Genomic DNA, 57,671 nt, shown 5'->3' with positions numbered 1-57,671 from the left:
AGAAGATCACCAGCAAGGACCAGGTGGCGATCTTCGGCGGCAGCTACGGCGGCTACGCCACGCTGGTCGGCCTGACCTTCACGCCCGATACCTTCAAGTGCGGCGTGGACATCGTCGGCCCCTCCAACCTCAACACCCTGCTCTCGACCATCCCGCCGTACTGGGCCGCGTTCTTCGAGCAGTTCGCCAAGCGCGTGGGCGACCCGCGCACCGAGGACGGCAAGAAGCTGCTGGCCGAGCGCTCGCCGCTCACCCACGTCGACAAGATCAGCAAGCCGCTGCTGATCGGCCAGGGCGCCAACGACCCGCGCGTGAAGCAGGCCGAGAGCGACCAGATCGTGCAGGCGATGAAGGCCAAGAACATTCCGGTCACCTACGTGCTGTTCCCCGACGAGGGCCACGGCTTCGCGCGGCCGGAGAACAACAAGGCCTTCAATGCGGTGACCGAGGGCTTCCTCAGCCAGTGCCTGGGCGGACGGGCGCAGCCGATCGGCGAGGACTTCAATGGCTCCAGCATCACCGTGCCCGACGGCGCCGACCGCGTGCCGGGCGTGGCCGAGGCCTTGAAGTCGCACACCCAGGCGATCCGCAAGTAAGGCGCAAAAACCGCGGGAGGCCGGCAAGCCGGCCTCCCGCGTCTCCCCTCTCTCCCTCGTCCTGCCGGAGCGGCGCTCAGGCCGCCTTGGTCTCGAACTGTTCCTCTTCCGTGGACCCCTTCAGCGCCACGGTCGAGGACTGGCCGCCCTGGATGGTCTGGGTGACCGCGTCGAAATAGCCGGTGCCCACCTCGCGCTGGTGCTTGACCGCGGTGAAGCCCTTGTCGGCGGCGGCGAACTCGGCTTCCTGCAGCTCGACGAACGCGCTCATCTGCCGGCGGGCGTAGCCGTGGGCCAGGTTGAACATCGAGTAGTTCAGCGCATGGAAGCCGGCCAGGGTGATGAACTGGAACTTGTAGCCGTAGCCGGCGATCTCCTTCTGGAACTTGGCGATGGTGGCGTCGTCCAGGTTCTTCTTCCAGTTGAAGCTCGGGCTGCAGTTGTAGGCCAGCAGCTTGCCCGGGTACTTGGCGTGGATCGCCTCGGCGAACTTGCGCGCGAACTCCAGGTCCGGTTTGCCGGTCTCGCACCACACCAGGTCGGCGTAGGGCGCGTAGGCCAGGCCGCGCGAGATCGCCTGGTCGAGGCCGTTGCGGGTCTTGTAGAAGCCCTCCACGGTGCGCTCGCCGGTGGCGAAGGGCCTGTCGTTGTCGTCGATGTCGCTGGTCAGCAGGTCCGCGGCCTCGGCGTCGGTGCGCGCGACGATGATCGTCGGCACGCCCATCACGTCGCTCGCCAGGCGCGCGGCGGTGAGCTTCTCGACCGCCTCGCGCGTGGGTACCAGCACCTTGCCGCCCATGTGGCCGCACTTCTTCACCGAGGCCAGCTGGTCCTCGAAGTGCACGCCCGAGGCGCCGGCCTCGATCATCGCCTTCATCAGCTCGAAGGCGTTGAGCACGCCGCCGAAGCCGGCCTCGGCGTCGGCCACGATCGGCTGCAGGAAGTCGATGCTGTCGTCGCCCTCGGCATGGTAGAGCTGGTCGGCGCGCAGCAGGGTGTTGTTGATGCGCTTGACCACCGCCGGCACCGAATCGGCCGGGTACAGCGACTGGTCCGGATACATCTGCCCGGCCAGGTTGGCGTCGGCGGCCACCTGCCAGCCGGAGAGATAGATCGCCTTCAGGCCGGCCTTGACCTGCTGCATGGCCTGGTTGCCGGTCAGCGCGCCGAGCGCGTTGACGAAGTCCTCGGTCTGCAGGTAGCCCCAGAGCTTCTCGGCGCCGAGCCTGGCGATGGAGTGCTCGACCGGAACCGTGCCGCGCAGGCGCACCACGTCCTCGGCGGTGTAGGCGCGCGTCACGCCCTGCCAGCGCGGATTGGTGTCCCAGTCCTGCTGGAGTTGTTCGGCGGTGGGCAGTTTGCTGGTCATGTGATGGGCCTTTTGCTGAGGTCTCCCCTGCCTGGGGAGTCGGAGTGGGGCGGAGCGCGGCCGACGATGCGATGCGCGCCCCGAAGGGAAAGCGGTCGCGGTCAGTCCAGCCGCTCGTACGCGGGCAGCGTGAGGAAGTCGGCGAGTTCGTCGCTGCGGGTGAGGCGGTCGAGCATGCCGATGGCCTCCGGCACGCGCGCCACGCCGGGCAGCGCCTGGCCGGCCAGGCGCGCGGGCAGCTCGCGCAGCACTTCTTCGAACAGCTCGAAATCGATCGCGGTGCCGTCCTCGAGCGTTTGCGATCCCGTGCGCGGCGCTTGGCCGCGCGCATCAGCGTGGTGCAACCATTGCCACAGCTGCGTGCGCGCGATCTCGGCGGTGGCGGCGTCCTCCATCAGCCAATGGATCGGCACGCAGCCGTTGCCCTCGAGCCAGGCGGCCAGATAGCGCACGCAGACCTCGACGTTGCCCTCGAAGCCCTTGCGCGAGATGGTGCCCGGCGGCGCCGCGATCAGCGCATCGCGCGTCGCGTGCACGTCCTCGCGCAGCTTGCCGTGCTGGTTGGGGGCCGGCATACCGGCGTCGAAGATCTCGCGCGCGATCGGGATCAGCGCCGGGTGCGCCACCCAGGTGCCGTCGTGGCCGGCGCCCACTTCGCGCAGCTTGTCGGCGCGCACGCGCTCCATCGCCGCCTCGTTGGCGACGCTGTCGCCGCTGATCGGGATCTGCGCGGCCATGCCGCCCATGGCGTGCGCGCCGCGGCGGTGGCAGGTCTGGATCAGCAGCTCCGAATACGCCTTCAGGAACGGCTGCGTCATCGTCACCTGCGCGCGCTCGGGCAGCACGCGGTCGGGATGGGCGCGGAAGGTCTTGATGTAGGAGAAGATGTAGTCCCAGCGTCCGCAGTTGAGGCCGGCGATGCGTTCGCGCAGCGCGTGCAGGATCTCGTGCATCTGGAACACGGCCGGCAGCGTCTCGATCAGCACAGTGACCTTCATCTGCCCGGCCGGCAGTCCGAGCGCGGTCTCGATGTAGGCCAGCACGTCCTGCCACAGCGCCGCTTCCTCCATCGACTGCAGCTTGGGCAGATAGAAGTACGGGCCGCGGTCGAGCTGCGCCAGCGCCTTGGCGTTGTGGAAGGCGAACAGGCCGACGTCGAACAGGCCGCCGCCCAGGCGCTCGCCGTCCACGCGCACGTGCTTCTCGTCCAGGTGCCAGCCGCGCGGACGCACGATCAGCACCGCGCGCTCGGCGAAGGGCTTCAGGGCGTAGCGCTTGCCCTGCTCGTTGACGAACTCGAGCGTGCCGGCCACCGCCTCGCCCAGCGCGCCCTGGCCCTGGATCAGGTTGGGCCAGGTCGGCGCCGTGGAATCCTCGAAGTCGGCCATGTAGCAGCTGGCGCCGGAGTTGAGCGCGTTGATGACCATCTTCGGATCGACCGGCCCGGTGATCTCCACCCGGCGGTCCTGCAGCGCCGCCGGCAGCGGCGCCACGCGCCAGTCGCCCTCGCGGACGGCGCGCGTGTCCTCGCGGAAGTCCGGCAGGCCGCCGCCATCGAAAAACGCCTGGCGCTCGCGGCGGGCGGCCAGCAACGCCTGGCGGCGCCCTTCGAAGCGGCGGTGCAGGCCGGCCAGCAGGCGCAGCGCCTCGGGCGTCAGCAGGGCGTCCTGTCCCTCGGCGCGGGCGGTGATCTCGATCCCGCCCGGCAGGGCTTGCTTGAGGACTGCGGACATGGGGACTCCGGTACAGCGGTGGGGGTCCTAACATCCGTCCCAGGCTAGTATTTGACAATTTAGTTTTTTCAATTTAAATCATAAGTTTTACTTATTTAGATTCAGACAGATTGCTCGATTGTTCATAAGCCACTGAGTTATCTCACTATTTTTCAAAGGGCACGCGCGTCGTCCGACCGCACGGCGCCGCCCGGCAAGCTGAAACGCCCATGACGAGCCCCTCCGGCACCCCCCGTTTCGCCTACAAGGGCGACCGCCTCAAGCCCCTGCGGGCCTTCTGCCAGACCGCGCGCCTGGGCTCGGTGTCGCGCGCGGCCGAGGCGCTGTACGTCTCCCAGCCGGCCATCACCCTGCAGCTGCAGGCGCTGGAGCGGGACATGGGCGTGCCCCTGCTCGAACGCAGCGGCCGGCGGCTGATCCCCACGCGCGAGGGTCAGTTGCTCTACGAGATGGCGCAGCCGTTGGTCGAAGGGCTGGACGGCCTGGCCACCGAGTTCCGCGACAAGGTCAGCGGCCTGGATGCCGGCGAGCTGAACATCGCCGCCAACAGCTCCACCATCCTGTACCTGCTGCCGAAGATCGTCGCCGCCTTCCGCGCCGAGCATCCCGACGTGCGCCTGACCCTGCATCCGGCGATCACCGCCGACGGCACCGACCTGGTGCGCTCGGACGCGGTGGACCTCGCGGTCGGCTCCATGCTCGACGTGCCCGCCGACCTCGATTACGCGCCGGTGTACCGCTTCGAGCCGATGCTGATCGTGCCGCCCGAGCATCCGCTGGCCATGCGCCCGCAGCTCACGCTCGACGCGCTCTCGCCCTATCCGCTGATCCTGCCGCCGCGCCGGCAGATCACCTATCGCCTGGTCGACCTGGTCTTCCAGCAGAACCGCGTGCCGTACACGGTGGCGCTGGAAGTCGGCGGCTGGGAGATCATCAAGCAGTACGTGGCCATGAACATGGGCATCTCCATCGTCAGTTCGATCTGCCTGACCGAAGCCGACCGCGGCAAGCTGGTCGCGCGCAGCCTGCGCGACTATTTCCCTTCGCGCAGCTACGGCGTGGTGGTGCGCAAGGGCAAATTCCTTTCGCCGCAGGCGCGCGCCTTCGTCGAACTGATCCAGCCGCACCTGTTCTCGCCGCGCGGCTACGACGAGACCGGCCACTCCGAACGCTGAGCGAGCCGGAGCCCCGGCTTCGCCGGGCAAGAGCCAAGAGCGCGTTCGCTACGCGCGCGGCAGCCGCCGCAAGGCCTCGCGGAAGAACACGCGGTCGGCCGGCACCAGTTCGCGCAACCGCCGCCGCAGGCGCGCGGCGGCGGCGGCGCTCGCCGCCGGATCGCCCTCGTAGGCCTGGTACCAGGCCACTTCCAGCAGCAGGTTGCAGCGCTGCAGGGCGTCGATCTGCAGGCGTCCGCCGTCCACCTCGGCCTGCAGCGCCAGCGCCAGGTCGAGCCAGCGCGACCATTGCGCGCGCAGCTCGATCGGCGCGACCTGCGCGCGGAACTGTCCCGACCCCAGCACCGGCCAGCGACGGAATCCGGCCGCGTCCGGATACAGGGCATCGGGCCCGCCGCCGCGCGCCATGCGCAGCAGGTAGATGCTGTTCCAGCAACCGCCGCCCACGCCGTGGTGTTCGCTCAGCCAGGCGGCCAGCGCGATCCAGGTCAGCGGCGAATGCGGCCCCGAGCCCGCGGCCTGCAGGCCGCAGCGCTCGAACAGCCAGATCGACCAGCCGAGGTTGCTGGCCGTGGAGGCGGCCGCATCGAACAGTTCCGATTCGTTGGCCAGGGTCAGCGCCAGGCGGTAGTGGCGCAGCGCCGTCTCCGCGGCTTGGCGGCGCTCGTCCAGCGGCCGCTGCGCGTCGAGCGCGAAGGCGCGGTGGATCAGCGCCTGCAGGTTGGCATGCTCGCAGCGCACGCGCGGATGGTGCTCGAACAGCGGCGTCCAGCGCGCATCGGCCACGGCATCGCGCAGGATGCGGCCGGCCAGCGGCGCATCGCGCTCGGCATAGGCGCACCAGGCGCGCACGATCGCCGCCATCGCGCCGAGCCAGGCGTGCTCGGGCGCCTGCACGTCGTGCCAGTGGCGATCCAGCTCGTCGAGCACCGCGCGCGCGGCATCGGCGTTGCCGGCACGGCGCCACACCATCGCCTGCTGCAGCAGCGCCAGCGCCTGCCAGCGCGCGTCGGAAGCCAATGCCTGCGCGTGCCGGTAGCCGGCGAGCGCGCCGTGGCCGCCGTCGACGATCAACCGTCCATCGAGCATGTCGCGGCGCGCGCCGGCCCAGGCATGCCAGTAGGACGGATCCGCTTCGCCGAAGGCCTGTGCATCGCCCGTCGCCGACGCGTCGGCGGGCAGGCCGAGCCACAGCGCGACCGCCTCCGCATCGGCGGCGGCGCCGCGCAATGCGATCTCCAGCCGCTGCGCCTCGCCCGGCGCCAGCCAGTACGGGCCGCGGCTGCGCCCGGCCAGCGGCAGCATGTGCAGGGGACGCTCGCGATCCTTGCCCCAGCCCGCGCGCACGCCCCAGCGCTCGAAATCCGCGTAGGCGCGGCTGATCACCATGCGCAGGTTGCGCGTGGCGGCGAAGCGCTCGCGCAGCTCGCGCTCGCGCACCCAGCCCGCATCGCCGTCCTGGCTGGCGGCCAGCCACATGCGCAGCAGCAGCCACAGCGATTGCTGACGCACGGCCTGTCCCTGCAGGCGCGGCACGCTTCCCAATTCGATCCTGATCATGAGCGCGAAGTCTGGCACAGGCATGCGGACACGGTGACGACGGTTACGGCGGTGACGGTCCGCACCGATTGGCTTGCGCGCCGCGCGGGACAAGACTGCACCGCACCTCAATCACGGAGATCGGTCATGGCGAACCCGCGGCTCTGTCGCTGCTTGCTGCCGTTGTTCTTCGCGCTCGCTTGCGGACATGTCCAGGCGGCGCCCCCGCACGCGACGCCGGCCGCGGCCGAGGCGGCGCGACGCTTCGCCGAGTACGGACATGCCGGCGCCTGGCTGGTGCAGCGCGACGGCGAGCCGGCGAGGCTGGTCTACGACGGCGCGGCCTTCGATGCCAAGCCGCAACTGCCGGCCTCCACGTTCAAGGTGCTGCTGGCGCTGGTCGCGCTGGAAACCGGCGCGCTGCGCAGTGCGGACGAGGTCATTCCCTGGGACGGACACACCTATGCCGCGTTCCCGGAATGGAAGACCGACATGGCCCTGCGCCAGGCGATGCAGACCTCCAGCGAAAGCTATTTCCGCATCGTCGCCGCGCGCATCGGCCGCGCGCGCCTGGCCGACTGGGTCCAGCGCCTGGACTACGGCAACGGGCGCATCGGCCCGAGCGCGGCGCGCGCCTGGCATGACGGCGTGCTCACCGTGACGTTGCGGCAGCAGCTGGCTTTCATCGACCGCGTGCGCCGCGGCGATCTGCCAGTCTCGCGCGCCACGCTGGCGGCGGTGAAGGCGGCGATGCGCGACGCGGACGGGCGCGGACGGTCTCTCTACGCCAAGACCGGCACCCACCTGCCCGACGACGGATCGCCGGGCATCGGCTGGTGGATCGGCTGGGAGGACGCCGGCGCACACGCCACCAGCTTCGTGCTGGCGGTGGAACTCAAGCGCGGCGACGTGCGTTCGAAGCGCGTCGCGCTCGGCAAGCGCCTGCTGGCGGCCGAGGACCGGGCCGAAGACCGGACCGCGCCCCGTCGCTGACGCCGCGCTTCAGTCCTCGGCCACCCGCACCACCAGCTTGCCGAAGTTGCGGCCCTCCAGCAGGCCGATGAAGGCGCCCGGCGCGTTCTCCAGCCCGTCGACGACGTCCTCGCGCAGCCGCACCTGCCCGGCGGCGATCCATTCGCCCATGTCGCGGCGGAAGGCCTCGTAGCTGTCGGCATAGTGGTCGAGGATGATGAAGCCCTCCATGCGGATGCGCTTTTGCAGCAGCGTGTTGACCATGTTCGGCAAGCGGTCCGGACCGGGCGGCGGCGCGTCCTCGTTGTAGTGCGCGATCACCCCGCACACCGGCACGCGTGCGTTGTTGTTGAGCAGCGGCAGCACCGCGTCGAACACGGCGCCGCCGACGTTCTCGAAGTAGACGTCGATGCCGTCCGGGCAGGCTTCGGCCAGGCGACGCGCGAACTGCGGATCGCGGTGGTCGAGGCAGGCGTCGAACCCGAGTTCCTCCACCGCATGGCGGCACTTGTCGGCGCCGCCGGCGATGCCGACCACGCGCGCGCCCTTGCGCTTGGCGATCTGCCCGACCACCGCGCCGACCGCGCCGGTGGCCGCCGCCACCGCCACCGTCTCGCCCGGCTTGGGCTGGCCGATCCGCAGCAGGCCGACATAGGCGGTGAATCCGGGCATGCCCAGGCCGCCCAACGCCAGCGACGGCTGCGCCATCTCGCCCAGCGGCGTGAGGCCCGCGCCGTCGGCGACGGCGTAGTCCTGCCAGCCGGCGCCGCCCAGCACCAGTTCGCCCGGCCGGAAACGCGGATCCTTCGAGGCGACGACGCGCCCGACCGTGCCGCCGATCATCGTGTCGCCCACCGGCACCGCCGACGCGTAGGACGTGCCGGCCTCGTCCATCAAGGTGCGCATGTACGGATCGAGCGAAAGATAGAGGGTGCGCGTGAGCACCTGGCCCTCGCCCGGCTCCGGAAGCGCGGTGTCCTCGAGGCGGAAATTCGCCGGCGTGGGCAGGCCCTGCGGACGCGCGGCCAGGACGAATCGGCGGTTGCTGCGATCGGTTTGCGGCATATCGGTTCCTGTGAAGGCGATGCCACGGCGGCATCGCAAAGCCAAATGTCGAATAAACGAAACCCCCTCTCAATTGAGAATGGTTTGCATTTGCGTTTGTGGATGCACACAATGCCGCCGTCCCCACTGCCGCAGGTGCCCGCATGCACCGCGTTCTCCAGGCCGGACCGCAGCCGCGCCGTGCGCGGCACGGCGCCGGCCTACGCCAGTTCCAGGTTCTCGTCGTCCGGTTCCTCGGTCTCCGCCACCGGCTTGTGCGAGGCGGCCTTGGCCAGCTGCGCCTTGGCCAGGTCGGCCGCGCGCTTGGAGGCCATGAAGCGTTTGCGGTCCGGGCACAGCACCTGCATGTAGTCGGCGTCGAAGTTCAGGCGCTCGACCAGGAAGTCGACGAAGGCGCGCACCTTGGGCGAGGTGGTCTGCCCGCGCGGGAACACGGCGTTGAACTCGTACTCCGGCCCGGTCCAGCCGGCGAGCACGCGCTTGACGTGGCCGAGCTCGGCGTGCGCCTTCATGTTGACGTCGCTGGCCAGCAGCAGGCCTTCGCCGCAGATCAGCGCGCCGGTCAGCGCGGCCGGGTCGTTGGCGACCAGCACCGGATCGATGCGGTAGTCCTCCTGCCGCTCGCCGTCGCCCAGCGGCCAGAAGAACTGGCTGTTGCGGCGGAACTTCTGCATCGCCAGCGTGCGGTGGTGCAGCAGGTCGTCGGGGTGCAGCGGCTCGCCATGACGCTCGATGTAGTGCGGACTGGCGTAGACCTGGGTGCGGAACACCGCCAGTCGCCGCGCGACGAGATTGGAATCGGGCAGGCTGCCGCCGCGCAGGGCGACGTCGATCTCACGATCGATCAGGTCGACCTTCTCGTTGGTCAGCAGCATTTCCACGCGCACCTCGGGATGGCGCGAGTGGAACTCGCCCAGCAGCGGCGCGATCCAGGTCACGCCGGTGGAATACGGCACGGTGAAGCGCAGCCAGCCGCGCGGGCCGCCCTGCAGCTGTCCGACGGCGCTTTCGGCTTCGTCGAGTTCGCGCGCAATGCGCTGGCAATGTTCGTAGTACACATTGCCCGCCTCGGTGAGGCCGAGCTTGCGCGTGGTGCGATGCAGGAGCTGCGCGCCCAGGCGCGTCTCCAGTTCCTGCACCTTGCGGCTGACGGTGGTCTTGGGCAGTCCCAGCGCGCCGGCGGCGCCGATGAAACTGCCGTGCTCGACCACCTTGACGAAGACCAGGGTGTCGTTGAGATCGCGTGCCATGGAAGTTCTCCGGATAGGACGACGTGGCCGACAGACGCGTCCGGCGGATGCCTGGCGGGACAGCCGCCGCGCCTCGAACACGTCTTGCAGAAACACGCCTTGTAGAAACACGCCTTGCAGAAACACGTCTTGCAGAGCAGGCCCGGCCCGACAGGCCGGGAAATACGCAGGTGCAGGCCGATATCGGGGCACCGACGCCGGCGACAAGGACAATCCCTGGATTAGACCAGGTTCGGGACAATTATTCCCCGATTCATGGACTAATCAAGTGCCGCCCGGGCCGCTATCGTTTGTTCCATTCCAAAGCGCTCCCCTCCCGGAGATTCGACATGAGCAACATCCATCGCCGCAATCTGTTGGGCTCGGCTCTGGTCATGTTTGTCGTGGTCGATCTGCTGGGCCTGGTGTCTTTCGTTTTGAATCAATGGTTTGCCGTCGAATTCTGGCAATCCTGGGGTCTGGCGGCGTTGCTCGCCCTGCCCGTCACCATGCTGGTGCTGCCGCTGGTGGGAACAATCCTCGACGCCGTCACAGTTCGTGACAACATCCCGATGACGGGAGAGAAAATCCCGGGAACGGGACAATGAGCCCGGTTCTCAAACGCCCCATCCTGATCGTCCTGGGCGCCACCGGCTGCGTCGGTCGCAGCGTGGTCGCGGCCGCGCTGGAGGCCGGCCACGGCGTCGCGGCGGTGGCCCGCGATCCGGCCGACCTGCAGGATCTGCGCCGCAAGCATGCCGGCGCCGACCTGGTCACGATCGCCGCCTCGGTCGGCACCGACCGCGAGGCCGCGACGCTCTCCGACCGCATCCGCGACCTCGAGCGGCCGATCGGCGGCGTGATCGTCGCCATCCGCGGCGACGTCGGCACCGAGGTAAAAGCGGCCGGCCGCCTGCTCGACCAGCCGGCCGACTTCCTGCGCCGCCGCCTGGACGAGGACCTGCTGCCGCATCTGTTCGCGGCGCGGCACCTGCTGCCGCTGCTGGCCGAGTCCCGGCGCGGCGGCTACGTGCTGATCGGCGGCCCCGGCGCCGAGCAGCCCTGGGCCGGCTACGGCCATCGTTCGATCGGCAACGCCGCACTGCGCATGCTGGCGCGCGTGCTGCACGACGAGGCGCGCACGGTCGGTGTTCGCGTGCAGCTGCTGGCGGTGGATTCGCCGGCGCGCACCGACGCCAACCTCCGCCACGCCTGCGAACAGTGGCCGAGCGTGCACGCCATCGCGCGGCACGCGGTGGCCATGACCGGCGGCGTCGAGCCGCCCGACCACGCCATCGTGCGACACGGCGCACGTTCCGCGCCGTCCGACCTCCGGTCGGATGATCTGGACGCTCGCCAAGCCTCGCGCCCGACGGCTTGCGTCTCAAAAGCTGCGATTGCCTCTGACCAAACTGCACCTGAACAGACCGCGCCGGCGCATGTCGCGCCGGCCGCGCCCCGATCGTCGGTAGACGTGCGTGCGTTGTTGCGCGCGATCGCCTCCTCTCCTCGTTCACAGGAAACCCCCTCCCCATGATTTCCTCCCATGCGATCTCCAACAGGGCGATCTCCCGCAAGGCGCCCGCTCGCAAAGCGCTCGCCCGCTCGGGCACGCCGCACCCCCTGCCCGCACTCGCCCTGAGCGCGGTCATCGCCGTCATCGTCGCCGCCTGCGACAGCAATGCCGCCCCCAACGCGGAAATGCCGCCGCCGCCGGAGGTGAGCGTGGCCACCGTGCTGTCCAAGCAGGTCACGCAGTGGGACGACTTCACCGGCCGCGTCGCCTCTCCCGAAACCGTCGAGGTGCGCCCGCGCGTGAGCGGCTACGTCGACCGCGTCAACTACCGCGAAGGCGACGAGGTCAAGAAGGGCCAGCTGCTCTTCACCATCGACCAGCGCCCGTACCGGGCGGCATTGGCCCGTGCCCAGGCCGACCTGGAGCGCGCGCGCAGCGAGGCGCTGCTCACGCAATCGCAGAACGCGCGCGCGCAGACCCTGATCGAGGCCAAGGCGATCTCGCGCGAGGAGTTCGACACGCGCAAGGCCGCCGCCGCGCAGAGCAACGCGGCCGTGCGCGCCGCCGAGGCCGCGCTGACCACCGCGCGGCTCGACCTGCAGTTCACCGAGGTGCGCTCGCCGATCGACGGACGCGCCGGACGCGCGATGACCACCACCGGCAACCTGGCCCAGGCCGACGCCACCCTGCTCACCACCGTCGTCTCGGTGAACCCGATGTACGTGTACTTCGAGAGCGACGAGCAGAGCTTCCTGCGCTACCAGGAGCTCGCGCGCAAGGGCGAACGCGCCGCGACCAGGAATCCGGTGCGCATCGGCCTGGCCAGCGAGCAGGGCTATCCGCACGAGGGCACGGTGGACTTCATCGACAACCAGGTCGATCCCACCACCGGCACCATCCACGCCCGCGCGGTGCTGCCCAACCCGGACCGCCAATTCACCCCGGGGCTGTTCGCACGCGTGCAGCTGGAAGGCAGCGGCGAGTTCAAGGCCATGCTGATCGACGACAAGGCCGTGCTCACCGACCAGGACCGCAAGTACGTCTACGTGCTGGGCCCGGAGAACAAGGCGCTGCGCAAGGACGTGGTGCTCGGCCGCTTGATCGGCGGCCTGCGCGTGGTGCAGTCGGGCCTGGCCGCCAACGACAAGGTGGTCGTCAACGGCGTGCAGAAAGTGTTCTTCCCGGGAATGCCGGTCAATCCGAAGACCGTCGTGATGAGCGCCCCGGAACCGCAGCAACAGGCCCGCGTCGCGCAAGCGCAGTAACGATCTCTCTCCCCTCGTCGGACTGAGCCCGCTACGCAGGTCCGGCGGCCGCCGATTCTCCAGCGCTCCCCTCCCCCGGCGCCGGAGGATCGGCGAGGCCGCCACTCTCTTCGCCCTCCGTCCCCGCCACCGCGGGGACGGTCGGGGAAGGACCGCCCGAATCTCTTGACGGCCGCCGCGATGCGCGTGCGGCCGTGCGCCGCCGCCGTCCGCGCATGCGCACGGCACGGCAAAACCTCAAGGAAACTCCCATGGATTTCTCCAAGTTCTTCATCGACCGGCCGATCTTCGCCGCGGTGCTGTCGATCGTGATCTTCGCCGCCGGCCTGATCGCGATCCCGATCCTGCCGATCAGCGAATACCCGGAAGTGGTGCCGCCCTCGGTGGTGGTGCGCACGGTCTATCCGGGCGCCAACCCCAAGGTGATCGCCGAGACGGTGGCCACGCCGCTGGAGGAAGCGATCAACGGCGTCGAGAACATGATGTACCTGAAGTCCGTCGCCGGCTCCGACGGCGTGCTGCAGATGACCATCACCTTCCGCCCCGGCACCGATCCGGACGACGCCGCGGTCAAGGTGCAGAACCGCGTCGCCCAGGCGCTGGCGCGCCTGCCCGAGGACGTGCGGCGGCAGGGCGTGACCACGCAGAAGCAGTCGCCGGTGTTCCTGATGGTGGTGCACCTGACCTCGCCCAACGGCAAGTACGACACGCTGTACCTGCGCAACTACGCGCGGTTGCACGTGAAGGACGTGCTGGCGCGCCTGCCCGGCGTGGGCGACGCGCAGATCTTCGGCGGCGGCGACTACGCCATGCGCGCCTGGCTCGATCCGGACAAGATCGCCTCGCGCGGCCTGACCGCCGGCGACGTGGTGCGGGCGATGCGCGAGCAGAACGTGCAGGTCTCGGCCGGCCAGCTCGGCGCCGAACCCATGCCCAGCAGCAGCTTCCTCACCCTGATCAACGCCCAGGGCCGCCTGCGCAGCGAGGAGGAGTTCGGCAACATCGTGCTCAAGAACGGCGAGAACGGCGAGATCGTGCGCTTGGCCGACGTCGCCCGCCTGGAACTGGGCGCCGGCGACTACACCCTGCGCTCGCAGCTCGACGGCAAGAACGCGGTCGGCATCGGCATCTTCCAGTCGCCCGGCGCCAACGCCCTGGAGATCCAGGAGCAGGTGATCACGCGCATGGACGAGCTCACCAAGAGCTTCCCCGAGGGCATCAAGTACGAGGCCGTCTACGACACCACGATCTTCGTCCGCGACTCGATCAAGGCCGTGGTCACCACGCTGCTGGAGGCGGTGGTGCTGGTGGTGCTGGTGGTGATCCTGTTCCTGCAGACCTGGCGCGCCTCGATCATTCCGCTGATCGCGGTGCCGGTCTCGATCGTCGGCACGTTCGCCGCGCTCTACCTGCTCGGCTTCTCGATCAACACGCTCAGCCTGTTCGGCCTGGTGCTGGCGATCGGCATCGTGGTCGACGACGCGATCGTGGTGGTGGAGAACGTCGAGCGCAACATCGAGGAAGGGCTGAGTCCGCTCGAGGCGGCGCACCAGGCGATGAAGGAAGTCTCCGGACCGATCGTCGCGATCGCGCTGGTGCTGTGCGCGGTGTTCGTGCCGATGGCTTTCCTCTCCGGCGTGACCGGCCAGTTCTACAAGCAGTTCGCGGTGACCATCGCGATCTCGACGGTGATCTCGGCGATCAACTCGCTGACCCTGTCGCCGGCGCTGGCCGCGCGCCTGCTCAAGGCGCACGACGCGCCCAAGGACGCGCCCTCGCGCCTGATCGACCGCCTGTTCGGCTGGCTGTTCCGCCCGTTCAACCGCTTCTTCAAGGCCAGCTCCGACAAGTACCAGGGCGCGGTGTCGCGCACGCTGGGCAAGCGCGGCGCGGTCTTCGTGGTCTATGCGCTGCTGCTGGCCGCGACCGGCACCATGTTCAAGCTGGTGCCGGCCGGCTTCATCCCGACCCAGGACAAGCTGTACCTGATCGCCGGCGTGAAGCTTCCCGAAGGCGCCTCGCTGGCCCGCACCGACGCCCTGCTGAAGAAGGTCAGCGACATCGCCATGAGCACCGACGGCGTGGCGCATTCGATCGCCTTCCCGGGCCTGAACGCGCTGCAGTTCACCAATACGCCCAACACCGGCGTGGCGTTCCTGCCGCTGAAGCCCTTCAGCGAGCGCAACGGCCGCACCGCTGCGCAAATCAACGCCGAGATCAACCAGAAGATCGCCGGGCTGCAGGAAGGCTTCACCTTCGCGATCATGCCGCCGCCGATCCTCGGCCTTGGCAACGGCAACGGCTACCAGATGTTCATCGAGGACCGCGGCAATCTCGGCTACGGCGCGCTGCAGAGCGCGGTGAGCGCGTTCCAGGGGGCGGTCTCGCAGACCCCCGGCATGGGTTTCCCGATCACCACCTACCAGGCCAACGTGCCGCAGCTCGACGCCGAGGTCGACCGCGTCAAGGCCAAGGCGCAGGGCGTGCCGCTGACGGAGCTGTTCGACACGCTTCAGACCTACCTGGGCTCGGCCTACGTCAACGACTTCAACCAGTTCGGCCGCACCTGGCAGGTGATCGCCCAGGCCGACAGCCAGTACCGCGACAGCGTCGAGGACATCGCCAACCTGCGCACCCGCAACGACCGCGGCGAGATGGTGCCGATCGCCTCGATGGTGACCATCAAGCAGACCTACGGCCCCGACCCGGTGCTGCGCTACAACGGCTACCCGGCCGCCGACATCGCCGGCGAGGCCGATCCGCGCATGCTCTCCTCGGCGCAGGCGATGAGCACGCTCACCGACCTGGCCGCCAAGGTGCTGCCCAATGGCATGAGCATCGAATGGACCGACCTGAGCTTCCAGCAGGCGACCCAGGGCAAGGCCGCGCTGATCGTCTTCCCGCTGGCCATCCTGCTGGTGTTCCTGGTGCTGGCGGCGCTGTACGAGAGCTGGACGCTGCCGCTGGCGGTGATCCTGATCGTGCCGATGTGCATGCTCTCGGCGCTGCTCGGTGTCAAGCTCACCGGCGGCGACAACAACGTGTTCGTGCAGGTCGGCCTGGTGGTGCTGATGGGCCTGGCGTGCAAGAACGCGATCCTGATCGTCGAGTTCGCGCGCGAGCTGGAAATCCAGGGCAAGAGCATCATCGAAGCCGCGCTGGAGGCCTGCCGCCTGCGCCTGCGCCCGATCGTGATGACCTCGATCGCCTTCATCGCCGGCACCATCCCGCTCGTGCTCTCGCACGGCGCCGGCGCCGAGGTGCGCTCGGTCACCGGCATCACGGTGTTCGCCGGCATGCTCGGCGTGACCCTGTTCGGCCTGTTCCTCACCCCGGTGTTCTACGTCGCGCTGCGCAAGCTCTCCGGCAACAAGCTGGTCAGCCACGGCCATTCCACGATGCAGCCGCACGCCGCCCAGGTGTGAACCGCGGCATCCGCCGCGCCTCGCGGGCCATCGCGCCGGCGAGGCGCGGCCCTTCTTCCCGATGCGGGCCCGCCCGCATCCGACCCAGGAAATCCCCCATGTCCACGCAATCCAGCCATTCCTCTTCCGACAAGATCGCGCTCGTCACCGGCGCCACCCGCGGCATCGGTTTCGAGACGGTGCGCCAGCTCGCCGGCAGCGGCGTCCACGTGCTGCTGGCCGGGCGCAATCGCGCCAAGGCGGTGGAAGCCTCGCTCAAGCTGCAGGGCGAAGGCTTCGACGTCGCCGCGATCGACCTGGACGTCACCCGGCCCGAGAGCATCGCCTCGGCCGCCGAGGAAGTCGCACGCAAGTACGGCCGCCTCGACATCCTCGTCAACAACGCCGGCATCGTCGCCGAGGACCGCGACGCCCAGCCGTCCCAGCAGGCGCTGGCGCGCTGGCGCGAGACCTTCGACACCAACCTGTTCGGCGTGGTCGCGGTGACGCAGGCCTTCCTGCCGCTGCTGCGCAAGTCCGAGGCGGGCCGCATCGTCAACGTGTCGAGCCTGCTCGGCTCGCTGACCGCGCACACCGACCCGGCCTCGCCCATCTACGACTTCAAGTCGATCCCCGCCTACAACGCCTCCAAGACCGCGGTGAACTCCTGGACCGTGCACCTGGCCTACGAACTGCGCGACACCCCGATCAAGGTCAACGCCGTGCATCCGGGCTACGTGCAGACCGACATGAACGGCGGCGAAGGCGAAATCGACGTTCCCACCGGCGCCAAGACCAGCGTCAGCATGGCCCTGCTCGACCAGAACGGTCCCAGCGGCGGCTACGTCTACCTCGGAGAAACCCTGCCATGGTGATTCGTCCCCTCACGATCGGCGTCATGGCGGCCCTGCTCGCCGCCTGCGCCGTCGGCCCCGACTTCGTGCGTCCGACCACCGACACCCCGGCGCGCTTCGCGCGCGAGCCGGCGACGGCGGCGATTGCGCCTCAACAAGCCGCGCCGCAGCAGGCCACGGCCACGGACACCGCCTTCTGGCGCGGTTTCGGCGACGCGCAGCTCACCGCGCTGGTGGAGGACGCGCTCTCGGCCAACCACGATCTGCGCATCGCGCTGGCCAACTACGACCGCGCCAACGCCCTGCTGCGCGGCGCCAAGTTCGACTACTTCCCCACCCTCACCGGCAGCGGCCAGGCCAGCGACAACCGCGCCAGCGCCGACCAGCAGCCGGGCGTGCCGCGCGCGGACCGCGACGGCAAAGCCTACAGCGCGCAGGTCGATGCGGCCTGGGAGCTGGACGTGTTCGGCCGCATCCGCCGCAACGTCGAGGCCAACCGCGCCGACGCCGGCGCCGGCGCCGCCGATCTGCAGTCGGCGCAGGTGGCCATCGTCGGCGACGTCGCGCGCACCTATCTGGAACTGCGCGGGCTGCAGGAGCGCCTGCGCGTGGCGCACGAGAACGCCGACAACCAGCGCGAGACCCTGCAGCTGGTGGAGGCACGCTTCAACGCCGGACGCGACAGCGAGTTCGACACCGCCCGCGCCCGCGCGCAGCTGGAATCCACGTCCGCGCGCATTCCGGCGCTGGAAGCGGCGATCGCCGCCGACATGCATCGCCTGGCGGTGCTGACCGGCCGCACGCCCGATGCGCTGATCGGCGAACTGAGCGAGGTCAAGCCGCTGCCGGCGGTGCCCGCGGGCATCGATCCCGGCACGCCGGGCGAGCTGCTGCGGCGCCGCCCGGACGTCGCCGCGGCGGAAGGACGCCTGCACGCGGCCACCGCGCGCATCGGCGTGGCCACCGCCGACCTGTTCCCGCGCTTCACCCTGGGCGGGCTGATCGGCAGCCAGGCCATCGACAGTGGCGACCTGTTCCAGCGCAGCAGCGAAACGCGCCTGGTCGCGCTCGGCATCGACTGGTCGTTCCTCGACATCGGCCGCGTGCGCGCGCGCATCAAGGCCGCCGACGCCGACGCCGAGGGCGAGCTGGCGCGCTACCAGCAGACGGTACTGCTGGCGCTGGAGGACACCGAGAACGCCCTGGTGCGCTTCGACCGCACCCGCGAGGAGGATGCGCACCTGGAGCGCGCGGCCAGCGACAGCACGCGCGCGGCGCAGCTGGCGCGCGTGCGCTTCGAGGCCGGCGCCACCAGCCTGCTGGAAGTGCTCGATGCCGAGCGCAACCGCCTGCAGGCCGAGGATGCCTTCGCCGACGGGCGCACGCGCAGCGTCACCAGTGCGGTCGCGCTGTACAAGGCGCTGGCCGGCGGCTGGCCGCAGATGCTGCCCACGCGCGAGAAGATCGCCTCGCGGTGAATGCGGCAATGGGCGCCGATGTCCACGAATTCGCCGCGCGCGCGGCATTCATCGGCATCGGCGCCACCGCCGTCATCGATCTCTGGGCGCTGGCGCTGCGCCAGTTCTTCGGCATCCGCCCGCTCGACTGGGGCCTGGTCGGCCGCTGGCTGGGGCATCTGCCGCGCGGACGCCTGGTCCACGAAAGCATCGCCACCGCCGCGCCCGTGCATGGCGAACGCGCACTGGGCTGGGCGGCGCACTACGCCGTCGGCATCGTCTTCGCCGCCGCGCTGATCGCGGCGCAGGGCCTGCCGTGGGCGCGCTTGCCGACCGCGCCGCCAGCGCTGGCGTTCGGTTTGCTGACGGTGGTGTTTCCGTTCTTCGTGCTGCAACCGGGCCTGGGCGCGGGCATCGCCGCATCGAAGATGTCGCGCCCCGGCCAGGCACGCTTGCGCAGCTTGGCGACACACGCGGTTTTCGGGATCGGCCTGTATGTGTCGGCGCTGCTTTCGGCGGTATTGATCCGATCCTGATTTCGCGGCGGACGCCGGCATCGCCGGTGTCCGCCGGCTTTTCGCCTACAGCCGCTCGGCGTCCGCGCGGGCGCGCACCTGCGCGAACGTCCAGTCCTGCACGATTTTGCCGTCCTCCCAGACCGTCACCATGGCATCGTCGTAGCCCAGCGGCTTCTCGACGTCGGCCAGCGAGGCAGCCTCCGGCGACACCGGCACGGTGCGATAGCTGCCGTACTCGCGATGCCGCAGCAGGGTCATGCGGCCGCGCTTGCTCTGCTTGCCCCGGTCGGTGACCGGATCCTTGTAGACGTCGATCCACTTGCCGTCGATGCGCGCGGCCGAGCACTTGAGCGCGAACTTCTGCGTATCCCGGTTGAGCTGCTGCAGTAAGGCGCCGCCCATGCCGAAGGCGACGTTGTCGGTGGCATAGCCGGCGCTGGTCACGCGCTCGAGGATGGCGCGGATGCTGGTGGGATTGATGCCGTCGCCCTGGATCACGCGCACGTGGTTGAGCACCTTGTAGCCCTTGCCGTTGACGGTATGGCCGAAGGCCTCGTCCAGCAGCTCCAGGCACTGGTGCACCACCGAGACCGGATCGCCCGAGTCGGGACGGATCACCACCGTGGCCCCGGAGGCGATGACCTCGTCCCGCAGCGTGATGCCCCAATGCTCGCGAATCGCGCGGTAGATGTCGTAGCTGTCGGAGACCACGGCCACGATCGATCCCGGCCTGGCGAGCTGGCGCAGCATGTTGCGGTAGGCCTCGACCTCGTGCTCGCGTCCCCAGCTGGTGATGGTGCTGTGCTCGGCGGCGGGAATCGAGAAGCCGGCCATCGGCTCGTGGTAGTGCGCGCGCGCCAGCAGCAGTCCCGAGACCGTATCGGTGCCGAGGAAATTGACCAGGTGCGCCGCGCCGCCGATGGCGGCCGATTCCACGCTGGAGACGCCGCGCGCGCCGAAATCGTGCAGCTTGAAGGGCAGCTGCCCCTGCGGATCGTCGCTGCTGCGCTCCAGGAACTGGCGGATGGTCTGCTTGGCGTGCCAGCTGATGGTGGCCACCGTCACCGGATACCAGATGCGCAGCAGCATCGTCTCCAGGTACGAGGGCACCCAGAACGCCTTCGGATCGGTCGATTCGACGGTCATCAGCGCCTGGTGCGTGGGCACCACGCTGCCCTCGGGCACCGCACGGATGCGGATCGGCAGCAGGCCGCCATGCCGCTCGACGATGTCGCGCCAGCCGGCCTCGTTGAACGGCTCGCCGTGCGCGGCGAAGACCTCGCGCGCCTGGTCCACGTCGGCATGGGTGACCGGCCTGGCCAGATATTCCTTCAGGATCGCCTGCAACCCGAAGAACACGGTGCGGTCGTAGATGCCGCCGCGCGATTCCACATAGAAGAACGTCGCGTCCACGCCGGGCGGATACTGCAGCCAGTGACTGGCCTTGTAGCTGTCGGTATTGAGCAGCAGGTTGTCGAGGCATCGCATGTCGCTAGCATACTGCGCGGACGGGCTTGGAATGCGCGATGGGGATGTCACAACCGCGGCGGCTGGATCGTCGTACCGGTAACAGGGCAACGCCCACCTACCGGAGACCCCCCATGAGCGACACCCAGACCATCCGTTACTACCAGCAGATTCCCGACGTGCTGAGCTACTTCGCGGCCGTCCACCCCCTGATCGAGAGCCACGGCCTCGACCGCACCCTGCGCGACCTGGTGCACCTGCGCGCCTCGCAGATCAACGGCTGCGCCTTCTGCATCCGCATGCACACCCGCGAGGCCCGCCAGAACGGCGAAAGCAACGAGCGCCTGGACCGGCTGGTCGGCTGGCGGCACATGAGCGACTACAGCGAGCGCGAGCGCGCGGCACTGGCCTGGACCGAGGCGCTGACGCTGCTCGAGCGCGAGGCCGACTACGCCGCCATGCGCGCGGCGCTGCGCCGGCATTTCTCCGACCAGGAAATCGCCGCCTTGACGGCCGAAGTGGCGATGATCAATCTCTGGAACCGCATGCAGATCTCCTGCCATTGACATGGAAGCGCACCTCGCCCCGTTCGAACAGGCCCGGCCGCAACTGCTCGGGCTGGCCTACCGCATCCTCGGCTCGCACGCCGACGCCGAGGACGCCGTGCAGGACACCTTCCTGAAATGGCGCGACGCCGACCACGCCGCCATCGACAATCCCGGCGCCTGGCTGACCACCGCCTGCACCCGCCGCTGCCTCGACCTGCTGCGTTCGGCACACAGGACCCGCGTGCAGTACGTGGGCACCTGGCTGCCCGAGCCGATCCAGACCGCCGGCGACGACGACGCGGACGCCCTCGCCTCCTCGATCGGCACCGCCTTCCTGCTGATGCTGGAGCGGCTGACGGCCAAGGAGCGCGCGGCCTACCTGCTGCACGAGATCTTCGACGTCGACTACAGCGAGATCGCCAGGACGCTGGACATCCAGGAACCGGCCTGCCGCAAGCTGGTCTCGCGCGCACGAGAGAACATCGAGCAGGCGCGGGTGCGCAACGTGGTGCCGGTCCGGCGCCAGGAGCAGTTGCTGGCCGCGTTCGAGAGTGCCGTGGTCAGCGGCTCGGTCGCGAGCTTCGCCGACATGCTCTCCGACGACATCCGCGTCTCCGCCGACGGCGGCGGCAAGGCTTCGGCGTTCCGCCAGGTGGTGGAGGGCCGCAGCGACGTGCTGGCGTTCATCGCCGACCGCCTGCACGCCTGGTGGTCCGATTTCCGCTGGGTGGCGGCCACCATCAACGGCAGCCGCGGTCTGCTGCTGCAGCAGGACGGGACGACGGTGGCCGTGGTGTCCTTTTCCTACGACCCCGAAGGCCGCATCTCCGGCATCTACGTCATGCGCAATCCGGACAAGATGGCGCGGCTGGGCGAGACGGCGATCCACTGAACGCGCGGCATCGCCTGTCCCGGGGACGCAAACGCAACGGGCGGCCATGGGCCGCCCGTGCGTATTGCGCCAGATCGTTCGCGCCGGACCTTCACTTCAGCCCGCGATTCTCCAGCAACGGCTCCACGCTCGGATCCTTGCCGCGGAAGTCGCGGTATAGCTTGGCCAGCTCGACGGTGTTGCCGCGCGAGAGAATCTTGTCGCGGAAGGTCTGGCCGTTCTCGGCGGTCAGGCCGCCGTGCTCCTTGAACCACTCGAAGGCGTCGTCGTCGAGCACCTCCGACCAGAAGTAGGCGTAGTAGCCGGCCGAATAGCCGCCGCCCCAGATGTGGTCGAAATAGGTGGTGCGGTAGCGCGGCGGCACTTCCGGCAGGTCGACCTTGAAGCGCTTGAGCGCGTCGGCCTCGAACTTGTCCACGTCTTCCACCGGAGCGTCGGCCGGCAGGGTGTGCCAGGCCAGGTCGAGCAGCGCGGCCGACAGGTATTCGGTGGTGGCGTAGCCCTGGTTGAAGGTGCGCGACTTCTTGATCTTCTCCACCAGCGCCTCCGGCATCGCCTCGCCGGTCTTGTAATGCTTGGCGTAGTTGGCGAAGACCTTCGGGTCGGTCGCCCAGTGCTCGTTGAACTGCGAGGGGAACTCGACGAAGTCGCGCGAGGTGCTGGTGCCGGCGATGGAGGGGTACTTCACGTTCGAGAACATGCCGTGCAGGGCGTGGCCGAACTCGTGGAACATGGTGGTGACGTCGTCGAAGCTCAGCAACGCCGGCTGGCCCGGCGCGGGCTTGGTGAAGTTGCAGACGTTGTAGACCACCGGCTTGGTGCCGGCCAGGGCGTCCTGCTCGACGAACACGTCCATCCAGGCGCCGCCGGACTTGCTGTCGCGCTTGAAGTAGTCGGTGTAGAACAGCGCCAGCGAGCTGCCGTCCTTGTCGAACACCTCGTAGACCTTCATGTCCGGGTTGTAGACCGGGATGTCCTTGCGTTCCTTGAAGCTGATGCCGTAGAGCTGGTTGGCGGCGTAGAAGACGCCGTTCTGCAGGACGTTGTCGAGCTCGAAGTAGGGCTTGATCTGCGATTCGTCGAGGTCGTACTCGGCCTTGCGCACCTGTTCGGCGTAGAAGTCCCAATCGGAGGCGGCAAGCTTGAAATTCCCCTTCTGCTGGTCGATCACCGCCTGCATCTTGGCGATCTCGCCGCGCGCCTTGGCGGTGGCGGCCGGCACGGTGTCGGAGAGCAGCTTGAGCGCCTTGTCCGGGGTCTTGGCCATCTGGTCGCCGAGGCTGTAGGCGGCGTAGTTCTCGAAGCCGAGCAGCTTGGCCTTCTGCGCGCGCAGCTGCGCCAGGCGCTGCACGATCTTGCGGGTGTCGTTGGCGTCGCCGTGCTCGGTGCGGGTCTCCGAGGCCTCGATGACCTTGGCGCGCATCTCGCGGTCCTTCAGCGACGACAGCACCGGCTGCTGCGTGGTGTTCTGCAGCGCCAGCAGCCATTTGCCGTCGAGCTTGCGCGCCTTGGCCGCCTCGGCGGCGGCGGCGAGGTCGCCCTCGGACAGGCCGTCGAGCTTGGCCTTGTCGTCCACCACCACGGCGCCGGCGGCGGCCGCGGCGACGAGCTTGGTGTGGAAGTCGGTGGCCAGCGTGGTCTCCTCGACGTTGAGCTTGCGCAGCGTCGCCTTGTCGGCATCGGAGAGCTTGGCGCCGGCGCGTACGAACTCGTCGTAGGTGTGCTCGACCACGCGCAGCTGCTCGGCGTCCAGGCCCAGCGTCGCGCGCTTGTCGTAGAGCGACTGCACGCGCGCGAACAGCTTGGGATCGAGGTTGATCTCGTCCTGGTGCGCGGCCAGCTTCGGCGCGACCTCCTTCTGCACCTTCTCGCGCTCGGGATTGGTGTCGGCCTGCACCAGGCCGAAGAAGATGCGGCTCACGCGCGCGAGGGTCTGGCCGCTGCGCTCCATCGCCTCGAAGGTGTTGGCGAAGGTCGGCGCCTCGGCGTTGTCGGCGATCTTGCGGATCTCCGCCAGGTGCTGCTGCATGCCGGCCTCGAAAGCGGGCAGGTAGTCGGCGTCCTTGATCTTGTCGAAGGCCGGCGCCTGGAAGGGCAGCGTGCTGGCGCTGAGCAGGGGGTTGTCGCTGGCGGGGGTCACGGCGGCGGGCTTGGCTTCGGATTCGGCGGATTTGCCTTCCGGAGCCTGCTGGTTGCAGGCGGCCAGCGCAAGGGTGACGGCGGCGGCGAGCGCGAGATGACGCGTCATGGGGACTCCAGGCTACGGTCGAGCGGAAAACGGCGCAGCCTAGCGCCCCTTGGCTGAGCGCAGCATGTGCAATTGGTTGATGGCGGCGTTCAGGAAAGCCGCGCGGCCCCGGCTAGCGCGCGATCGCGACCTCCACGTCGCGGGTATCGGCGCGGCCGTGGTCGTCCACCGCGGAGAGGCGGAACAGGCCCGCCTGCGGCGGCGTCCAGCTGGCGCTCTCCCCGGCCCGGGTGGTGGCGATGTAGTTGCCGCCACTGAACCAGAACACCCGCGACACGCCGGCATCGACGCTGGCGCTGAGCGCGATCGCCGATTGCTGCGGGCGCGATAGGCGCAGCGTGTAGCGCGTAGCGCGCAGCGGCGACTGGATGCGCGGCGCCGCGCCCAGCCCGCCGTCGTCGATGGCGCAGTCGGCGCCGGCCGGCGGCGCCCGGCGCGGGATGCCGGCCTGGGCGAAGACGCGGGCCAGATCGGTGGGCCAGAACTCGTAGACCTCCATGCGCACGCGCGCCGGGTCGATGCGGCCGCAGGCCGGGCGGCCGGTGTCACGATCCACCGCCACCGCGCGATGCACGGTGCTGACGCGGATCGGCGACTTGCCGGGGATGAACCAGGTCCAGCCGCGTTGCGGGCACCAGGCGTTGGGCAGGTCGCCGCTGGCGCGGCAGATCTCCACGCGCTTGAGATTGAGCGGCCAGCGGCGTGGCGGCTCGCGCAGGTCGTCCGCGCCGCGCACCGCGCGCAGGCCGTCGACGATGGAGAAGAACAGCGGCGCGGCCGCGTCCACGCCGACCAGCGCGGGATTGGCCGAGCCGTCGAAGTTGCCCATCCACACCACCAGCGCGTACGGGCCGACCAGGCCCGCGCTCCAGGCGTCGCGAAAGCCCCACGAGGTGCCGGTCTTCCACGCCACCGGCAACTCGCGCACGCCGCTGGCCGTGCCGATGTCCGGGCGCGGATTGCGCAGCAGCATGTCGCGCACGATGAAGGCGGCCTCCGGGCTGAGCAGCGCGGTGCCGCCGGAAGCCGGATCCTGCGCGCGCCAGCGCAACGGTTTGAGCAGGCCGTCGTTGCCGAGCATCGCGTACAGGCGCGCGAGCTCCTCCATCGTCACCTCGCCGCCGCCGAGCACCAGCGCCAGGCCGTAGTGGCGCTCGCTGGCCAGGCGCGCGATGCCGGCATCGCGCAGGAACTGGTAGAAGCTGGGCTGCTGCAGCTGCGCCGCGACCGTCACGGCGGGGATGTTGCGGCTGCGCACCAGCGCATCGGCCGCGGTCACCGGGCCGAGGAAGCGGCCGTCGAAGTTTTCCGGCGTGTACGGACCGAAGGCGCTGGGCACGTCGCGCAGCACCGTGGCCGGATGCAGCACGCCCTGGTCCAGCGCAAGCGCATAGATGAAGGGCTTGAGCGTGGAGCCCGGCGAGCGCTTGCCGGCCGCACCGTTGACCTGGCCGGCGATGTCCGCGTCGAAATAGTCCGCCGAGCCGACCAGGGCGCGGATGCCCATGTCGCGGGTGTCCACCAGCATCGCGCTGGCGTTGCGCAGGCCGAGGCGGCGCATCCGCTGCAGGTGCATGCGCACGCGCTCCTCGAGCAGGCGTTGCAGGCGCAGATCGAGCGTGGTGGAGAGCCGCGCGCCCGTCTCGGGATGCAGGCTGCGCTCGGCGAGCACGCGGTCGACGAAATGCGGCGCGGCGAACGGCAGCGAGCGCGGCGGGCGCAGCGTCAGCGGCAGCGCCATCAGCGCGTCCTGCGCATCCTGGGCCTGCGCGCCGCCGGCCGGGTGCCGTTCCCGCCAGCGCGCGTACAGCCGCGCCCGCGCGGCCGACAGCCCGGCGCTGGCGTAGCCGGCATCGCGCGCGCGCGCCTGCAGGCGTCCTCGCCGCGTCGGCGCCTGCGGCAGCACCGCCAGCGTCAGCGCCTCGGGCAAGGTCAGCGCGGAAGCCGGCTTGCGGAAATAGATCAGGCTGGCCGCGCCGGCGCCCTCGACGTTGCCGCCGTAGGGCGCGAGGTTGAGGTAGGCCTCGAGGATGTCGTGCTTGGAATAGCACAGCTCCAGCTGCAGCGCGCGCCCGATCTGCACCAGCTTGCCGCGCGGCGTGCGCGTGTCCAGGCGCCAGCGCAGGCGCGCCAGCTGCATGGTGAGGGTGGAGCCGCCGATGCGCGCGCCGCCGCCCGCGTAGGTGCTCCAGGCCGCACGCAGCAGGCTGACCGGATTCACGCCCGGATGCAGGTAGAACCAGGCGTCCTCGTGCAGCAGCGTGCCCTGCACCAGGCCCGGGGCGATGCCTTCCAGGGGCACCCACAGCCGATAGCGCTGATCGTCGGCCAGGGCCAGGCGCAACAGGCGGCCCTGCCGGTCCTCGACCGCAATCGATTGCGGCAATCCCTGCGACAACGGCGGATGCGGATACAGGCGAAGCGCGATGAGCAGCAGGATCGCAGCGGCGATCGCACCGAGCATCCGGCGCCGCCAGCGCCAGCGCCGAACGGAACCGGCCGGAGCGGACGCGGCGTGATCCGACCTCACGTCCATCTTTGCAGCACGGGCCCGGATCGCAGGACGATCAATCGCCCGCTTGCGCCTCGCCGAACACGGTCTTGAGCTTGGCCTCGTCCATGAATTTCACGAACCCCTGTGATTCGGCCGCGACCTTGGGTTCGGTGAGCAGGCTGGTCATGGCGATTTCGCCCAGGACCTTGAAACTCGCCTTGAGCGCGGCCGTCCCCTCATATTTCATGGCCAGGGTGGTTTGCTCCTTGCACGACTCGGTCAACAGCTTTTCGAAAATGGCCGCGGTGTCCCTGGAGGCCGCCTCCCGGCTGGCGTCGTCGACGGTCGCGATCGAGGCCACGCCCGGATGCGCCGAGATCACCGAAAAAATCCATTTCGCCAACGACATCTTCTCGTCGTCGCTGGTCCGCGCCACCAGGCATTTGGCGAGGTCGTCGCTGTAGATGCCCGCCTCGGCGGTCCGCGGCAGCAGCATCGTGCCGATCAGCAACACGGGGAGAACAATCAAGCAGCGCATCTTGCGGTTCCGGAACTAAGGATTGGTCTGAGGCGCGCGCACGGTCAGGACCGTGCCGGCGGCGCCCTGCGCGTACACGCCGCGCTCGTACATCGATTCGGCATAGATCGGCGGTACCGCGAAGCGGCCGGCATTGCCGGCGCGGATACGATAGCGGAACTCCCTGGCCTCGGCGCCGATGGCGCCATAGAGCAGCACGCGGTCCTCGCGGGGCTCGACATGCTCGGCGTCGAAGGTCGATTCCGGCAGCGCCAGCGTCGCCGCCGGCGGACCCGAGCCGGTGTCTTCCGACGATTCCTCGCCGCATTCCTCCTCGCATTCCTCCTCGCCCTCTTCCGACGAAGACCCGGAAGCGGCCGGCGCGGTCTGCATCACCGTCTCGAAGCCGCCGGGCAGCAGGTCGACGATGGCGATATTGCCGTAGCTGCGATTGCCCAGCGCGCGCACGCGCAGGCGCACGGTGACTTCCTTGCCCAGCGGCACGTCCGTCAGCCGCTTGCCGGCATCGTCGACGTACTCGCGTACGACCTCCAGGCCCTTGTCCTGCACGGCCGGGGCCGGCTTGCGGTCGAAACCCGATTGCGCGAGCGCGTACCAGGCGGTCGTGCCCGCCGCCGGCACGACGCGCAGGCTGCGGTCGCCGCCGGCGAACTCGGCGCGGCGCAGCAGCCCGGCGACCTCGCCGATGGCGCGGGCACGGTTGTCGGCGCCCACCGCTTCCAGGCCCGGAGGCGCGGACTGCGGCTGGGTGGCGGCGTACGCCTCCAGCGTCAGCAGGGTGAAGGCCGAGGACAGCGTGTTGTAGCGGTCCTCGCGCATCGGCGCGAGCAGGCGGTCGATGGCGCCGGCGCCCAGGCGCCTGGCCTGTTCCGGGAAATGCTTGTAGAGCAGATACAGCGACCAGCCCTGGGCGATGCCGGGATCGTAGTAATCGGCATAGGCGAACGCGCCGGCCTTGGGCGTGTTCACGCGTGCGAACACGCCCGCCGCCAGGGCCTGCGCCGGCTTGTCCTGCTGCAGCAGGCGATGGCTGGAGGCGATCAGCATCGCGGTGGCGTCGTCCTGCTGCCAGCGCTTGGGGAAGTTGCCGTCAAGCTGCTCGCGCACGCCGGCCAGCAGGTTGTTGGCGTTCTGCCCCTGGCGGATCAGCAGGTACACGGCCAGGGCGCGGGCGCGCAGGCCCGCGACCGAGGTCAATGCGCGATCACCCGCCATGCCGCGCAGGTAGCGGTTGGCGGTATCGAGCAGGTCCTGCGGCACGCCCTGGCCGCGCTCGCGCGCTTCCACCAGGTACAGCGTGGCGTAGGCGGACACGAAGGGGTCCACGTCCGGCGTGGCCAGCCACAAGCCGAAGCCGCCGTCGGCGTTCTGCCGCGAGCGCAGCACGCCCAGCGCCTTGTCGGTGGCGCCGCGCGCCTGGTCAGCCGGCATCAGCGCGAATTCCGGATGCGCGCCGCTCAGCAGCGCCGGCATCGCCGCGCTGACGATCTGCTCGGTGCACAGGTGCGGGTAGCTGCCGAGGTAGGCGGCGAGGCCGTCGACGGCGACGAAGGGCGAGTTCGACGCGGCGATGCGCCGCTGCGCCAGCTGGTCGTACATCGGACGCAACTGCTTGAGGTCCAGGCGCGCGCCGGTATGGCCGACGCGCAAGTCCTGGCGCAGCGCCACGGCCGGGCGCACCGACAGCTCGATGCGGCGTTGGGCGCGATACGGGCCCGACTGCGCCAGCATCGTCACCGCGGCGGCGCCGAGCCGCTGGCCGGCGCGCAGGCGCAGGCGCACCGTGCCCTCGCGCCCGGGCGCCAGCGTCAACGCGGCCTTGGCATCGCCCACCGCCTGCAGCGACGGCGGCAGTTGCAGGCTCACCGTCACCGGCAGCGCCGCCTTGGCGCCGGGCACGGTGTTGGCCACGCCGATCGGCAGCTCGAATTCGTCGCCCGGCGCCACGTGCGTGGGCAGGGTCGGCGTGAGCACGAAATCGCCGCGCGAGAGCATGCTTGTTTCCAGCAGGCCGATCTTCTGCGGCGTCACCGCCACGGCGACCACGCGCACCTTGCCGTTGAAATGGTCGGGCAGGCTGAAGTGCAGCGTCTTCTCGCCGTCCACCTCCACCAGCCCCGACCACCACACGGCCGGCTTCTCGCTCTTGCGCTTGAACGGGTTGAGGTTCTTGGCGAGGTCCGAGCCGTTGTCGCCGCCGGGCGCGGCCATGCCGGTGAGACGGCTGAACTCGGGCAGGATCAGGTCGAGGATCTGCGCGGTGTCCACCTGCAGCATCTTCTTGGCGAAGAAGGTGTCGAGCGGATCGCCGACGCGATAGCGCGCCACCTGCAGGATGCCCTCGTCGACGGCGAAGGCGACCACGCGCGCGCGGCCCTCGGTCTTGATGGTGAGCGGGATGTCGGCGCCCGGCTTGGCCACCTTGGGCAGCTCGACGCTCAGCGGCTGGGTGCGCGCCTGGCGGTTCACGCGGAACGGCGCCACGCCGTAGGACAGCGGGCTCATGAACACTTCGTCCGAATCCGGGTCGCGCACGAACTGCACGTTGACGTAGCCGTTGCCCTCGAAGTCGGCCGGCACGCGGATGCGCTGCACAGAACTGGTGGTGTCGGCCTTGAACCAGGCGTGCGCGTAGACCTTGTCGCGCTCGAGCGTGATCAGGCCGGCGCCGGCGTAGGGCGCGCGCACGCTGATCTCGATCTCCTCGCCCGGCGCGTAGTCCTGCCTGGATAGCGACAGCGTCAGTTCGGCGTTGCGCTCCAGTGCGCGCGTCAGGTTGGCCGCGCCGGCCACGCTGTAGTCGATGCGGTTGAGCGCGTTGCCGGCGCCGTCGCGGATCTCCAGGCGGAAGTCGCCCGGCTTGTCGGTGGCCAGCGCATAGGACTGCGCGGCGGCGGCGAAGGCGAGCGGAGTGTCCTTGCGATCGTCCAGGCGCAGCTGCGAGACGTACTTGTAGACGCCCGAATCCTGCTTGGTCAGCACCGAGACGTAGCGGCGCTCGATCAGCACCGCGTGCAGGCCGTCCACCGCGCGCGCCCGGGCGTCCGGGCCGATGGCGACCAGCTGCACGGCGCGCTTGCCGCCGCGGGCGACGTAGTCCAGGGAGTCCTGGCTCTTGATGCCGACCAGGTAATCGTTGCTGGAGACCAGCGTGGTCGCGCTGGCGGTGACGCTGCGCCCGCTGCCCGGCTCGAAGGCGCGCGCCAGCAGGCTGAGCTGATAGGTGGCGCGCGCGTACTTCTCCAGGCCCAGCGCGATCTCGGCCTTGCCCTCGGCATCGGTCTTGGCGTCGCTGAGGGATTCGTCGTAGCCCTCCTTGGCGCGCTGCGGATCGTAGAAGTCCCAGCCCGGCCAGCGCGCGAACCCGGGGAAGGCCGGGCGCAGCACCATGCTCGCCTCCACGCGGCGCTCCTGGGCCGGCGTGCCGAACAGGTTCTCGGCATGGATCACCGCCTTCAGGCCGTCCGGCTTCACCCAGCCTTCGGAGGCCTGCGCGGAGAACTGCGCCTGCACGCGCATCGAATCGGGCTGGAACTCGCGCACCTGCACGGTGGTGCTGCCGATGGCGGTACGCTCGTCGTCCTTGCCGATCAGGAAGAGTTCCGCATTCCAGGTGCCGCTGGCCGCGCTTTCGGCGGGCGTGAAGTCCACGCCCTCGAAACCGGCCTCGCCCAGGCTCAGCCGTTCGCGCCGCGCCACCGCGCCGCGCGGATCGGTCACCACCAGTTCCAGCGGCAAGCCGGCCAGCGGGCGCGTCCAGTCGGCGGCGCGCACGATCAGGCCCAGGTGCACGGTGTCGCCGGGCCGGTACAGGCCGCGGTCGGAGAACAGGTGCGCCTTCAGCGCGCCGGATTCGAGTGCGTTCTCCTCGCCGCCGATGTCGAAGCGCGAGTAGTCGAGGTTGCGGCCGTCGTCGTCGATGGGCAGGAACGACAGGTCGGCGCCCTGCTCCACGGTGAGCATCACCGGCTTCTTCTCGCGCACGAAGGCCTTCAGCGCCGGCAGGCGCGCGTGGCCGCCGGCGTCGGTGACCGCATCCACCAGGGTTTCGCCGTTGCGCGCGATCGCGCGCACGCGCGCGCCGGCCACCGGCGTGCCTGCGGCGATCGACTGCACGAACACGTCGCGGCTGCCGTCCAGGGCGCGCTTGGCGAGCAGGCCGAGATCGGTGAGCACCACCAGGCGGCGGTCCTGCTCCTCGCCGGCGTTGTCGGCCAGGGTCTGTTCGGCGGTCTTGGCCGCGTCCTCCTTGTCCAGGCCGCGCAGGCTGAGCAGGAACACGCCGCGCTTGCCCGGCGCGAGGTAGCTGCCGAGGTCGATGCCTTCGTAGCGCGTCTTGGACGCGCTGTTCTGATCAGAGCCGCTCGCCGGGAAGGTGCGCCGAGTCTCCTCGCGCTCGACCAGGCTGTCCTCGTCGAGGTAGTCCAGGCTCGGATTGGCGTAGTCGCCGCTGTTGTTCTGCACCAGCTGGTGCAGCGCGCCGGGCAGCACGCGGGCGATCTCCAGGCGCAGCCCGGGCACGTTGCGCGCGGCGATGCTCACGCGGCGCTCGCCGCGCAGCGACAGCAGCGCGCCCTCGCCGACGAAGCGCAGCAGTTCCGGGTACGGCGGCACCTGCCGCACCTCGTTGCTGGCTTGGCCGAGGATGAAGCCGCCGAAGGACTTCAGGCCCTTGGCCACGCGCACGTAGAGATAGCGCCGGGGCGGCGCCTGGTACTTGAAGCTGTGCGTCTCCACGAACTCGCGCTCGGCCGGCAGCGGCGTCAGCGCGACCCGGGCCGACTGCTTCAGGATCGCCTCGTCCACCTCCGAGGAGGACCAGCTGTAGAGGCCCGACTGGCGGTTGGCGGGAATCTTCGGATTCTTCTCCGGCAGCAATCGCACCTCGACCGCGCGCGTCACGTCGCTGTCGCGCAGCGCCTGGTTGAAGGTGAGCACCAGCGCCTGCTCGGGCTCGTAGCGGTCGTTCTCCACCAGCGTGGCGTCGATCCCGTCCAGCGTCACGCTGTAGAGCGAGGGCAGCTTGACGCTGGAAGACAGTTTTTCCGCGCTGCCCTCGCCGCCCAGCGTGCTGGCCACGCCGGCATCGATCTCCAGCAACAGGGCGCCGCCGTTCTCCGGGATCGACAGCGGCGCCGAATGCACCCAGGCCTTGAGCCGGCGCTCGTCGTAGACCAGGGTCCTGCCCGGCGACGGCAGGGTGCGGCCGGCGCCGTCGGTGTAGGTGAAGGCCAGGCGCTTCTCCAGCGAGGCCGCGTCGACCGGGTGCGAGAACTTCAGCTCGTACACCGCCTTCTTCAGGTTCGGATCCTGCGGATCCTGGTAGAACTCGGCGCCGGCCACGCTCGCCTCGAAGGCGGCGGTGCTGAACTCGAACTCGCTCGCCACCAGGCGCACCTTCGGCGCCACGGCGGCGGCCGCGTCGATGCGGATCTCGAATTCGGTGTCGATCGGCCAGTCCTTGGCCGGCGTGAACACGAGCGTCTTGTCGTCGCTCCACAGCCATTCGCCGGGCTGCGCCGGTTCCAGCGTCACGCCCTGCGGCGCCTTGCCGACCCGCTCCAGCGGCGCGGCCGAGGCCGAGAAGTGCAGGCGCAGCGGCGAGAGCTTGGGCGGGGTCTGCGTGTAGTCGGTGCGCGCCGGCTCGCTCAGGCGCACTTCCAGCGCATCCGGCTGCGGCGGCGCCGGCGGCCTGGTGTGCCACCACAGCAGCAGCGCGATCAGGGTGAAGGCCGCGCCCAGCCAATGCATCGGCCGCGCGCGCAAGCTGGTGCCCCAGGCCGCCAGCCAGCGCGGCGGCTGCCAGTCGAGACGGCCGAACAGGGCGCGCAGCAGCCGGTCCGGCCAGATGTCCGGTTCGGCTGCGGGCGATGGCGAGGTCGGTTCCGTTCCCTGGGCGCTCATCGTGTCCCCACACGACGACTGACTGTTGTGGGCCGGGAGGTTCCACACCCGGCATTGCCGCGCAGCTTAGCAGTTGCGCGGCGTCATTGCGTGCCGTGGTGCTTGCCCTCCCACGGCAGGTACCAGGCGCGGATGGCGGCGATGTCGGCGGCCATGTCGTCGCCGGGATGGAACAGCGGGCCGATGCCGATCACGCGTTCGGGATAGTGCAGGTAGATGCCCAGGATCGGCACCTCGGCCGCCTTGGCGATCTTCCAGAACCCGGTCTTCCAGCGCTCCACGCGCTTGCGCGTGCCTTCCGGCGCCAGGCCGTACCAGAAGCGCTCGCGGTCGCGGATCAGCGCCGCGGCCTGCTCGATCACCCCGGCCGGCGCGCTGCGGTCCACCGGCATCATGCCCAGCCGGCGGCACAGCCAGCCCAGCAGCGGCACGCGGAACACCGAATCCTTGACCAGGATGCGCACGTCCAGGCCCATCGCCACCTTGGCCGCGAACGCCCACACGGCGTCCCAGTTGGACGAGTGCGGCGCGCCGATCATCACCAGTTTCGGAATGTCGGGAAACGCGCCCTTCACGCGCCAGCCGCCCAGGCGCAGGATGCTGCGGCCGAGCCAGCGGGTGAACCGGTTGCGCTTCACCTGCGGCACGTTCGGCGGCAGGGTGGGGACGATGTCGTGGTGGTGGTGCCCGTCGCTCTCGGTCTCGCTCATGCCTCTCCCCGGTGTCCGGCGATGCCGATCGATCGGCACCGCTGCTTTCGTCGACGGCTCAATCGTTCCAGCCGCCGCGCGATCGCCCCCGCTTGATCGTACTGCGTTCGCGCTTGGCGTCCAGTCGGCGCGCCTTGGCCGCCCGGCTCGGCCGGGTGGCGATGCGCGGCTTGGGCGCGTGCAGCCCCGACTCGATGAAGGCGGCCAGCCGCTCGCGCGCGTCCTCGCGGTTGCGCTCCTGGGTGCGGAAGCGCTGCGCGCTGATCACCAGCACGCCCTCGCCGGTCATGCGGCGGTCGCGCTTGGCCAGCAGGCGCGCGCGCACGGCCTCGGGCAGCGAGGGCGAGCGGGCCACGTCGAAACGCAGCTCCACCGCCGTCGCCACCTTGTTGACGTTCTGCCCGCCGGGCCCGGCCGCGCGCACGAAGCGCTCGGTCAGTTCCTGCTCGGGGATCGCGATCTGGGGGCCGGCCATGGCGCGGATTGTAGCGGCGCGCGGTGAACATCCGGATTTGACGCCCGCGCGCGGCATCGCCAACCATACGGTCTTCCGTCATGGAGGATTGCCGATGTCACCGCGTTCGTTCCTGCTGGCCACCCTGCTCGCCCTGGCCGCCGCTCCGGCCGTCGCCGCCCCGCCCAGCGACGCCAGGATCGACGAACTGCTCGAGGTCACCCGCGCGCGCCAGACCCTGGACCTGCTCCTGCCGCAGGTCGAGGCCTCGCAGCGGCAGACGATCGAGCAACTGCGCGCCCAGCAGCCGCTCACCGCCGACCAGGACAAGGCGATCGACACCGCGCTGCGCAAATCCCTGGAGCAGATCCGCAAGATCCTGTCCTGGGAGAAGCTGGGTCCGGTGTACCGCGACGTCTACCGGCAGACCTTCGACGCCGAGGACGTGGACGCCATGATCGCCTTCTACCGCACTCCGTCCGGGCAGAAGATGCTCGACAAGATGCCGCAGCTCATGCACAACACCATGGCCGCGGTGCAGAAGATGATGGCCCCGGCGCTGCAGGAGATGCAGCGCGAGATCGCCGAGGAGACCCGGGCCGCCGCGCGCAACCAGGACGAGGCGGCTGCAAAAGACGCGCCCAGGGACGGCGCGCAGGACGCCCCCTAAGGCTGGCGCGCGGGAAAAACCGCGCCGGCGCGGCATTTGACCCGCCCCGGCCGGAGGCGGATCATGCCGGTTCCCCCGAATGGAGCGATGCCATGAAAGGCGTTTTGCTGCTCCCGGCCGCCCTGCTCGCCATCGCAGCGGCCCATGCGACGCCGCAGGATCCGGCGCGGGTCGATGGCACGGCCGGTCACGACCCCGCCGACGTCTTCGCCGCGCCCGCCGCCCCGGCGCAGCGCATCCTGCCGCGCCGCGCGTCGGCGCCCACCTCAGCGTCCGCCGCCACCTACGGCGTGGATACCGCCGCGCTGCACCGGCAATGGCGCGAACTCACCACGCGCCCGCCGCAGGACTACGAGGCCGCCTACGGCAACGCCAACATCCGCCAGCGGCTGGGCCGCACCTATGCCGGCACGGGCGGCGGCGTGAACGGCAACGCGTTCTCGCTGCAGGGCTCGCAGATCCAGGCCCTCTCGGGCCGGCTGTTCTCCGGCCAGAACGGCGCCATGCCCGGGCTCGGCAACCTGGACAATGCCGACGCCGCGCGGATCATGCATTCCCTGCAGGGCACCGCGAACGACATCGGCCGGCAGCTGATGCCGGCGCTGCAGGACGCCAGGCGCGAACTCGACGTCGAACTCAACCGCGCGGCGGCGCGTCAGCGCAGCCGCTGACCGCGTCCGCGCCGGTCCCCGGCCGCGTCTCGATTCCGAACAGGGCCAGCGCGCGCCGGAACTGCGCATCCGGCGGCGCCTCGGCGCACAGCCGCGCGCCGCCGTGCGGGTGCTCGAAGGCGAGCCGCTGCGCGTGCAGCAGCATGCGGTGGATGCCCAGCTGGCGGAAGGCGCGATTGTGCCGCCCGTCGCCGTGGCTGCTGTCGCCGATCAGGTGATGGGAGAGATGCTTCAGGTGGCGGCGGATCTGGCGGAAGCGCCCGGTCTCCGGCCAGGCCTGCAGCAGCGCGTAGCGCGAGGTGGCGAACTGCGCGCTGGCGATCTCCAGCTCGGTCGTCGCCAGGCGCGCGAAGCGCGTGCGCGCGGGCTTCTTCTCCGGTTTGCCGGGGCCGCCGTCGAGCGGATGGTCGACGACGAATTCGGCCTCGGCCGGCCAGCCGCGGCACACGGCCAGGTATTGCTTCTCCATGCCGCCGGCCATCAGCGCCTTGCCCAGCAGCGAGGCGGTCTCGCGATCGAAGGCCAGCAGCAGGCAGCCGCTGGTGGCGCGATCGAGCCGGTGCACGAGGAAGATCGGCCTGCCGAACTGCTCGCGCAGCCGATCGGCGGCGAAGTCGGTTTCCCCGCGCGCCAGCTTGCTGTCGTGCACCATCAGCCCGGCCGGCTTGTCGACCACGGCGAGGCTTTCGTCGCAGTACAGGGCCTGCAGCGACGGGGTTTCTTCGACGTCAGCTGGCGGTTGCGCTGAGAATTCCGGCCCAGGATGGCCGGGCTCCGGCGCAGGATGGCCGGGCTCCGGCGCAGGGATCCGCATCAACGCCGCATCACCTTCGCGGCCATGCCGCGATCAGCGCCCACAGACCGCCGAGGCCGGCCACCCAGGCGGCCACCGGGACGGAAAACAGGCGCATGCCGCCGGCATCGAGCGCGTACAGCACCGCGGCCGCGATCAGCAGCCCGGTGCCGAGGATCGCCGAGACCGTGCGCCGCTGCATGCCCTTCATGGTCTGGGTGAGCTCGTACAGGTCCTTGGAGCGCAGCGACAGCTCGTGCCGCCCGTTGACCTGCTGCTCCAGCCAGGCATGCACCAGGCGCGGCACTTCCGGCGCGTGCGTGACCAGCTCCGGCAGGCCCTTGCGGAAGCGCTCCATCAGCCGCTGCGGGCTGTAGCGCTCGATCATGATGCGTTCCAGCACCGGGCGCGCCACTTTCCAGATGTCCAGCTCCGGATCGAGCAGGCGGCCGACGCCCTCGATGTTGAGCAGGGTCTTCTGCAGCAGGATCAGCTGCGGCTGCAGGGTGAGCTCGTGGCGCTGCGCGGTGCGGAACAGCTTGATCAGCACCTCGGCCAGCGAGATTTCCGACAGCGGCCGGGTGAAGTACGGCTCGCAGACCGTGCGCGCGGCCGCCTCCAGCTCGTCGATGCGGCTGTGCGCCGGCATCCAGCCGGCCTGCACGTGCAGCTCGGCGATGCGGCGGTAGTCGCGGTTGAAGATCGCCATGAAGTTCTCGGCGAGGTAGTACTGGTCCTCGTCGGAGAGCTGGCCCATGATGCCGAAATCCAGGGCGATGAAGCGCGGGTTCTTCTTGCGCGCCGGATCGACGTCCACCCAGATGTTGCCGGCGTGGGCGTCGGCGTGGAAGAAGTTGTCGCGGAATACCTGCGCGTAGAACACCCGCGTGCCCTTGGCCGCCAGCGCCTTGCGGTCGATGCCGGCGACATCGAGCGCGGCGATGTCGTCGCTCGGGATGCCGTAGACGCGCTCCAGGGTGAGCACGCGCTCGGTGGTGTGGCTCCAGATCGGCTCCGGCACGTAGAGATCGTCGGAGTCCTGCCAGAAGCGGCGCAGCACCGAGGCGTTGGCGCCCTCGCGCTGCAGGTCGAGCTCGGCGGCCAGGGTGTTCTCGATCTCGGCCACGATCGCGTGCGGGCGGATCTTGTCGGCGTTGGGATGGGTGCGCTCGACCAGGCTGGCGACGTTCTTGAGCAGGGCGATGTCGGCGGCGATCTGCTTCTCGATGTTCGGACGCAGCACCTTGACCACCACCTCGCGCGGCGCCCCGCCCTTGCCCTGCTCCGGCGGCAGCGTGGCCGCATGCACCTGCGCGATCGAGGCCGACGCCAGCGGCGTGGTGTCGAAATGCGCGAAGGCCTCGTCCACGCTGCGGCCGAGCGAAGCCTCGACGATGCTGCGCGCGGCATCGCCGTCGAACGGCGCGACGCGGTCCTGCAGCAGGGTCAGCTCCGCCGCGATGTCCGGCGGCACGATGTCGCGGCGCGTGGACAGGATCTGGCCGAACTTGACGAAGATCGGCCCCAGCTCCTGCAGCGCGCAGCGCAGCCGCGCGCCGCGCGATTGCGCCGCGATCTCGCGCGAGGCGCGCGGCACGAACGGCCGCATCAGGTTCAGCCAGCGCTCGGCCGGGGTGCCGTCGAGCAGGTCGTCCAGACGGTAGTGGAGCAGGACGCGGCCGATGCGGGCGGCGCGGGCGAGGCCCTTCATGGGGCGGGTCCCTCCGCAAGAGCCCGGCCGTCGCTGGCCGGACTGCTCGATGCGAAGGCCTGCTGGAGTCGGGCGATTCTGGCGGCGCTGCGCTCCACGTCGTCGCGCAGGACATCGACGTCCTCATGGAAGGCGGCCAGCTCCTCGCGCGGCACCACGTCGCGGGATTCCTCGGTGACGTATTCGGCGGCGCTCTCGGCGGCGTTGCGTCCGAGCGCTTGCGCCTGCCGCAGCGCCGCGGCCACGCCGTTGGCGATCTGCACGCCGAGCACGTCGCCGAACACCGCCGCGAAGGGCCGCTGCCAGTCGGGATCGAAGCGCTCGGCCAGCCGCTGCAGGCGCCGCGCCAGGTCGGCGTCGCCGGACACGCGCATCCGCCCGACCGGCGGCGCGTCGTCGCGGCGCAGGCCGCTCCCGATCAAAGCCGGCAACTGCGAGAGGAGCGCGCCCAGGGTGCTGCGCACCGCCAGGTCCGGCTCCTCGCCGTCCGCCACCGGGCCGACCACCAGGCGCTCGCCCTGCACCCGCAGCTCCAGCGCCAGTGGCGGCGCCTCCAGGGACAGCGCGACGCGGCGGCCGTCGAGCGGCTTGAGCGCCTCGCGCGTTTCCGGGTCGAGCGCCAGCGCGCGGTTGAGCGCGGCTTCCAGCGCGCGGCCGGCGGGCTGTTTCCAGTTGAAGGACGGTTCTGCCATCGGCGCATTCTATCCGGGCGCGGGCGGCTGTCCGCGCCATCCCGCTAGAATGGCCGGCCAGATCGCCCTTCCCTTCATCCTGGACCCTGAACGACGTGAGCAAGCTCCGTGTCGGCATCATCTTCGGCGGCAAATCGGCGGAACACGAGGTTTCGCTGCAATCGGCGCGGAACATCCTCGACGCCCTGGACCGGGAGCGCTTCGAGGTCAGCCTGATCGGCATCGACAAGCAGGGCCAGTGGCACCTGAGCGATGCCCGCGACTTCCTGCTCAACGCCGACGACCCGGCGCGCATCGCCCTCAACCGCAGCGGCGAGTCGCTGGCCATGGTGCCCGGACGCGACGAGCGGCAGCTGCAGCCGGCCAATCCCGCGCGCAGCCTCGAACAGATCGACGTGGTGTTCCCGATCGTGCACGGCACCCTGGGCGAGGACGGCTCGCTGCAGGGCCTGCTGCGCATGGCCAACCTGCCCTTCGTCGGCTCGCCGGTGCTCGGCTCGGCGGTGGCGATGGACAAGGACATGGCCAAGCGCCTGATGCGCGATGCCGGCCTGGAAGTGGCCCCGTTCGTGTGCCTGCGCCGCGGCGACCGGGCCGACTTCGACGCCTTGGCGGCCGAACTCGGCCTGCCGCTGTTCGTCAAGCCGGCCAACCAGGGCTCCTCGGTGGGCGTGAGCAAGGTGCGCGACGCGGCGCAGTTCGGCGAGGCGATCGCGCTGGCCTTTTCCTTCGACAACAAGGTGCTGGTGGAAGGCGCCATCGTCGGCCGCGAGATCGAGTGCGCGGTGCTCGGCAACGACCAGCCCGAGGCCAGCGTCTGCGGCGAGATCGTGGTCCACGACGAGTTCTACGGCTACGACACCAAGTACATCAACGCACACGGCGCCGACGTGGTGGTGCCGGCGGCGATCGACGCCGAGACCAACGACCGCATCCGCGCCATCGCGCTGCGCGCCTATCGCGCGCTGGAATGCGCGGGGCTGGCACGGGTGGACGTGTTCCTCACCCAGGACGGCCGCGTCGTGATCAACGAGGTCAACACGCTGCCGGGCTTCACCCGCATCAGCATGTATCCGAAGCTGTGGCAGGCGAGCGGGCTGGACTACAGCGGCTTGATCACGCGGCTGATCGAGTTGGCGGTGGAGCGGCATGCGGCGGAGGCGGCGTTGCGCAGTTCGGTTTGATCGCATTACTCATGCTTTCGCGCATGGCCCTGTGGCAAGCCGGGGCTTTTTTATTCCGACGTTGCTTTTTTGAAGCAGAGCTTTCGTCCGCTGGCGCGGCCGAGTTCATTTCTTTTGAAAGGCGTCAAAAGAAACGAACCAAAGAAAAACGCCTTCCCGACAAGTCAGCCCCAAAACGGAGAGGTTGAGGGGATTTTCCGACTCGCCCTCCTGGCTCGATCGGAAAACAGCGGGCATCCCTGCCCGCTGCCCTTCGGGTCTGGATTGAGCAAGGGCGCGCAAAGATTTTTCAGAGGCAAGCAACAGCCTTGTCACCGCCCTCACTCCCAATCACAGCGCAAGCTGGGACCCCAGCTTGCTTTGCTCCTAAAGATGTCTGTGTGCCATTAGCACTCGAAGACCCGTAGGGCGGCGCACAGGGATGTGCGCCGTTTTTCGATCGAGCCAGGATGGCGAGTCGAAAAATCCCGATAGCAATGAAGTCTTGGGAGTGCTTCGTCGGGGAAGGCCGTTTTCTTTGGTTCGTTTCTTTTGGGCCAGCAAAAGAAATGAACTCGGCCGCGACAGCGGACGAAACGCTTTGCTCTTACAAAGCAAACACCAGCCAGGAACCTCAGGCCGACCGGCTTGCAGCCGCCAACCGCTCCAACCCTTCCGCGAAACTCACCTGCGGCACGTAGCCGAAATCGCGCGTGGCCGGCGCCATGTCGTACCAGTGCGCGGTACTGAGCTGCTCGGCCAGGAACCGCGTCATCGGCGGATCGCCGCGCAGGGGCAGCAGGGTCCACAGCGCCTCGCAGACCGCGCCGGCGGCGTAGGCGACGCCGAAAGGCAGCGTCTCCTCGATCTCCGGCGCCCCCGCCGCGCGCAGCAGGCTGTTGAGCGTCTCGCGCAGCGTCTTCGGCTCGCCGTTGCTGATGAAGTACGCCCGTCCCGCGCAGGCCGCGCCCGGCGCCAGATGCGCGAAGGCGTCGAAGTGCGCCTGCGCGGCGTTGTCGATGTAAGTGGTGTCGATCCGGTTCTCGCCGTTGCCGACCAGGCGCAGGCGGCCGCTGCGCGCGCGCTCCACCAGGCGCGGCAGCAGCTGGTTGTCGCCCGGCCCCCAGATCAGGCGCGGGCGCAGCGCGACGGTGGCCAGCGCGGCGTCGTTGGCGGCGAGCACGGCCTGCTCGGCGAGCTTCTTGGTGTGCGCGTACGGCGCCTTCAGATCATCGCCGTAGGGCACGGTGTCGCCGGTGCCCCCCTCCACCGGATGCGTGGCGCGATGGGTCACGCTGGGGGTGGAGGTGTGGATCAGCCTGCCCACGCCCTGCGCGCGGCAGGCGGCCAGCACGTTCTGCGTGCCGACCACGTTGGCCTGGTGATAGCGCTCGTAGCTGCCCCAGGCGCCGGCCTTGGCGGCGTTGTGGAAGATCGCCTCGATCCCCGCCGCGGCCGCGACGACCGCGTCGCGGTCGGCCAGGTCGCCGCGCAACTGGCGCACGCCCAGGGCCTCGAGCGCGGGATAGTGGCCGCGGTTGAAGCTGGTGACCTCGTGCCCGCGCGCGACCAGGCCGCGGCACAAGGCCTGGCCGAGGAAACCGCCGCCGCCGGTCACCAGCACGCGCATCACCTTCCCCCCTTGTTCCAGCGCTCGTCCGCATCCGGCTCGACGGCCTCGGCGAGCGGCTGTTTCGCCGCCCACGCCGCGAGCTTCTCGCGGCCGATCTTGGCGTTGTGGCGGATGTCGACCGGGAAGGCCCGGGGATAGCGCAGGAAACGCTCGACCTTCGCCGTGTGCACGTGGCCCTCGCCCAGGTGGCGCAGCTGCGCGGCGATGCGCGGCCATTCGCGGGCATCCACGCCCTCGCGCAACTCGACGCACAGCGCCGGCACCTGCGCGCCGAAGCCGCCGATGCCCACCAGCGCGGTGCGCCGCACCTGCGGATGGGTGTTGAACACCGGCTCGATCTGCTCGGTGCACAGCGTCGCGGTCGCGGTGACCACGCGCTGGGTCTTGCGGCCGCAGAACCACAGGCGACCGTCGCGGTCGAAATAGCCGAGGTCGCCCATGCGGTGGACGATGCGCTCGCCGCCGTCGGGCAGGGTCTCGCGGATCTTGGCCAGGCGCGTCTGCGCCTCGCGGCTGAAATAGGTGTCGGTGGCGCTCGGTCCGGCCACGGTGATCTCGCCGACCAGGCCGCCCTGCACGACGAGATCGCCGGTCCATTGCGCGATGGCCTCGTCGGTGACGCGGATCACCCGCACCTCGTTCGGCGGCACCGGCCGGCCGACGCAGGTGCCGGCGCCGGCCTCGGTGCGCGCGCGCAGGCCGATCAGCTCGCGTCCCTCGATGGTCGCCACCGGCAGGCATTCGGTGGCGCCGTAGGGCGTCCAGAACTGGCCGTCGCCGGGCATCAGCGCGCGCATCTTCTCCACCACCTCGGCCGGGACCGGCGCGCCGGCCGAGGTGATGCGCCTGACCGTCTTCAACGGCGCGCCGTGGTCGGCGAGCACCCGCATCAGCGCCGGCGAACCGAACAGCTGGGTCACGCCGAAGCGCTCGATCGCCGCCAGCAGCTTGCGCGGATCGGCCGAGGCCGGGCGCGTGGGGTCCATGTCGGGAATGATCGAGGTCAGCCCGAGCGCGGGATCGAACAGCGCGAAGGGCGGAAACGTGGGCAGGTCGACGCCGCCCGGCTGCATGTCGAAGGCGCGGCGCATCATCTCGATCTGCGCGACGAAGTGGCGGTGGCGGTAGACCACGCCCTTGGGCACGCCGGTCGATCCGCTGGTGAAGACGATCGCCGCCACCTCGTCGGGCTCGGTGGCGGCCAGCTGCGATGCCCGGGTATTGGCAAGCAGCCTCTCACCCTGCCGCTCCACCCGCGCCAGCGTGGTGTCGGCCAGCCAGGCCCAGCGCCCGGTGGTGATGCGGATGCGCGCCGAGCGCGCCCAGCCCAGCAGCACGCGGCCGAGGTGGGCGAGCGGGATGCCGATGAAGGCCTGCGGCTGCGCCTCGCGCAGGCATTGCTTCAAGGCACGCTTGTCGATACCCGGATCGATCAGCACCGGGACCGCGCCGGCCTTGAACAGCGCGAACATCAGCAGGAAGAATTCCGGCGTCGGCCGCACCATCACCACCGCGCGCACGCCGCGGCGGATGCCCTGCCGGTCGAGTCCGGCGGCGATGGCGTCGCTGCGCGCGTCGAGTTCGCCGTAGCTCAGCGTCACCTCGTAGCCGCCGCGGCCCGGGCAGCGCATCGCGATCCGGTCGGGATGCTCGGCGGCCAGCGTCGGCAGATCGGCGGCGATGTTGCAGGGAACGGCGGTCATGCCGCTCACTCGCCCGTCAACGGATGCGCGTCAAGGAAGGCGCGCATCATCGGCACCAGCGCCTCGTGCTTGTCCTCCAGCACGTAGTGCGCGGCGTCGGCGTAGGCCTGCACGCGCGCGTTGGGCAGGGCGCGGCGGAAGGTGTCCAGGCAATGGTGGTCGAAGACGAAATCCTGCAGTCCCCAGCCGATGAAGGCCGGCCGGTCGGCGAATTCCGGCAGGCGCCGCCCCGCAGCCTCCACCAGCGCCCAGGCCGGATCGCCGGCGCGCAGCGGGATGTCCTGCATGAAGCGCAGCGTGGCGATGCGGTGGGCCCAGCTGTCGTAGGGCGCGACGTAGGCGCGGCGCACGTCCGCCGGCATCCGCCGCGCCACGCCGATCCGCGAGGCGCCGGCGGCGAACAGGTTGAAGGCGCGGATCAGCGCGCCGCCGAGCGCGAGATCGCGCCCGAAGGTCAACTGCCAGGGCATCGACTTCTCCGCCGGCAGCGGAAAGGCGGCGGTGTTGGTGAGGATCAGCCGCCGCACCTGCGCGGCGTGCGAGAGCGCCCAGCCGAAGCCGATCATGCCGCCCCAGTCGTGCACGGCCAGCGTCAGCGGGCCGTCGATGCCGAGGTGGTCGAGCAGCGCGCCGAGGTCGTCGACGCGCGATTGCAAGGTATAGCGATAGCGCGCGTCGTCCGGCTTGTCGGACAGTCCCATGCCGACGTGGTCGGGCACGATGCAGCGATAGGCCTTGCCAGGCGCCGGTTCGCGCAGGCCCAGCACCAGGTGCCGCCAGTAGTAGCTCCACGACGGATTGCCGTGCAGCATCACCACCACCTCGCCCTCGCGCGGGCCCTCGTCCAGGTACGACATCGCGATGCCGGGACGCACCTCGAAGCGCTGCGGGGCGAAGGGGTAGTCGGGGAAATGCATGGCGATCGACATCCGGCCGAACGGAGACCCGCTGCGGCGCGCGAAGCGGGGTTAGGACAGAGAAGCGGCGGCGATGGACGGGCGGCGCGCGGCGCCGTTCACCACACCACTTCCGCCATCGAGCAGTTCAGGCCCGAGCCGATGCCGAGCAGGGCCACGCGGTCGCCCTTCTTCAGCCGTCCCATCTCGCGCAGCTTGCTCAGCACGATCGGCACCGAGGCCGGGCCGATGTTGCCGTGCTCGCCGAAGATGGTCATCACCTTCTTCGGATCGATGCGGAAGGCCTTGAGGAAGGCCTTGGTGTGCGCCTTGCTGACCTGGTGGATGACGAATTCGTCGAGCTCGTCCACCACCCAGCCCAGCGCCTGCTTGGCGGCGGCAAAGGTCTTGTGGCCGAGCTTGAGGCCTTCGATCATCAGCATGCGGCCGTCGGCGACCATGCGGTCGTGGTGCAGGTCGCCCTGGCACAGATGGTTCCACTCAGTGGCCGAGCGGGTCACGCCGCCGCGGTAGCGCGGCGCGCCGGGCGCCAGCTCGGCGCGCGCCAGCACCATGGCGGCGGCGCCGGAGCCGAGGGTGAGCGTGGCGATCTCGTCGCGCATCTGCTCGGCGGTGACGTCGGCGCGGGTCAGGCGGTCGAGGGTCTTCTCGTAGGCGAGGTCGGCGGTTTCGCCGTCGACCACCAGGGCGTAGTCGATCTCGCCGCGCTCGATCATGCGGCTGGCGATGTCCATGCCGTTGAGGAAGGCCAGGCAGGCGTTGGCGACGTCGAAGTTCTGGCAGTTCTCGCCCAGGCGCAGGTTGCCGGCGACGATGCTGGCGGTGGACGGCTCCAGGAAGTCGCGGCTGACCGAGGTGTTGACCAGCAGGCCGATGCGGTCCGGCTCGATGGCGGCGTCGGCCAGGGCCTTCACGCCGGCCAGGGTGGCGGCGTCGGAGGGCTTGACGTCGCCGTCCCAGAGGCGGCGCGCGCTGACGCCGGCGATGGTCTCCAGCATGTCCGCCTTGATCTTCAGCCGGTCCAGGGTCGGCTTCAGGCGGATATTGATCTCCTGGCTGGAGAGCCGCCGGGGGGCATCGATATGCGCCAGACCGGCGATGGCGACGTGTTGGAAGAGCATGGGCTGGCCGCCATCAGGCTGGCAAAAGGGCACATAGGGTACTGGTTTCGGGGACCGTGCGCATGCGTACAGTGTGCCGGTCGCGGAATTCTGAATCCTGGCCCCGGCCGGCCCCTCCGGCCGGAACGCCCGCCGCCCCGGTCCGGTTGCCGGCGCCGGGCGCCCTGCCCCTCAAGGCCTCAGCGCTTGCACTTCCACGCCGCGAAGGTCTGGTTGCCGTTGGCCGGCTGGTCGATCGGGTTGACCGTGTCGGCGTCGATGCCGGCGGCCTCGTTGCGCGCCAGCGTTTCCAGCTCCTCGCGCACGCGCAGGGCGTTGCGGTCGTAGAGCGCGACCTTGCTGGTGACCGAGACGGTGATGTCGCCGCGCTTCTCGCAGCCGGACGGGGCGGCGGTGAGCACCTTCACCGCGGAGGCGCCGGGCGCCATGTGCACCCAGGTGCAGGCGCCGGTGGCCAGGACCAGCGCGCCGATCAGGGCGCCCTTGCAGCTTCGGGAAACGATCACGACCACCTCCTGCCGGAAAACGACGATGCCCGCCATTGTGGCGGGCATCGTCTCGTGCGTACAACGCGGCGGCCGGATCGTCCGCGGCCGGCTGGCGCCGCCGGGGCTCAGTTGCCGCCTGCGGCCTTGCCGTCGGCGTCGACCACCTGGACCTCGCCGACGTTCAGCGCGCGGATCGGCTGCTCGATCTGCTTCAGGTCGCCGACCACCACCCAGGTCAGGGCGTTGGCGTCGATGGTCTTGGCCGCCTCGGCCACCTGCGCCGGGGTCAGGCCCTCGATCTCGGCCTTGCGCTGGAACACGTAGTCGTCGGGACGGCCGTAGCGGACGATGCCGCCGATGGTGCCCATCACCGCGGCCGAGGTCTCGTAGGCGCCCGGCAGGCCGCGGATCTCGGTGGCCTGGATCTTCGACACCTCGGCGGCGGTCGGCGGCTTCTTGCCGGTGACGTAGTCGCCGATCTCGCGCTGCAGCTCCTTCAGCGAGTCGGCGGTCTTGTCGATCTGCACCGGCGCGAAGGCGATCCACGGCCGCTGCCCGATCGCGCCCGAGCTGAAGCTGTAGGCGCCGTAGGCCCAGTGCTTGTCCTCGCGCAGGTTCATGTTCAGGCGCGAGGAGAACTCGCCGCCGAGCACCGAGTTGGCGATGTCGAGCTTCACCGCGCCCGCGTCCTTGGTCGAGGGCACCAGCTCGCCGGCCAGGATCGTGGCCTGCACCGCGCCCGGCTGGTCGATCAGGAACACGCGCGGCTTGGCCGGACGCGCGACCTCGGGAATGGCCGTGGCGGCCGTGGCCTCGCCCTCGCCCTTCCAGTCGCCGAAGTGCTTGTCCAGCAGCGGCACGATCTCCTTGAGCGTGGTGTCGCCGACCACGATCAGCGTGGCGTCCTCCGGCCGCAGCCAGGTGCGCTGGTAGGCGACCAGGTTGTCGCGGCTCAGCGCCTGGATCGAGGCCTCGGTGCCGGTGCCGCTGAAGGGGATGGCGTAGGGATGGCCGGCGCCGTACAGCAGCGGCGGCAGCACGCGCTGCGCGGCGCCGTTCGGGCGCGCCTTCTCCTGCTGGATGCCGGCGATCCAGGTCGCCTTGACGCGGTCGATCTCCTTCTGGTCGAAGCGCGGCTGGCGCAGCATGGTGGCGAACAGCCCGACCGAGGCGTCCAGATTTTCCTTCAGCGCCGAGAGCGAGGCGTTGCTGCCGTCGATCGCCGCGCCCGCGCCCAGGCGCGCGCCCAGCGATTCGGCGCGGTTGGCGAAGTCGAGCGCGCCCAGGTCGCCGGCGCCCTCGTCGAGCATGCCCATGGCGAAGCTGGCCGCGCCCAGCGTGGCCCCTTGGCCGGGCTGACGGCCCAGCTCGATGTCGCTGGCCGAGCCGCCCTTGAACTCGTAGCTCATCTGCACCACCGGCAGGCCGCGGCGCTCGGCCAGGATCAGCTTGGTGCCGTTCTTGAGCGTGGCGCGCTGCAGCTGCGGGAACTTCAGCTCCGGGAACTGCGAGGGCACCTGCACGCCCTTGCTGCGATCGACGTCGCTGGCGGTGGTCGTGTACTTCGGATCGGCCGCCGGCAGCGTCAGCGGCGTCGGGGTCTGGCTCGGCTCCTCGGCCAGCGCGGTGCGCGCGCCGGGCTGCACCACCAGGGTGTGGCTGCCCGCGCCGAGCCACTGGCCGCCCACGGCCTTGAGTTGCTCGGCGCTGCTGTCGGCGACGTTGGCCAGCGACTTGCGGAAGCAGCCGGGATCGGTCTCGTACACCGCGCACGAGGCCAGCGCGTCGGCCTTGCCGCCGAAGCCGCCGATGCGCTCGATGCCGCGCACGAAGCCGGCGCGGAACATGGTCTTGGCCTGCGCCAGCTCGGCCGCGCTCGGGCCCTCGGCGACGAGCTTCTTCAGCTCCTCGTCGATGATCGCCTCCACCTTGGCCGGGTCCACGCCCTGCTTGACGTTGGCGGTGATGATGAAGTTGGAGCCCAGCTGCTGCGTCTCCATGTCGGTGCCGACGCTGTCGACCAGCTTCTCCTCGTGCAGCAGGCGCTTGTCCAGGCGCGAGGACTGGCTGCCGCCCAGGATCTGCGAGAACAGCTGCAGGCGGTCGTTGTCGACGGTGCCGACCTCGGCCACGTTCCACACGCGGTACACGCGCGTCTGCGGCACCTTGTCCTGCATCACCTCGCGGGTGTTCTCGCTGCGCCGGGCCACGTCCACCTTCGGCTGCGCCATGCTCGGCGAGGCCGGGATGTCGCCGAAGTACCTGGCCACCTTCTCCTTGGCGGTCTTCACGTCGATGTCGCCGGCCAGCACCAGCACGGCGTTGTTGGGGCCGTACCAGGTGCGGAACCAGTTCTTCACGTCCTCCAGCGAGGCGGCGTTGAGATCGCTCATCGAGCCGATCGTGGTGTGGTGGTAGGGATGGCCCTTGGGATACATCGCCTGCGAAAGCTTTTCCCACACCTGGCCGTAGGGCTGGTTCTCGCCCTGGCGCTTCTCGTTCTGCACCACGCCGCGCTGCTCGTCCAGGGTCTTCTGGTCGATCGCGCCGAGCAGGTGCCCCATGCGGTCGGACTCCATCCACAGCGCCATGTCCAGCGCGGTGGTGGGTACGTTCTCGAAGTAGTTAGTGCGGTCGCTGTTGGTGGTGCCGTTCATGTCGGTGGCGCCGACCAGCTCGAAGGGCTCGAAGAACTCGCCGCGGTGGTTCTCCGAGCCGTTGAACATCAGGTGCTCGAACAGGTGCGCGAAGCCGCTGCGTCCGGCCGGCTCGTCCTTGCTGCCGACGTGGTACCAGATGTTCACCGCCACGATCGGCGCCTTGCGGTCGGTGTGCACGATCACCCGCAGCCCGTTGGGCAGGGTGAACTCCTCGTAGGCGATGTCGACCTTGGCCGTCGCCGGCGCGGCGACCACCGAGGTCGGCGCCAGGCCGCCGAGGGCGGCGCCCAGGGCGAGCGCGAGCAGGGCGGCGCGGGGACGGCGCGGGGCGCCGAGCGGATGGTGGCGGCGGGCGAAGGACATTCGGCACTCCTGTGCGATGGTCGGAAGACCCCGCATCCTAGCCGCTGCCCGGGACCGTGACCTAGGCCACAAGTCCTCCCCGATCAAATGAATCCGTTTTCATGCCTCGGGCTGGATTCGGAGAGGGGGGATTTTCCCCTTTCCGACGTTTCACTAAAACCGCATTTCCAGCCTGGCCTCCAGCCCGTGGTCGCGCGCGTCCGAGGCGAGCTGTCCCGAGTAGTCCAACCCGAGCGTCACCCGCTCGGAGGCCTGGATGCCCAGTCCAAGTTCCACCACCGCGGCATTGCGCGCCAGCGGCGCTCCGGCGACGGTGAAGGCCTCGCCGGCGGAGAAGGCATGGCGCGCCGTGGCGATTTCCTCGGCGGCATGGCGCCAGCCAAGCGCGCCGTGCAGCCGGCCCGTCGCCGAACCCAGGGCGAAGGTCTTGTCCGCGCGCATGCCGAGCGTGGCGAGCGCGGTGTCCTGCCGTTCGCGCTCGCCGTGTAAGCCGGCCTGCCCGTTCTCGCGATACGGATCGTTCTCCACCTTCACGTAGGCCAGTCCCAGGAACGGCTCGATGCTCGCGCTGCCGCGCTCGATGCGATAGCCCACCTCGGCGAAGGCCTGCATGGTGTTGATGTCGTACTTGGCCTTGGCCGTCTCCGATAGCCCGGGAATATCGATGCGTCGCGTGCTGTCGACCTCGTTCCAGCCGTAGGCCGCGCCGAAGCGTACGCCCAGCCCGTCGACCCGCATCCCGGCATAGGCACCGAGCGTGTAGCCGTCCACGGTGGCCGAGGAGCCGCGATCATCGACGTCCAGTTCGTTGCGGCCGTAGCCGGCGACCAGACCGACGCGCCAGCTATCCGGCAGCGCGCGGTCGGCGCCGATCAGCAGCCCGTGCGCCCGGCGATCCATGCGCGATGCGTTCCTGTCGCCGTCCAGCCGACCGCGCGATCCGTGGGCCGACACCCACGCCTCGCCCTCGCCTTCGGCCATCGCGCGGCTCAGCGCCGCCTCGCGCACGAAACGGCTGTCGTCCAGCAGCGCCGCCTTGGCGCTGGCGTGGATCTCGCCGGACAGGTTGTCGTAGACCGCGCGCACCAGCTCGCCATTCTCGGGCAGCAGCGCCACCGCGTCGTACACCGCGTGGCCGGCGGCGGCGCTGGAGATGCCGTTGGCCACGGTCCACTGGTTGCGTGTCCGCGCGTAGTCCGCGAACTCGATCTTGTTGCGGATCAGCCCGAGATAGACGTGCTTGGCGTCGTAGTTCAAGCGCGGATCGAGGAAGGCGAAGTTCGAGGACACGTTGTCGAAGCGTCCGCTCACGCCACCGTCGGCGCTCAGGATGGTGTAGATCACGCCGGGCTTGAAGTTGCCGTCCGGTCCGACGTGCAGCACGGAACCGCCCGCCAGCGTCGCGGTGCCGGTGGCCTTGATCAGATCGCTGTCCGGCCCTTGCGGATTGGCCTCCACCTCGTAGATCGAACCCGTCTCGAAGCGGATATCGCCATTCACGTTGAGCGTGCCGATCGAATTGCCCGGCGCGATGGTCGCGCCGGATCCCACCGTGGTCGAGCCCACGGTGCCGATGCCCGACAGGCGGCCACCGCTGCGCACGAACAACGTGCCGCCGAGGCTGCCGTCCACGCGCAACTCGCCGCCATTGATATTGGTGGTGCCGAAGAACGCCGAGCCGTCGCCGGTCAGGTGCGTGGTGCCGGCGAGCTGGTTGATCGTGCCTTTGCCTCTCAACTTGGCAGCGAGCACATAATTGTCTGATGTGTGATTGAAATTGAGTGTTGCGGAGATTGAACCCCTGCCAATCTCGATAAAATCAACCTCCAACAATTGCCCGGCCACCGCTGCCGCCTCATCGGCCGCGGCACCGATATTGAGAGTCCCCGACGCCCCAGGCGCGTGACCTATCACAACACCCCAGGTCTTGAGCGTGCCGTTATCGGCAAGCGTCAACACCCCAGTACCTTCATATCCGAGATAAAGATAAGAAGAGTCCCAGACCGAATCCTGCCCAGTAATCGTCACATCGCCATGGGCGCCATTCTTGAAACCGACATAGTCCGTTTGATGAGTCTCGACGACCCCACCTTTCTCGATCAGCATCGAACCGTCGCCGGCCCGGCCAACATTGATTCCGTCGATCGCAACCACTTTTGATCCAGCATCCGTGACCTGCAACAGCCCTTCACCGCCCTCCCCAAACGCAACGAAAATCTGCCCTACCACTTCAATATAGCCACCATCCGTCACCGCAACTACGCCCCGCCCTCTGATGCCGATAGCAAGTTGTCCGCGATAAAAATCCGTATCCTCCATGATTTTCGCCGACGTACCTGCACCAGTCACCAACAATGTGCCCTCAGATCCCGAATCCCGCCCCAGGGTCAGGATATTCGCCCATAATTCTCCACGATCGCGCAGGCTAAACGAGCCTTTCCCCCTGTAGCCAACAACAAGCTCGCCAGCAGACGTGAATGGCCGTTCCCAGGACTTGGCATCGACCAGGGAAATCTGGTTCGTTGTTGTTTCTCTTGCTCTACCGAAGAGCCAAAGCGGTATCGTCGCATCCCAACGCGCGCCATCCGAGAGTTCAACGACGCCTTCGGAACCTGCTTCCTGGCCAAGTATGGCCTGCAAACTATTGACGCCGCCTACTCCTGTCGCCGTCAGCGCACCGTATCCATCCACGCCTACTCTCACCCATTCGTGCCCGATACGTCTTTGCTCATCGTTCGGCAAGACCACGTGCTCGCCAAGGTCGATGATGGTTTCCCCAATTTCATACTGCGCAAAGGCTATATGGCATCCCGAACTCCATCCGATGGCGATGGCAAGCGTGAGTGAGTTATAGCGAAATTTTTTCGACTTCCTGATATGTGACATCGCATCCTTCCTGGCATGTTTGAATCTAAAATCTTAATCCTGATCGGCAAGTGCCGACTGCTGGCAGGCATGTTACCGCACACTTTTTCGACGGCCTTCAACCGCTGAACGGCTACGGCTCCGGCATGCTCGGCAGTCATGGCGCCTGTACGCCGATGCGCGCACACTCACCCCATGGACAAGCCCCACACCCTCGTCACCGGCGCCAACCGCGGTCTCGGCCTGGAGTTCGTCCGCCAGCTGCTGGCGCGCGGCGACCATGTGATCGCCGCCTGCCGCAAGCCCGGCAAGGCCACCGCGCTCAACAAGCTGGCCGGCGACCACCCCGGCCGCCTGCACGTGCTGCCGCTGGACGTGGCCGACCCCAAGTCGCACGTGGAACTGGCGCGCGAGCTGCCGCTGGTGCTGGGCGAGGGCGAGGACGGCGCACCGGCCCGGCTCGGCCTGCTGATCAACAACGCCGGCGTGCTGCATTCGGGCGAGCGCTTCGGCCGGCTGAGCGCGAGCATCGTCGAGGACAGCTTCCGCACCAACGCGATGGGGCCGCTGCTGCTGACCCAGGCGCTGGCCGATGCGCTCGCCGATGGCGCCAAGGTCGCCAACCTCAGCTCGCAGCTGGGCTCCATCGCCGGCGTCTCGCGCTTCGGCACGCCCAGCTACAACATCAGCAAGGCGGCGCAGAACATGGCCACCGCGCTGCTGGCGCAGGCACTGGCGCCGCGCGGGATCTGCGTGCTGGCGCTGCATCCGGGCTGGGCGCAGACCGACATGGGCGGGTCCGAGGCCACGGTGCCGGCGGCCGAGGCGGTGGCCGGACTGCTGCGCGCGATCGAGGCGGCCACGCCCGAAAGCAGCGGCCGTTTCCTCGACTGGCAGGGACGCGCCCTGCCCTGGTGAGGCGGCCCGCGCCTCAGGCCGGCGCCAGCTTCAGCAGCACGATTCCCGCCAGCACCAGGGCGATGCCGCCCAAGCGCCAGGCGTTGAGCGATTCGCCGAACAGCAGCGCGCCGGCGAGCAGCGTGCCGACCGCGCCGATCCCGGTCCACACCGCGTAGGCGGTACCCACCGGCAGCACGCTCAGGCTCCTGCCCAGCAGCCAGACGAAGCCGGCGAGCAGCAGCAGCGACAGCAGCGTCCAGCCCGGGCGCGTGTAGCCCTGCGCGGACTTCATCGCCAGCGCCCACAGCACGTCGAGCAGGCCGGCGAGCAGCAGCATGCCCCAGGCGGCGGCGGTGCTCATGGCGCCCTCAGGCCGCCGCCGCGACCGCCATGCCCTGCGCGCGCATGGCGGCGCGCACATGCGGGCGGGCGGCGATGCGGCGCAGGTAATCGGCCACGCGCGGGAACGGCGCCAGGTCGACGCGGGTGAACTTCGACCAGCCGATCACGGTGAAGGCGTAGGCGTCGGCGGCGCTGAAACGCGCGCCGAGCAGATAGTCGTGCGCATGCAGATGCCGCTCGATCAGTCCCAGCCAGACGGCGATCTTCGCGCGCGCGGCCTGCTGCGCGGTCTCGCCAAGCTCGGGATGGAACAGCCAGGGGCTGTAGGCCTTGTGCAGCTCGCTGCTGATGAAGGTGAGCCATTCGAGCAGGCGGTAGCGTTCGGGCGTGCCCTCGGCCGGCACCAGGCCGCTGTCGGGCGCCTGGTCGGCCAGGTACAGGGCCAGGGCCACGCCCTCGGTGAGCAGGCTGCCGTCATCCAGGCGCAGGGCCGGCACGTAGCCCTTGGGGTTGATCTCGGCGAACGGCTGGCCGCCGGCGGTCAGGCGAGGCGTCGCGGCGAGATCGATGCGCTCAAGTTCGAGGACGATGCCGGCTTCATTGGCGATGATGTGCGGAGAAAGCGAGCAGGTATTGGTGGCGTAGTAGAGCTTCATGGCGGGATTCCTGTTGGAGAGCCGACAGGATGTTGTTGTATCTTCCGCAAGCAAATACGGCATAAAAGAACGAATTACTTGCGTAAAAAGCAAACAACATCGCCCGTCGCCGGCCTCGGCCTGGACGACCTGCGCCTGCTGCTGGCCATCGGCGAACGCGGCAGCCTGGGCGGGGCGGCCAAGCGCCTGGGCGTGGACCACTCCTCGGCCTTCCGCCGCCTGGCCGCGGCGGAGGGGCGCATGGGGGTGCGCTTGTTCGACCGCGCCCGCGACGGCTACACGCCCACGCCCGCCGGCGAGATCGCCCTGGCCGCCGCCGCGCGCATCGGCGAGGAACTCGACGCGCTCGACCGCCAGTTGCTGGGACAGGACCTGCGCCTGTCCGGCCGGGTGCGCGTGACCACCACCGACACCCTGCTGCATGTGGTCGCACCGCTGTTCGCCGAGTTCCGCGCGCAGGAGCCCGGCATCGTCATCGAGGTGGCGGTGGGCAATGCCATCTTCGACCTCAACCGGCGCGACGCCGACCTGGCGATCCGGCCCACCGCCACCGTGCCCGACCATCTGGTGGCGCGGCGCGCGGCCACGGTGGCGATCGCGCGCTACGCGGCGCCGGACTATCTCGCCCGGCAGGCAGCGCGCGGCATCGATGCGGACGCCTTCGCCGCGCACGCGTGGATCGCGCCGGACGAATCGCTTTCGCACCTGGGCAGCGCGCGCTGGATCGCCGCGCACGTCGGGCCCGAGCGCGTCGTGCATCGCGGCGATTCGCTGCTGGCGCTGCTGCAGGCGGCGAAAGCCGGCATCGGCATGACCGCGCTGCCCTGCTACCTGGCCGACTGCGAAGCCGGACTGCGCCGCGTCGGCGCGGTGCTGGAGGACGCCGCGGTGCCGCTATGGCTGATCGCGCACCCCGATCTGCGCCAGGTGCGGCGCGTGCGCGCGCTCGGCGAATTCCTGTTCCAGGCGCTGCGCGCGCGCCAGGCGCTGTTCTCCGGCTCGCAGGCATCGCCGTGAGCGGGGCACATGCCGCCGCGCGCACCGCATAATCGGCGCATGTTCGACGTCCTGCTCTATCAGCCGGAGATTCCGCCCAACACCGGCAACGCCATCCGCCTGTGCGCCAACACCGGCGCGCGGCTGCACCTGATCGCACCGCTCGGCTTCACGCTGGAGGACCGGCAGCTGCGCCGCGCCGGGCTGGACTACCACGAGTACGCGGCGCTGCGCGTGCACGATTCGCTGGAAGCGGCGCTGCAGGCGATCGCGCCCCCGCGCCTGTTCGCGCTGAGCACGCGCAACGCGGTGCGCTACGACACGCCGCGCTTCGCCGAGAACGACGCCTTCCTGTTCGGCCCGGAAACGCGCGGGCTGCCGCAGGAGGTGCTGGAGACGATCCCCGACACCCAGCGCCTGCGCCTGCCGATGCGCCCGGGCAACCGCAGCCTCAACCTGTCCAACGCGGTGGCGGTGGTGGTGTTCGAGGCCTGGCGTCAGCTCGATTTCGCCTGAGGCGCGGCCGCGAACGGCCGCGCCAGACGTCGCGCGCTAGCCTTCGACCACGATCTCGACGCGGCGGTTCGGCGCCAGGCAGGCGATCAGCGCACCGCGCGGCTGCGCCTCGCACTGCTTCACCGGCTCGCGTTCGCCGCGCCCCTCAGCCTCGATCGCGGCGGCGCCGATGCCCTGCTCGAGCAGGAATTGCCGCACCGCCTGCGCGCGGCGCTCCGACAAGGCCTGGTTGGCGGCCTCCGCACCGATGCGATCGGTGTGGCCGACCACGCGCACCCGCGCCGGGGACGCCGACTTCAGCCGCTGCGCGAGCGCCGACAGCTCCGCCCGCCCCTGCGGCAGCAGGTCGGCGACCTCGGATTTTCCGAAGGCGAACATCGCGTCGGCCGACAGGGACAGGGGCGCCGCCGGGGGCGTGGCGACGGGCGCGGACCCCGCGGCCACCGGCGGCGCCGGCGGCTTGAGCAGCTCCGCGCAGGATTCGGGTGCCCAGTGGAAGCTCTGCCCGCGGTAGCCCTTGTCGAAGATCACCTTGTACTGGCAGGTGGTCACGCCACCGCCGTCCTGGCGGAAGTGGAAGAGATAGTCCCACTCGCGCACGCCGGCATAGCCTTCGCGGAAATGCGGCCGGCCGAGCAGCGCGTACAGCTGGTCCTTGGTGACGCCAGGACCGATGGCGCGCAGGTTGTCCAGGTTCGGGAACGTGCCGTCCTTCAGCACGATGTCCTCCGCCTTCGGGAAAACCACCTCGCCCGCGCGCCCGTCGTCGCCGATGTCGCGGCTGACGTGCCGCGTACCGCAGGCGGCGAGTGCGCCGACCGCGGCCAGGGCGAGCACCACCGATCGTGTTGTTGCGGAAATGTCCTTCATGTCCATTCCAATCCGTTATCGAGTCTGTCTGTGAAAGGACGGGACGATGGACCGCACGCATGCGCCAGGGGAGACCCATGTCGCACGGCCCACCGCCCCGAAACGGTGGCTGTTACCACTGCAGGCCGGCGCCGAGCGAGAAGCCCCAATCGCGCACGGTGTTGCCGCTGGCCTGCGCCTTGTAGACGTAGCGGCCGTTCTCGGTGATGCCCGACAGGCCCACGGCCATGCCGTACTCGCTCTGATAGCCGCCGAAACCCACCGCCAGCATGCTCTTGCCCGGCAGGTAGGCCTGCGGCAGGCCGGCCATCGCCATCGCCGAGGCTGTGGCGCCGCGATAGCCGCGGTCGATGTTCCACACGTCGTTCTGCATCTGGTTGATGCGGTTGTCGGTGTACTGGTTGGCCTGGTTGATGGCGTAGTTGACGCCGCCATTGAGCTGGTTGACGTTGACCGCGTCGGTGCCGGCCACGCCCGGTGCCACGCCGGAGATGGTGCGGCCGCCGACGTTCACCTCGCCCGTCGACGTGCTGCTGCCGACGTAGGCGGCGTTGTAGTTGCTCTGCGCGCCCACCGTGGTGGCCGAGCCCGCGCCCAGCGCCACGCTGTTGCCGTGCGAGGCGTTGGCGCCCTGGCCGACGGCGGTGCTGCCCACGCCCGTGGCCTTCGAGCCGGTGCCCAGCGCGGTGCTGTTGTTGCCCGAGGCCTGGCTGTCGTTACCCACGGCCAACGCATTGTTGCCCGAGGCCACCGCGCCGGCGCCGCCGGCGGCGGAGTTGGTGCCGGTGGGGCGCGGCGGCGGCGTGTTGTGGTCCTGGCTGACCTGGAACATGCCGCTGGAGCCGTTCTCGACGTTGGTGATGCGGTTGTCGAACTGGTTGACGGTATTGCTGATCTCGGTGACCGAGCCTTCGACGTTGGTGACGCGATCGTCCAGGTTGGTGATGTCGCCCTGGATGTTGGTGATATCGCCCTTGATGTCGGTGATGTCACCTTCGATGGTGGTGACGCGGTTGTCGAGGTTGTCGATGCGCGTGTTGACGGTGGTGATCTGCGTGTCGGTGTAGGAATTGGCCGAGTCCACGCCGGCCTTGAGCTGGTCGACGTTGACCGCATCGGTGCCGGCGATGCCCGGCGCCACGCCGGTGACGGTGCGGCCGCCCACGTTCACCTCGCCCGTGGAATCGCTGCTGCCCACGTACGCGGCGGCGTAGCCGCTCTGTGCGCCGACCGTGGTGGCCGAACCGGCGCCAAGCGCGATGCTGTTGGCATGCGAGGCCTGCGCACCGCTGCCGATGGCCAGGCTGTTGAGCGAGAGCGCCTGCGCGCCCGAGCCGACGGCCAGGCTGCCTTCCCCGGCCGCCTGCGCGCCCAGGCCCATCGCCACCGCTTCGTCGCCCGCGGCGCTGGCATCCTTGCCGGCGGCGATGGCGTCGGCGCCGGTGGCGCCGTCATTGGCTTCGTTGCCGCCGCCGGTGGAGTTGACGCTGTAGTACTTCACGCCGCCGACCTCGATCGAACTGGCCAGGCTCTCGATGGCCTGGTTGGTCGCGTACAACTGCGAACCGTTGACCGCGTCGGTGCTGGTGGCGCTGACCTGGCCGGCCGCCACGTTCTGGATCTGCCGCTCCGCGCCTGGCGCGCCCACGCTGACCACGCCCACCGGCGCGCCGCCGGCGTAGTTGTAGGTGGTGCGGTTGATGACGCCGCTGGCCGTGCCCACCGCGGCGGCGGTCACGCTGTCGGCGCCCAGCGCCACGCTGTTGGCCTGGCTGGCGTTGGCGCCGTCGCCGATGGCCACGCTCGACTGGCCGCTGGCCGAGGCGTCCACGCCGGCGGCCAGCGCGTTCGCGCCGGTGGCGCCGTCGTTGGCGTAGTTGCCGCCCTGCACGCCGTTGTCGTTGACGCTGTAGTAATGCGTCTGGCCGGCGGCGACCTCGGTGGAGAGATTCTCGATCGCGGTGTTGGTGGCGTGCAGCTGCGAGCCGTTGACC

Annotated in this window: 45 protein-coding genes (1 of these 45 running past the window's edge); 18 read left to right on the top strand and 27 right to left on the bottom strand. The window is 69.8% G+C overall.

Annotated elements, in window-relative coordinates; genetic code table 11:
- Window positions 1-596: the 3' portion of a S9 family peptidase gene (locus tag MD221_RS06360; RefSeq protein ID WP_242108676.1), read on the top strand. Its footprint begins 1,480 nt before the window's first position; the window shows 596 of its 2,076 coding nt (coding positions 1,481-2,076); its start codon lies beyond the left edge, outside the window; it ends in the stop codon at window positions 594-596.
- Window positions 597-672: 76 nt separating this feature from the next.
- Here MD221_RS06360 and aceA read toward each other — a convergent pair whose 3' ends face one another.
- Together aceA and aceB are read right to left on the bottom strand one after the other, a co-directional pair.
- The gene (gene aceA / locus MD221_RS06355; RefSeq protein ID WP_242108675.1) at window positions 673-1,965 is read right to left on the bottom strand and encodes an isocitrate lyase; all 1,293 of its coding nucleotides are present in this window, start codon (window positions 1,963-1,965) and stop codon (window positions 673-675) included.
- 101 nt (window positions 1,966-2,066) lie between these two features.
- The gene (aceB, locus tag MD221_RS06350) at window positions 2,067-3,698 is read right to left on the bottom strand and encodes a malate synthase A (RefSeq protein ID WP_242108674.1); all 1,632 of its coding nucleotides are present in this window, start codon (window positions 3,696-3,698) and stop codon (window positions 2,067-2,069) included.
- Between the two features lie 209 nt (window positions 3,699-3,907).
- Here aceB and MD221_RS06345 point away from each other — a divergent pair, with 209 nt between their 5' ends.
- The gene (locus MD221_RS06345; RefSeq protein WP_242108673.1) at window positions 3,908-4,873 is read left to right on the top strand and encodes a LysR family transcriptional regulator; all 966 of its coding nucleotides are present in this window, start codon (window positions 3,908-3,910) and stop codon (window positions 4,871-4,873) included.
- A gap of 48 nt (window positions 4,874-4,921) precedes the next feature.
- Here MD221_RS06345 and MD221_RS06340 read toward each other — a convergent pair whose 3' ends face one another.
- Window positions 4,922-6,433, bottom strand: a complete 1,512-nt coding sequence (locus MD221_RS06340) for a hypothetical protein (RefSeq protein ID WP_242108672.1) — start codon at window positions 6,431-6,433, stop codon at window positions 4,922-4,924.
- A 153-nt stretch (window positions 6,434-6,586) separates the two neighbouring features.
- On the opposite strand from MD221_RS06340, the gene MD221_RS06335 reads away from it, so the two are divergent.
- Window positions 6,587-7,405, top strand: coding sequence for a penicillin-binding transpeptidase domain-containing protein (locus tag MD221_RS06335; protein ID WP_242108671.1), 819 nt, complete (start codon window positions 6,587-6,589; stop codon window positions 7,403-7,405).
- 9 nt (window positions 7,406-7,414) lie between these two features.
- Here MD221_RS06335 and MD221_RS06330 read toward each other — a convergent pair whose 3' ends face one another.
- On the bottom strand, window positions 7,415-8,449 hold the full coding sequence (locus MD221_RS06330) for an NADP-dependent oxidoreductase (protein ID WP_242108670.1): 1,035 nt from the start codon (window positions 8,447-8,449) through the stop codon (window positions 7,415-7,417).
- A gap of 200 nt (window positions 8,450-8,649) precedes the next feature.
- Window positions 8,650-9,699, bottom strand: coding sequence for a LysR family transcriptional regulator (locus tag MD221_RS06325; RefSeq protein WP_242108669.1), 1,050 nt, complete (start codon window positions 9,697-9,699; stop codon window positions 8,650-8,652).
- Between the two features lie 329 nt (window positions 9,700-10,028).
- On the opposite strand from MD221_RS06325, the gene MD221_RS06320 reads away from it, so the two are divergent.
- From MD221_RS06320 to MD221_RS06290, 7 genes are all read left to right on the top strand, one after another.
- The gene (locus tag MD221_RS06320; protein ID WP_242108668.1) at window positions 10,029-10,286 is read left to right on the top strand and encodes a hypothetical protein; all 258 of its coding nucleotides are present in this window, start codon (window positions 10,029-10,031) and stop codon (window positions 10,284-10,286) included.
- Window positions 10,283-11,215 (top strand): SDR family NAD(P)-dependent oxidoreductase, encoded by a 933-nt coding sequence (locus MD221_RS06315; protein WP_242108667.1) that lies wholly within the window; start codon window positions 10,283-10,285, stop codon window positions 11,213-11,215. The genes MD221_RS06320 and MD221_RS06315 overlap by 4 nt, the downstream gene beginning before the upstream one ends.
- Complete coding sequence (locus tag MD221_RS06310) at window positions 11,212-12,459, top strand: efflux RND transporter periplasmic adaptor subunit (protein WP_242108666.1); 1,248 nt, start codon at window positions 11,212-11,214, stop codon at window positions 12,457-12,459. The genes MD221_RS06315 and MD221_RS06310 overlap by 4 nt, the downstream gene beginning before the upstream one ends.
- 251 nt (window positions 12,460-12,710) lie before the next feature.
- On the top strand, window positions 12,711-15,884 hold the full coding sequence (locus tag MD221_RS06305) for an efflux RND transporter permease subunit (RefSeq protein ID WP_242108665.1): 3,174 nt from the start codon (window positions 12,711-12,713) through the stop codon (window positions 15,882-15,884).
- Between the two features lie 98 nt (window positions 15,885-15,982).
- On the top strand, window positions 15,983-16,738 hold the full coding sequence (locus tag MD221_RS06300; RefSeq protein WP_242108663.1) for an SDR family oxidoreductase: 756 nt from the start codon (window positions 15,983-15,985) through the stop codon (window positions 16,736-16,738).
- Complete coding sequence (locus MD221_RS06295) at window positions 16,732-18,195, top strand: efflux transporter outer membrane subunit (RefSeq protein ID WP_242108661.1); 1,464 nt, start codon at window positions 16,732-16,734, stop codon at window positions 18,193-18,195. The genes MD221_RS06300 and MD221_RS06295 overlap by 7 nt, the downstream gene beginning before the upstream one ends.
- A gap of 8 nt (window positions 18,196-18,203) precedes the next feature.
- A complete protein-coding gene (locus MD221_RS06290; RefSeq protein WP_242108659.1) occupies window positions 18,204-18,710 on the top strand; it encodes a DUF2938 domain-containing protein in 507 nt (168 codons plus the stop codon).
- A 45-nt stretch (window positions 18,711-18,755) separates the two neighbouring features.
- Here MD221_RS06290 and MD221_RS06285 read toward each other — a convergent pair whose 3' ends face one another.
- A complete protein-coding gene (locus MD221_RS06285; protein ID WP_242108657.1) occupies window positions 18,756-20,180 on the bottom strand; it encodes a nicotinate phosphoribosyltransferase in 1,425 nt (474 codons plus the stop codon).
- Between the two features lie 113 nt (window positions 20,181-20,293).
- On the opposite strand from MD221_RS06285, the gene MD221_RS06280 reads away from it, so the two are divergent.
- A complete protein-coding gene (locus tag MD221_RS06280) occupies window positions 20,294-20,725 on the top strand; it encodes a carboxymuconolactone decarboxylase family protein (RefSeq protein ID WP_242108655.1) in 432 nt (143 codons plus the stop codon).
- Between the two features lies 1 nt (window position 20,726).
- Window positions 20,727-21,599, top strand: a complete 873-nt coding sequence (sigJ, locus tag MD221_RS06275) for an RNA polymerase sigma factor SigJ (RefSeq protein WP_242108653.1) — start codon at window positions 20,727-20,729, stop codon at window positions 21,597-21,599.
- Window positions 21,600-21,690: 91 nt separating this feature from the next.
- Here sigJ and dcp read toward each other — a convergent pair whose 3' ends face one another.
- From dcp to arfB, 6 genes are all read right to left on the bottom strand, one after another.
- The gene (gene dcp, locus MD221_RS06270; protein ID WP_242108651.1) at window positions 21,691-23,847 is read right to left on the bottom strand and encodes a peptidyl-dipeptidase Dcp; all 2,157 of its coding nucleotides are present in this window, start codon (window positions 23,845-23,847) and stop codon (window positions 21,691-21,693) included.
- Between the two features lie 112 nt (window positions 23,848-23,959).
- Window positions 23,960-26,311, bottom strand: a complete 2,352-nt coding sequence (pbpC, locus tag MD221_RS06265; RefSeq protein ID WP_242108649.1) for a penicillin-binding protein 1C — start codon at window positions 26,309-26,311, stop codon at window positions 23,960-23,962.
- Between the two features lie 103 nt (window positions 26,312-26,414).
- Window positions 26,415-26,855 carry a hypothetical protein gene (locus tag MD221_RS06260; RefSeq protein WP_242108647.1) on the bottom strand — a complete coding sequence of 147 codons (441 nt, stop codon included), beginning with the start codon at window positions 26,853-26,855 and terminating at the stop codon, window positions 26,415-26,417.
- Between the two features lie 39 nt (window positions 26,856-26,894).
- Window positions 26,895-32,783 (bottom strand): alpha-2-macroglobulin family protein, encoded by a 5,889-nt coding sequence (locus tag MD221_RS06255; RefSeq protein WP_242108645.1) that lies wholly within the window; start codon window positions 32,781-32,783, stop codon window positions 26,895-26,897.
- An 83-nt stretch (window positions 32,784-32,866) separates the two neighbouring features.
- Entirely contained in the window at window positions 32,867-33,493 is a 627-nt protein-coding gene (locus MD221_RS06250) for a lysophospholipid acyltransferase family protein (RefSeq protein WP_242108644.1), read from the bottom strand.
- 58 nt (window positions 33,494-33,551) lie between these two features.
- Window positions 33,552-33,968 (bottom strand): alternative ribosome rescue aminoacyl-tRNA hydrolase ArfB, encoded by a 417-nt coding sequence (arfB, locus tag MD221_RS06245; RefSeq protein WP_242108643.1) that lies wholly within the window; start codon window positions 33,966-33,968, stop codon window positions 33,552-33,554.
- 94 nt (window positions 33,969-34,062) lie between these two features.
- On the opposite strand from arfB, the gene MD221_RS06240 reads away from it, so the two are divergent.
- Together MD221_RS06240 and MD221_RS06235 are read left to right on the top strand one after the other, a co-directional pair.
- The gene (locus tag MD221_RS06240) at window positions 34,063-34,617 is read left to right on the top strand and encodes a DUF2059 domain-containing protein (RefSeq protein ID WP_242108642.1); all 555 of its coding nucleotides are present in this window, start codon (window positions 34,063-34,065) and stop codon (window positions 34,615-34,617) included.
- A 92-nt stretch (window positions 34,618-34,709) separates the two neighbouring features.
- Window positions 34,710-35,288: a hypothetical protein gene (locus tag MD221_RS06235; RefSeq protein WP_242108641.1), complete on the top strand. Its 579-nt coding sequence runs from the start codon at window positions 34,710-34,712 to the stop codon at window positions 35,286-35,288.
- Here the strand turns inward: MD221_RS06235 and MD221_RS06230 are convergent.
- Genes MD221_RS06230 through MD221_RS06220 form a run of 3 tightly spaced genes read right to left on the bottom strand, consistent with a single transcriptional unit; the run spans window position 35,254 to window position 38,484 of the window.
- Complete coding sequence (locus MD221_RS06230; protein ID WP_425602230.1) at window positions 35,254-36,102, bottom strand: pseudouridine synthase; 849 nt, start codon at window positions 36,100-36,102, stop codon at window positions 35,254-35,256. The two genes, MD221_RS06235 and MD221_RS06230, sit on opposite strands and share 35 nt — an antisense overlap.
- A 10-nt stretch (window positions 36,103-36,112) precedes the next feature.
- Window positions 36,113-37,792, bottom strand: a complete 1,680-nt coding sequence (gene ubiB, locus MD221_RS06225) for a ubiquinone biosynthesis regulatory protein kinase UbiB (protein ID WP_242108640.1) — start codon at window positions 37,790-37,792, stop codon at window positions 36,113-36,115.
- Window positions 37,789-38,484, bottom strand: coding sequence for a ubiquinone biosynthesis accessory factor UbiJ (locus MD221_RS06220; protein WP_242108639.1), 696 nt, complete (start codon window positions 38,482-38,484; stop codon window positions 37,789-37,791). Before MD221_RS06220 ends, ubiB begins: the two co-directional genes overlap by 4 nt.
- Before the next feature lie 95 nt (window positions 38,485-38,579).
- Here MD221_RS06220 and ddlA point away from each other — a divergent pair, with 95 nt between their 5' ends.
- Window positions 38,580-39,668, top strand: a complete 1,089-nt coding sequence (gene ddlA, locus MD221_RS06215; RefSeq protein ID WP_242108637.1) for a D-alanine--D-alanine ligase — start codon at window positions 38,580-38,582, stop codon at window positions 39,666-39,668.
- A 105-nt stretch (window positions 39,669-39,773) separates the two neighbouring features.
- Here ddlA and MD221_RS06210 read toward each other — a convergent pair whose 3' ends face one another.
- The 8 genes from MD221_RS06210 to MD221_RS06175 all read right to left on the bottom strand — a co-directional run bounded on the left by MD221_RS06210 (window position 39,774) and on the right by MD221_RS06175 (window position 51,418).
- The gene (locus tag MD221_RS06210; RefSeq protein ID WP_242108636.1) at window positions 39,774-39,983 is read right to left on the bottom strand and encodes a hypothetical protein; all 210 of its coding nucleotides are present in this window, start codon (window positions 39,981-39,983) and stop codon (window positions 39,774-39,776) included.
- Between the two features lie 298 nt (window positions 39,984-40,281).
- Window positions 40,282-41,277, bottom strand: a complete 996-nt coding sequence (gene oleD, locus MD221_RS06205; protein WP_242108635.1) for a 2-alkyl-3-oxoalkanoate reductase — start codon at window positions 41,275-41,277, stop codon at window positions 40,282-40,284.
- Window positions 41,277-42,983 carry an olefin beta-lactone synthetase gene (gene oleC / locus MD221_RS06200; protein WP_242108634.1) on the bottom strand — a complete coding sequence of 569 codons (1,707 nt, stop codon included), beginning with the start codon at window positions 42,981-42,983 and terminating at the stop codon, window positions 41,277-41,279. The genes oleD and oleC overlap by 1 nt, the downstream gene beginning before the upstream one ends.
- Window positions 42,984-42,988: 5 nt before the next feature.
- On the bottom strand, window positions 42,989-43,900 hold the full coding sequence (locus tag MD221_RS06195; RefSeq protein WP_242108633.1) for an alpha/beta fold hydrolase: 912 nt from the start codon (window positions 43,898-43,900) through the stop codon (window positions 42,989-42,991).
- Window positions 43,901-43,998: 98 nt separating this feature from the next.
- The gene (locus MD221_RS06190) at window positions 43,999-45,021 is read right to left on the bottom strand and encodes a 3-oxoacyl-ACP synthase III (protein ID WP_242108632.1); all 1,023 of its coding nucleotides are present in this window, start codon (window positions 45,019-45,021) and stop codon (window positions 43,999-44,001) included.
- Between the two features lie 179 nt (window positions 45,022-45,200).
- Entirely contained in the window at window positions 45,201-45,575 is a 375-nt protein-coding gene (locus MD221_RS06185) for a DUF4156 domain-containing protein (RefSeq protein WP_339328416.1), read from the bottom strand.
- 59 nt (window positions 45,576-45,634) lie between these two features.
- The gene (locus MD221_RS06180; RefSeq protein WP_242108631.1) at window positions 45,635-48,532 is read right to left on the bottom strand and encodes a M16 family metallopeptidase; all 2,898 of its coding nucleotides are present in this window, start codon (window positions 48,530-48,532) and stop codon (window positions 45,635-45,637) included.
- A 153-nt stretch (window positions 48,533-48,685) separates the two neighbouring features.
- Window positions 48,686-51,418, bottom strand: a complete 2,733-nt coding sequence (locus MD221_RS06175) for an autotransporter outer membrane beta-barrel domain-containing protein (RefSeq protein WP_242108629.1) — start codon at window positions 51,416-51,418, stop codon at window positions 48,686-48,688.
- Between the two features lie 174 nt (window positions 51,419-51,592).
- Between MD221_RS06175 and MD221_RS06170 the strand changes: the two genes are divergently transcribed.
- Entirely contained in the window at window positions 51,593-52,315 is a 723-nt protein-coding gene (locus tag MD221_RS06170) for an SDR family oxidoreductase (protein WP_242108628.1), read from the top strand.
- Window positions 52,316-52,328: 13 nt separating this feature from the next.
- Here the strand turns inward: MD221_RS06170 and MD221_RS06165 are convergent, their stop codons facing one another.
- Both MD221_RS06165 and gstA read right to left on the bottom strand, forming a co-directional pair.
- The gene (locus MD221_RS06165; protein ID WP_242108625.1) at window positions 52,329-52,658 is read right to left on the bottom strand and encodes a DMT family transporter; all 330 of its coding nucleotides are present in this window, start codon (window positions 52,656-52,658) and stop codon (window positions 52,329-52,331) included.
- Between the two features lie 7 nt (window positions 52,659-52,665).
- Window positions 52,666-53,295, bottom strand: coding sequence for a glutathione transferase GstA (gene gstA / locus MD221_RS06160; protein WP_242108623.1), 630 nt, complete (start codon window positions 53,293-53,295; stop codon window positions 52,666-52,668).
- 78 nt (window positions 53,296-53,373) lie between these two features.
- Here gstA and MD221_RS06155 point away from each other — a divergent pair, with 78 nt between their 5' ends.
- Both MD221_RS06155 and MD221_RS06150 read left to right on the top strand, forming a co-directional pair.
- Entirely contained in the window at window positions 53,374-54,312 is a 939-nt protein-coding gene (locus MD221_RS06155) for a LysR family transcriptional regulator (RefSeq protein WP_242108621.1), read from the top strand.
- Window positions 54,313-54,351: 39 nt separating this feature from the next.
- Entirely contained in the window at window positions 54,352-54,807 is a 456-nt protein-coding gene (locus MD221_RS06150; protein ID WP_425602220.1) for a tRNA (cytidine(34)-2'-O)-methyltransferase, read from the top strand.
- A 36-nt stretch (window positions 54,808-54,843) separates the two neighbouring features.
- On the opposite strand, the gene MD221_RS06145 is transcribed toward MD221_RS06150, so the two are convergent.
- The gene (locus tag MD221_RS06145) at window positions 54,844-55,677 is read right to left on the bottom strand and encodes an OmpA family protein (RefSeq protein ID WP_242108617.1); all 834 of its coding nucleotides are present in this window, start codon (window positions 55,675-55,677) and stop codon (window positions 54,844-54,846) included.
- 112 nt (window positions 55,678-55,789) lie between these two features.
- A partial coding sequence (locus MD221_RS06140; protein WP_242108616.1) for a YadA family autotransporter adhesin occupies window positions 55,790-57,671 on the bottom strand: 1,882 nt, incomplete at its 5' end.

It is taken from the genome of Luteimonas aquatica (assembly GCF_022662575.1).
Taxonomy (GTDB): Bacteria; Pseudomonadota; Gammaproteobacteria; order Xanthomonadales; family Xanthomonadaceae; genus Luteimonas; species Luteimonas aquatica.
Note: the sequence above shows the minus strand (reverse complement) of the source record. Positions and strands in the feature narration are given on the sequence as shown.

Bases quoted from the DNA above. Each gene is read 5' to 3' on its own strand.
- MD221_RS06195 (WP_242108633.1), bottom strand. From the start codon at position 43,900: ATGCATTTCCCCGACTACCCCTTCGCCCCGCAGCGCTTCGAGGTGCGT.
- pbpC (WP_242108649.1), bottom strand. From the start codon at position 26,311: ATGCTCGGTGCGATCGCCGCTGCGATCCTGCTGCTCATCGCGCTTCGC.
- MD221_RS06250 (WP_242108644.1), bottom strand. From the start codon at position 33,493: ATGAGCGAGACCGAGAGCGACGGGCACCACCACCACGACATCGTCCCC.
- MD221_RS06185 (WP_339328416.1), bottom strand. From the start codon at position 45,575: ATGCCCGCCACAATGGCGGGCATCGTCGTTTTCCGGCAGGAGGTGGTC.
- MD221_RS06295 (WP_242108661.1), top strand. From the start codon at position 16,732: ATGGTGATTCGTCCCCTCACGATCGGCGTCATGGCGGCCCTGCTCGCC.
- MD221_RS06190 (WP_242108632.1), bottom strand. From the start codon at position 45,021: ATGCTCTTCCAACACGTCGCCATCGCCGGTCTGGCGCATATCGATGCC.
- gstA (WP_242108623.1), bottom strand. From the start codon at position 53,295: ATGAAGCTCTACTACGCCACCAATACCTGCTCGCTTTCTCCGCACATC.
- ubiB (WP_242108640.1), bottom strand. From the start codon at position 37,792: ATGAAGGGCCTCGCCCGCGCCGCCCGCATCGGCCGCGTCCTGCTCCAC.
- MD221_RS06300 (WP_242108663.1), top strand. From the start codon at position 15,983: ATGTCCACGCAATCCAGCCATTCCTCTTCCGACAAGATCGCGCTCGTC.
- MD221_RS06330 (WP_242108670.1), bottom strand. From the start codon at position 8,449: ATGCCGCAAACCGATCGCAGCAACCGCCGATTCGTCCTGGCCGCGCGT.
- MD221_RS06280 (WP_242108655.1), top strand. From the start codon at position 20,294: ATGAGCGACACCCAGACCATCCGTTACTACCAGCAGATTCCCGACGTG.
- MD221_RS06235 (WP_242108641.1), top strand. From the start codon at position 34,710: ATGAAAGGCGTTTTGCTGCTCCCGGCCGCCCTGCTCGCCATCGCAGCG.
- MD221_RS06320 (WP_242108668.1), top strand. From the start codon at position 10,029: ATGAGCAACATCCATCGCCGCAATCTGTTGGGCTCGGCTCTGGTCATG.
- MD221_RS06305 (WP_242108665.1), top strand. From the start codon at position 12,711: ATGGATTTCTCCAAGTTCTTCATCGACCGGCCGATCTTCGCCGCGGTG.
- MD221_RS06165 (WP_242108625.1), bottom strand. From the start codon at position 52,658: ATGAGCACCGCCGCCGCCTGGGGCATGCTGCTGCTCGCCGGCCTGCTC.
- MD221_RS06145 (WP_242108617.1), bottom strand. From the start codon at position 55,677: ATGAAGGACATTTCCGCAACAACACGATCGGTGGTGCTCGCCCTGGCC.
- oleC (WP_242108634.1), bottom strand. From the start codon at position 42,983: ATGACCGCCGTTCCCTGCAACATCGCCGCCGATCTGCCGACGCTGGCC.
- MD221_RS06180 (WP_242108631.1), bottom strand. From the start codon at position 48,532: ATGTCCTTCGCCCGCCGCCACCATCCGCTCGGCGCCCCGCGCCGTCCC.
- MD221_RS06255 (WP_242108645.1), bottom strand. From the start codon at position 32,783: ATGAGCGCCCAGGGAACGGAACCGACCTCGCCATCGCCCGCAGCCGAA.
- MD221_RS06175 (WP_242108629.1), bottom strand. From the start codon at position 51,418: ATGTCACATATCAGGAAGTCGAAAAAATTTCGCTATAACTCACTCACG.
- MD221_RS06240 (WP_242108642.1), top strand. From the start codon at position 34,063: ATGTCACCGCGTTCGTTCCTGCTGGCCACCCTGCTCGCCCTGGCCGCC.
- arfB (WP_242108643.1), bottom strand. From the start codon at position 33,968: ATGGCCGGCCCCCAGATCGCGATCCCCGAGCAGGAACTGACCGAGCGC.
- MD221_RS06285 (WP_242108657.1), bottom strand. From the start codon at position 20,180: ATGCGATGCCTCGACAACCTGCTGCTCAATACCGACAGCTACAAGGCC.
- dcp (WP_242108651.1), bottom strand. From the start codon at position 23,847: ATGACGCGTCATCTCGCGCTCGCCGCCGCCGTCACCCTTGCGCTGGCC.
- MD221_RS06315 (WP_242108667.1), top strand. From the start codon at position 10,283: ATGAGCCCGGTTCTCAAACGCCCCATCCTGATCGTCCTGGGCGCCACC.
- aceB (WP_242108674.1), bottom strand. From the start codon at position 3,698: ATGTCCGCAGTCCTCAAGCAAGCCCTGCCGGGCGGGATCGAGATCACC.
- MD221_RS06325 (WP_242108669.1), bottom strand. From the start codon at position 9,699: ATGGCACGCGATCTCAACGACACCCTGGTCTTCGTCAAGGTGGTCGAG.
- MD221_RS06345 (WP_242108673.1), top strand. From the start codon at position 3,908: ATGACGAGCCCCTCCGGCACCCCCCGTTTCGCCTACAAGGGCGACCGC.
- MD221_RS06150 (WP_425602220.1), top strand. From the start codon at position 54,352: ATGTTCGACGTCCTGCTCTATCAGCCGGAGATTCCGCCCAACACCGGC.
- MD221_RS06290 (WP_242108659.1), top strand. From the start codon at position 18,204: ATGGGCGCCGATGTCCACGAATTCGCCGCGCGCGCGGCATTCATCGGC.
- MD221_RS06230 (WP_425602230.1), bottom strand. From the start codon at position 36,102: ATGCGGATCCCTGCGCCGGAGCCCGGCCATCCTGCGCCGGAGCCCGGC.
- MD221_RS06340 (WP_242108672.1), bottom strand. From the start codon at position 6,433: ATGATCAGGATCGAATTGGGAAGCGTGCCGCGCCTGCAGGGACAGGCC.
- MD221_RS06220 (WP_242108639.1), bottom strand. From the start codon at position 38,484: ATGGCAGAACCGTCCTTCAACTGGAAACAGCCCGCCGGCCGCGCGCTG.
- aceA (WP_242108675.1), bottom strand. From the start codon at position 1,965: ATGACCAGCAAACTGCCCACCGCCGAACAACTCCAGCAGGACTGGGAC.
- MD221_RS06310 (WP_242108666.1), top strand. From the start codon at position 11,212: ATGATTTCCTCCCATGCGATCTCCAACAGGGCGATCTCCCGCAAGGCG.
- MD221_RS06170 (WP_242108628.1), top strand. From the start codon at position 51,593: ATGGACAAGCCCCACACCCTCGTCACCGGCGCCAACCGCGGTCTCGGC.
- oleD (WP_242108635.1), bottom strand. From the start codon at position 41,277: ATGCGCGTGCTGGTGACCGGCGGCGGCGGTTTCCTCGGCCAGGCCTTG.
- sigJ (WP_242108653.1), top strand. From the start codon at position 20,727: ATGGAAGCGCACCTCGCCCCGTTCGAACAGGCCCGGCCGCAACTGCTC.